The 46,359-nt window shown below is 30.5% G+C and carries 43 protein-coding genes and 4 pseudogenes; 41 read left to right on the forward strand and 6 right to left on the reverse strand.

Annotation, left to right across the window (positions count from 1 at the left end; genetic code table 11):
* The 6 genes and pseudogenes from H527_RS22305 to H527_RS0115170 form a co-directional block, all read left to right on the forward strand.
* Nucleotides 1–289, forward strand: a pseudogene (locus tag H527_RS22305) (hypothetical protein); the annotation flags it as partial.
* A gap of 696 nt (nucleotides 290–985) precedes the next feature.
* Nucleotides 986–1,129, forward strand: a pseudogene (locus H527_RS24445) (transposase); the annotation flags it as partial.
* Nucleotides 1,130–2,401: 1,272 nt separating this feature from the next.
* Nucleotides 2,402–3,157, forward strand: a complete 756-nt coding sequence (locus tag H527_RS22315; protein ID WP_051316798.1) for a WecB/TagA/CpsF family glycosyltransferase — start codon at nucleotides 2,402–2,404, stop codon at nucleotides 3,155–3,157.
* Between the two features lie 3 nt (nucleotides 3,158–3,160).
* The gene (locus H527_RS22320; protein ID WP_051316799.1) at nucleotides 3,161–4,330 is read left to right on the forward strand and encodes an MraY family glycosyltransferase; all 1,170 of its coding nucleotides are present in this window, start codon (nucleotides 3,161–3,163) and stop codon (nucleotides 4,328–4,330) included.
* Entirely contained in the window at nucleotides 4,327–5,640 is a 1,314-nt protein-coding gene (locus H527_RS0115165; protein ID WP_027413484.1) for a UDP-glucose dehydrogenase family protein, read from the forward strand. Before H527_RS22320 ends, H527_RS0115165 begins: the two co-directional genes overlap by 4 nt.
* Before the next feature lies 1 nt (nucleotide 5,641).
* Complete coding sequence (locus tag H527_RS0115170; RefSeq protein ID WP_027413485.1) at nucleotides 5,642–6,613, forward strand: UDP-glucuronic acid decarboxylase family protein; 972 nt, start codon at nucleotides 5,642–5,644, stop codon at nucleotides 6,611–6,613.
* Between the two features lie 92 nt (nucleotides 6,614–6,705).
* Here the strand turns inward: H527_RS0115170 and H527_RS24215 are convergent, their stop codons facing one another.
* A complete protein-coding gene (locus H527_RS24215; RefSeq protein ID WP_162143825.1) occupies nucleotides 6,706–6,921 on the reverse strand; it encodes a hypothetical protein in 216 nt (71 codons plus the stop codon).
* Between H527_RS24215 and H527_RS0115175 the strand changes: the two genes are divergently transcribed.
* The 4 genes from H527_RS0115175 to purD all read left to right on the forward strand — a co-directional run bounded on the left by H527_RS0115175 (nucleotide 6,905) and on the right by purD (nucleotide 9,957).
* Nucleotides 6,905–7,966 carry an O-antigen ligase family protein gene (locus H527_RS0115175; RefSeq protein ID WP_162143826.1) on the forward strand — a complete coding sequence of 354 codons (1,062 nt, stop codon included), beginning with the start codon at nucleotides 6,905–6,907 and terminating at the stop codon, nucleotides 7,964–7,966. The two genes, H527_RS24215 and H527_RS0115175, sit on opposite strands and share 17 nt — an antisense overlap.
* A gap of 37 nt (nucleotides 7,967–8,003) precedes the next feature.
* Complete coding sequence (locus H527_RS0115180) at nucleotides 8,004–8,255, forward strand: type II toxin-antitoxin system Phd/YefM family antitoxin (protein ID WP_027413487.1); 252 nt, start codon at nucleotides 8,004–8,006, stop codon at nucleotides 8,253–8,255.
* On the forward strand, nucleotides 8,252–8,512 hold the full coding sequence (locus H527_RS0115185) for a Txe/YoeB family addiction module toxin (protein ID WP_027413488.1): 261 nt from the start codon (nucleotides 8,252–8,254) through the stop codon (nucleotides 8,510–8,512). Before H527_RS0115180 ends, H527_RS0115185 begins: the two co-directional genes overlap by 4 nt.
* Nucleotides 8,513–8,685: 173 nt before the next feature.
* On the forward strand, nucleotides 8,686–9,957 hold the full coding sequence (purD, locus tag H527_RS0115190; RefSeq protein WP_027413489.1) for a phosphoribosylamine--glycine ligase: 1,272 nt from the start codon (nucleotides 8,686–8,688) through the stop codon (nucleotides 9,955–9,957).
* 150 nt (nucleotides 9,958–10,107) lie between these two features.
* On the opposite strand, the gene H527_RS0115195 is transcribed toward purD, so the two are convergent.
* Nucleotides 10,108–10,338, reverse strand: a complete 231-nt coding sequence (locus H527_RS0115195) for a DUF6341 family protein (protein WP_027413490.1) — start codon at nucleotides 10,336–10,338, stop codon at nucleotides 10,108–10,110.
* Nucleotides 10,339–10,458: 120 nt separating this feature from the next.
* On the opposite strand from H527_RS0115195, the gene H527_RS0115200 reads away from it, so the two are divergent.
* The 3 genes from H527_RS0115200 to H527_RS0115210 all read left to right on the forward strand — a co-directional run bounded on the left by H527_RS0115200 (nucleotide 10,459) and on the right by H527_RS0115210 (nucleotide 13,278).
* Nucleotides 10,459–11,379, forward strand: a complete 921-nt coding sequence (locus H527_RS0115200) for a DUF6427 family protein (RefSeq protein ID WP_155837914.1) — start codon at nucleotides 10,459–10,461, stop codon at nucleotides 11,377–11,379.
* A gap of 239 nt (nucleotides 11,380–11,618) precedes the next feature.
* Nucleotides 11,619–12,227, forward strand: a complete 609-nt coding sequence (locus tag H527_RS0115205) for a DUF4254 domain-containing protein (protein ID WP_027413492.1) — start codon at nucleotides 11,619–11,621, stop codon at nucleotides 12,225–12,227.
* Nucleotides 12,214–13,278: a glycosyltransferase family 9 protein gene (locus H527_RS0115210; RefSeq protein WP_229809299.1), complete on the forward strand. Its 1,065-nt coding sequence runs from the start codon at nucleotides 12,214–12,216 to the stop codon at nucleotides 13,276–13,278. The genes H527_RS0115205 and H527_RS0115210 overlap by 14 nt, the downstream gene beginning before the upstream one ends.
* On the opposite strand, the gene H527_RS0115215 is transcribed toward H527_RS0115210, so the two are convergent.
* Nucleotides 13,275–14,327, reverse strand: a complete 1,053-nt coding sequence (locus H527_RS0115215) for a ferredoxin--NADP reductase (RefSeq protein ID WP_027413494.1) — start codon at nucleotides 14,325–14,327, stop codon at nucleotides 13,275–13,277. The two genes, H527_RS0115210 and H527_RS0115215, sit on opposite strands and share 4 nt — an antisense overlap.
* 200 nt (nucleotides 14,328–14,527) lie before the next feature.
* Between H527_RS0115215 and H527_RS0115225 the strand changes: the two genes are divergently transcribed.
* The 26 genes and pseudogenes from H527_RS0115225 to H527_RS0115350 all read left to right on the forward strand — a co-directional run bounded on the left by H527_RS0115225 (nucleotide 14,528) and on the right by H527_RS0115350 (nucleotide 42,564).
* Nucleotides 14,528–16,000: a DUF5687 family protein gene (locus H527_RS0115225; RefSeq protein ID WP_027413495.1), complete on the forward strand. Its 1,473-nt coding sequence runs from the start codon at nucleotides 14,528–14,530 to the stop codon at nucleotides 15,998–16,000.
* Nucleotides 16,001–16,004: 4 nt separating this feature from the next.
* Nucleotides 16,005–16,700: an ABC transporter ATP-binding protein gene (locus tag H527_RS0115230; protein WP_027413496.1), complete on the forward strand. Its 696-nt coding sequence runs from the start codon at nucleotides 16,005–16,007 to the stop codon at nucleotides 16,698–16,700.
* A gap of 211 nt (nucleotides 16,701–16,911) precedes the next feature.
* Nucleotides 16,912–17,091, forward strand: a complete 180-nt coding sequence (locus H527_RS0115235) for a hypothetical protein (protein WP_189457548.1) — start codon at nucleotides 16,912–16,914, stop codon at nucleotides 17,089–17,091.
* A 96-nt stretch (nucleotides 17,092–17,187) separates the two neighbouring features.
* Complete coding sequence (locus tag H527_RS22325; protein ID WP_051316800.1) at nucleotides 17,188–17,943, forward strand: GLPGLI family protein; 756 nt, start codon at nucleotides 17,188–17,190, stop codon at nucleotides 17,941–17,943.
* Between the two features lie 296 nt (nucleotides 17,944–18,239).
* A pseudogene (locus tag H527_RS24635) lies at nucleotides 18,240–18,419 on the forward strand (ABC transporter ATP-binding protein); the annotation flags it as partial.
* Between the two features lie 188 nt (nucleotides 18,420–18,607).
* Nucleotides 18,608–18,730, forward strand: coding sequence for a hypothetical protein (locus H527_RS24705; protein ID WP_262891764.1), 123 nt, complete (start codon nucleotides 18,608–18,610; stop codon nucleotides 18,728–18,730).
* 146 nt (nucleotides 18,731–18,876) lie between these two features.
* Nucleotides 18,877–19,632, forward strand: coding sequence for a GLPGLI family protein (locus H527_RS23215; protein ID WP_051316801.1), 756 nt, complete (start codon nucleotides 18,877–18,879; stop codon nucleotides 19,630–19,632).
* 16 nt (nucleotides 19,633–19,648) lie between these two features.
* Nucleotides 19,649–22,315, forward strand: a complete 2,667-nt coding sequence (locus H527_RS0115255; protein ID WP_027413498.1) for a carboxypeptidase-like regulatory domain-containing protein — start codon at nucleotides 19,649–19,651, stop codon at nucleotides 22,313–22,315.
* Nucleotides 22,316–22,545: 230 nt separating this feature from the next.
* The gene (gene porW / locus H527_RS22335; protein ID WP_155837916.1) at nucleotides 22,546–25,185 is read left to right on the forward strand and encodes a type IX secretion system periplasmic lipoprotein PorW/SprE; all 2,640 of its coding nucleotides are present in this window, start codon (nucleotides 22,546–22,548) and stop codon (nucleotides 25,183–25,185) included.
* A gap of 23 nt (nucleotides 25,186–25,208) precedes the next feature.
* Nucleotides 25,209–25,655, forward strand: a complete 447-nt coding sequence (locus tag H527_RS0115265; RefSeq protein WP_027413499.1) for a bactofilin family protein — start codon at nucleotides 25,209–25,211, stop codon at nucleotides 25,653–25,655.
* Entirely contained in the window at nucleotides 25,603–25,845 is a 243-nt protein-coding gene (locus tag H527_RS24710) for an AtpZ/AtpI family protein (RefSeq protein ID WP_262891763.1), read from the forward strand. The genes H527_RS0115265 and H527_RS24710 overlap by 53 nt, the downstream gene beginning before the upstream one ends.
* Before the next feature lie 575 nt (nucleotides 25,846–26,420).
* Nucleotides 26,421–27,518: a F0F1 ATP synthase subunit A gene (gene atpB, locus H527_RS0115280; protein WP_027413501.1), complete on the forward strand. Its 1,098-nt coding sequence runs from the start codon at nucleotides 26,421–26,423 to the stop codon at nucleotides 27,516–27,518.
* A 39-nt stretch (nucleotides 27,519–27,557) separates the two neighbouring features.
* Entirely contained in the window at nucleotides 27,558–27,746 is a 189-nt protein-coding gene (gene atpE / locus H527_RS0115285) for an ATP synthase F0 subunit C (RefSeq protein WP_004569351.1), read from the forward strand.
* Between the two features lie 97 nt (nucleotides 27,747–27,843).
* Entirely contained in the window at nucleotides 27,844–28,344 is a 501-nt protein-coding gene (locus H527_RS0115290; RefSeq protein ID WP_027413502.1) for a F0F1 ATP synthase subunit B, read from the forward strand.
* A gap of 5 nt (nucleotides 28,345–28,349) precedes the next feature.
* Nucleotides 28,350–28,877, forward strand: a complete 528-nt coding sequence (atpH, locus tag H527_RS0115295) for an ATP synthase F1 subunit delta (protein WP_027413503.1) — start codon at nucleotides 28,350–28,352, stop codon at nucleotides 28,875–28,877.
* A gap of 74 nt (nucleotides 28,878–28,951) precedes the next feature.
* Nucleotides 28,952–30,532, forward strand: a complete 1,581-nt coding sequence (gene atpA / locus H527_RS0115300; RefSeq protein ID WP_027413504.1) for a F0F1 ATP synthase subunit alpha — start codon at nucleotides 28,952–28,954, stop codon at nucleotides 30,530–30,532.
* Between the two features lie 125 nt (nucleotides 30,533–30,657).
* Nucleotides 30,658–31,518 carry an ATP synthase F1 subunit gamma gene (atpG, locus tag H527_RS0115305; RefSeq protein WP_027413505.1) on the forward strand — a complete coding sequence of 287 codons (861 nt, stop codon included), beginning with the start codon at nucleotides 30,658–30,660 and terminating at the stop codon, nucleotides 31,516–31,518.
* Nucleotides 31,519–32,022: 504 nt separating this feature from the next.
* Nucleotides 32,023–32,820 carry a GLPGLI family protein gene (locus H527_RS23220; RefSeq protein ID WP_162143827.1) on the forward strand — a complete coding sequence of 266 codons (798 nt, stop codon included), beginning with the start codon at nucleotides 32,023–32,025 and terminating at the stop codon, nucleotides 32,818–32,820.
* Nucleotides 32,817–35,504, forward strand: a complete 2,688-nt coding sequence (locus H527_RS0115315) for a carboxypeptidase-like regulatory domain-containing protein (RefSeq protein ID WP_081414623.1) — start codon at nucleotides 32,817–32,819, stop codon at nucleotides 35,502–35,504. Before H527_RS23220 ends, H527_RS0115315 begins: the two co-directional genes overlap by 4 nt.
* Before the next feature lie 94 nt (nucleotides 35,505–35,598).
* Nucleotides 35,599–36,099, forward strand: a complete 501-nt coding sequence (locus H527_RS0115320) for a hypothetical protein (RefSeq protein ID WP_027413507.1) — start codon at nucleotides 35,599–35,601, stop codon at nucleotides 36,097–36,099.
* Between the two features lie 33 nt (nucleotides 36,100–36,132).
* Nucleotides 36,133–37,584 carry an oligosaccharide flippase family protein gene (locus tag H527_RS0115325; protein ID WP_027413508.1) on the forward strand — a complete coding sequence of 484 codons (1,452 nt, stop codon included), beginning with the start codon at nucleotides 36,133–36,135 and terminating at the stop codon, nucleotides 37,582–37,584.
* A gap of 76 nt (nucleotides 37,585–37,660) precedes the next feature.
* Entirely contained in the window at nucleotides 37,661–38,095 is a 435-nt protein-coding gene (gene dut / locus H527_RS0115330; protein WP_027413509.1) for a dUTP diphosphatase, read from the forward strand.
* A 29-nt stretch (nucleotides 38,096–38,124) separates the two neighbouring features.
* Nucleotides 38,125–39,141 carry a sugar phosphate nucleotidyltransferase gene (locus H527_RS0115335; protein ID WP_027413510.1) on the forward strand — a complete coding sequence of 339 codons (1,017 nt, stop codon included), beginning with the start codon at nucleotides 38,125–38,127 and terminating at the stop codon, nucleotides 39,139–39,141.
* Between the two features lie 42 nt (nucleotides 39,142–39,183).
* Nucleotides 39,184–40,557, forward strand: coding sequence for a tetratricopeptide repeat protein (locus tag H527_RS0115340; protein WP_027413511.1), 1,374 nt, complete (start codon nucleotides 39,184–39,186; stop codon nucleotides 40,555–40,557).
* 7 nt (nucleotides 40,558–40,564) lie between these two features.
* Nucleotides 40,565–41,338, forward strand: a complete 774-nt coding sequence (gene lolB1 / locus H527_RS0115345; protein ID WP_027413512.1) for a lipoprotein insertase outer membrane protein LolB1 — start codon at nucleotides 40,565–40,567, stop codon at nucleotides 41,336–41,338.
* Nucleotides 41,335–42,564 carry a murein hydrolase activator EnvC family protein gene (locus tag H527_RS0115350; RefSeq protein WP_027413513.1) on the forward strand — a complete coding sequence of 410 codons (1,230 nt, stop codon included), beginning with the start codon at nucleotides 41,335–41,337 and terminating at the stop codon, nucleotides 42,562–42,564. Before lolB1 ends, H527_RS0115350 begins: the two co-directional genes overlap by 4 nt.
* A 7-nt stretch (nucleotides 42,565–42,571) precedes the next feature.
* Here H527_RS0115350 and H527_RS0115355 read toward each other — a convergent pair whose 3' ends face one another.
* Both H527_RS0115355 and H527_RS0115360 read right to left on the reverse strand, forming a co-directional pair.
* On the reverse strand, nucleotides 42,572–43,081 hold the full coding sequence (locus tag H527_RS0115355; protein WP_027413514.1) for an acyl-CoA thioesterase: 510 nt from the start codon (nucleotides 43,079–43,081) through the stop codon (nucleotides 42,572–42,574).
* 244 nt (nucleotides 43,082–43,325) lie between these two features.
* A complete protein-coding gene (locus tag H527_RS0115360; protein WP_027413515.1) occupies nucleotides 43,326–44,297 on the reverse strand; it encodes an HU domain-containing protein in 972 nt (323 codons plus the stop codon).
* A 165-nt stretch (nucleotides 44,298–44,462) separates the two neighbouring features.
* Here H527_RS0115360 and dprA point away from each other — a divergent pair, with 165 nt between their 5' ends.
* Nucleotides 44,463–45,566, forward strand: a complete 1,104-nt coding sequence (dprA, locus tag H527_RS0115365; protein WP_027413516.1) for a DNA-processing protein DprA — start codon at nucleotides 44,463–44,465, stop codon at nucleotides 45,564–45,566.
* Nucleotides 45,567–45,599: 33 nt separating this feature from the next.
* Here dprA and H527_RS0115370 read toward each other — a convergent pair whose 3' ends face one another.
* Nucleotides 45,600–45,824: a helix-turn-helix domain-containing protein gene (locus tag H527_RS0115370; RefSeq protein ID WP_027413517.1), complete on the reverse strand. Its 225-nt coding sequence runs from the start codon at nucleotides 45,822–45,824 to the stop codon at nucleotides 45,600–45,602.
* Nucleotides 45,825–46,108: 284 nt separating this feature from the next.
* Here H527_RS0115370 and H527_RS24450 point away from each other — a divergent pair.
* A pseudogene (locus H527_RS24450) lies at nucleotides 46,109–46,359 on the forward strand (IS982 family transposase); the annotation flags it as partial.

The raw sequence follows: 46,359 nt of genomic DNA on the forward strand, positions 1-46,359 counted from the left end.
AGATAACTTTTGTCTCCAAGATTTTTGGGCTACTGAAGCTTCATTTAGATGTATAATGATGGCTTATAATCTGATGAGTTTGTTCCGACATTTTGCACTAAACCATCATAATCGGGCAACATTAAAAACCTTAAAAGTCTATTGCTTTGCATTAGGATCTTGGCAGGTTAAACACGCTAATAAAAAGGTGTTGAAGATTGCTTTACCTGCTAAAAAGAGACCTTGGATGGACGGATTATTTAGTCAAATTAAAAATCTGAACCCTCCTTTTGTATATTCTAACGCATAAACTGGGTTAAAATTTGTAATAAAGGAAGCTCCTTTTGCTAATGAAAAGAAATAATCTTATCATTGAGCAAATCAGTTTTTGTAATAGTATTTTTTTGATCCTAGAATTTTACAGAAGCTACTTTGTAATAAAGTATCAATAGAAGCCTGAACATAAATACGTCCAATACTTTTGATAGAACTAACGTAATAAATATCCTGACATCCTAAGTAGCCTGGATGATGAGGTTCTTTCTCCATTATCAACTATACATTTTAAAGATAATAAAACAGAAATTTATCCAGCTTTTATGTCATTGTATTAAGATGAAGGTAAATTGGTATTTAACAAGATTAAATCTGTGCCTCTATCTTGATGACTGAGTTTGTTTAAAAAGCACGATAATGTATTAGATACTCTCCAAAATAACTACTATAACTGTAATTAAATATCTTAATTATTTTGTTTTCGGAAGAAATATTAACGGCATCAAAATAGTATTACCTAAATACACAATGGATAATATTATAATATTTTATTTCTACTTATAAAGGCATTTAATGCCCTAAAGAAAAATATAATCTTTGGTATTATATACCTTGATATATTGTCAATAGTACCGTATACATATAGATAAGAAGTAAACTGATGTCGATAAATACATTCATATTTTTGTAAATTGTAGCATTTAAAAGGTAAGAGCTCAAAACTTTATCAAAGCAGTTTTGGGGCAGACATCTTTTGGGAAAAGGTTATTTTGTAGTAAGTTCTGGAAATGTGACCGATGAAATTATAATGGGATACATCAAGAATCAAGATATAGAGCGAGAAGATGGTAATTTTGAGATTGGCGAACCTTAAGCCGACTTAAAGCGGTTTCCAAATCTACTGGCTTCAAACCAGTAGTAGTTTAATTTTTTCAGAAGCAAATTGTACACCTTTGTCTGAGTGAAAAATATGATTTTTAGGGATCTTTCTTTTATTTTTAACGATTAATCAAGCTTTATAAACATTATTTTGTGTAGTCATATCTTCACTTAAAGTCCATGCAAGTACTTTTTTTAGCTAAATCTATAATATTAGTTACGCAACTCTATTTGTCTGCTATTTTGATATAACTAATATCTGACACCCATTTTTCTCCTAGATTAGAACTACTAAAGTTTCTGTCTAGCACATTATTTATATAGTGTATGATAATGATTAGAATCTGTAGTAGTTGACTTAAACTTTTTAGACAATACACTTTTATGAGCTAGTTGTTTCATTAATAAAGAAATATAAGATATTAATAAGATAACCCTTCTCGTTCCAATTATTTTTGAATACAACTACCATAAATTTTGTTACTTTGATTAAAAATCTTGACAATTCTATCTTTCAAATGAATCAAAGAATCTTTTTGTTTTATTTAATCTTTAATCAATAATAATGAGTAGTCTTACTTATCTAACATATAAAAACATATCTTTTTAACAGAAAATGATTCTATAAATTGATACTTTATCTGTTGCTCTTGGGAAAGATGCTTACTTCCCTTTGTAAATCTTTGATCTTTAGTCATTCTGACGTTAATTCTGTTTTCTTTTAGAAATTTCCAGAATTACTTTCATCTCATAGGATTTATACCATTTTCTGATCATACTATAATTTAGATCATATTCTTCACTAACTTGTTTAGTATTTTACCTTGATTGTAATAATCCGATAATCATTATATTAAAATAATTACTAAGTACTCGTTTTGCCATAATTCAAATACATTAAGGTATGGACAATAAAAAATCGTCTCAATAAATTAGGTGTTCCAAACTGCTCAGTCCAGAAGATATGGCACATCGTAAACGTAGATGCTGGGATGTAGAAGCTGTTTTTGGAAACATGATGTAAAATATGAAATTCAAACACTTTATGTTAAGAGGAATTGATAAAATGGAAATCCAAATTGGATTCATATCTTCAAAAAAGTAAAGTGGGCATAAGGAGCCATGCTTTGAGCTTTTTCCAATAGTAATCTATCAAAAAAACCATCAAATAAATACTTTTTGGATAGTCTCTTTATAGTTTAATTATATTTATAAAAAAAATTATCGTTTTTTTAAAAAGTATATTTTTGCATAAAATACAAGAAACATGAATAGTTTTTTCACAGTTGTTTTAGATAAACTTTATAGAACTAATAATAGGGAAATAGATTTTGATGAAATTTTTCAAAATAAAAAAGGTAGTATTACATTTATAAATCCATATTCTTATTCAATTTTAAGAAAGAAGAAAAATAGAGATGCAGTAGATATGGTGAATTGTATTTTTGTAGATGGAATTTTGCTAGTAAAGATTTTAAAACTTATAGGTGTCAAAACCCATCGTATTAGCTTCGATATGACATCTTTAGCCCCTAAACTATTTAAATTTTGTGAAGATAATGATAAAACAATTTATTTTGTTGGAACAAAACAAGATATTCTTGAAAAATCTATAGAGAATATAAAAAAAGAATATACTAATCTCAAAATAAAAGGATATAGGAATGGTTATTTTAAAACTGATAAAGAGAAAGATTTATTTCAGTCTGAATTAGTTTCTTTAAATTTGGATTACTTAGTTGTTGGAATGGGTACTCCTTTACAAGAGAGATTTATATTAGAAATGAAAAATAAACAATATAGAGGTAATGCTTATACGTGTGGAGGGTTTTTACATCAATCTTCTTCAAGTTTAATCTACTATCCTGCTTGGATTGATAAATTTGAATTAAGGTGGTTCTATAGAATGTTTAAAGAAAAAGAGGTTAGGAAAAGAATTTTAATCGAATACCCTCTATTTTTATTTAAGATTTCATTTGATTTATTTATTCATTACTTTTGCCAAAAACCATTCAAAAATTAAAATTTGCATATCTTATATTTTTTTTTATTTTTCGTAGGAGCGTATATATTGACTTATCTTACTATTCCAAAAATTATTGGTTTGGTTGAGCATAAGAAACTTATGGATCAACCTAATAAAAGGAGCTCGCATATTAAAATCACTCCAACATTAGGAGGTATTTCTTTTTTTTATACATTAATTTTTGCACTTTTTTTTTTAAAAGGATGGGATAAATATGATGAGGCTATCTATTTTATTCCTGGACTAACTATACTTTTTATAGTTGGATTAAAAGACGACTTGGTTGTACTTTCTCCTTATACAAAGCTAATTGCACAATTAGTTTCAATCCTTTTTATTTTGAGTAATGAGAGTTTTATGATTCATTCCTTGAATGGTTTTTTTGGAGTATATGAAATTCCAATTTATGTATATTATATAGTAGGAGGGTTTATGATGTTAACTATTATTAATGCATATAATTTGATTGATGGGATAGATGGTTTAGCAGCAATTGTAGGAATTGTAATACTAATGATTTATACTACGATATTTTATATTACAAATGAATATTTTTATGTTTTATTATGCCTAACATTAAACGGCTGTCTTATAGCATTTTTAAGTTTTAACCTATCTTCATCTAGGAAGATTTTTATGGGAGATACAGGATCACTTATCGTTGGGTTTATAATTGGAACATTAACTTTAAAATTTTTAGCCTTATCTCCAGAATCATATGATAGCCTCCCCTTTTTGTTAGAAAATGTTCCATTAATAGCAATAAGTATACTTATTGTTCCTTTATTTGATACAGCTAGAATTTTTACAATAAGATTAGCAAATAAAAAAAGCCCATTCTCACCTGATAGAAATCATACACATCACATATTAATAGATTATTTTAAAATTTCCCATAAACAAGCTAGCTTTATTATTGGAGGCTTTAATTTAATATTTGTTATAATTTTTATCCTTCTAGGAAGTTCGTCGTATAACTTTTATTTAGTTCTTATATTAATCATAACAGTTATACTACTCGGATATCTTTTTTATCGTTTTGATTATAGTTTTACAAATATCAAAAGGAAAATTATTTTTCGAAATAAAATAGACATTTTTAAAAGTGAAGTAAAAAAAGGAGGAGAAAAATTGATGCCAAAAACCAAAAAGAAGCGAAAAAGTAAATGAAAATATCAGTAATAGGTACCGGATATGTAGGCTTAGTAACGGGAACATGTTTAGCAGAAACTGGTAATGAGGTAGTTTGTGTAGATATAAACGAGCAAAAGGTTCAAAAAATGCGTAATGGTGAAGTACCTATATACGAACCACATTTAGACGTGCTTTTTGATAGAAATATAAAAGCAGGAAGATTAATTTTTTCCACATCTTTAAAGGAAGGATTGGAGCATGGAGAAGTTATTTTTTTAGCCCTTCCAACTCCAGAAGATGAGGATGGATCTGCAGATTTGTCTTATGTTCTTGGAGTAGCAGAAAATATAGGAAATATAATTACAGATTATAAAGTAATAGTAGGTAAAAGTACAGTGCCAGTAGGAACTGCAGAAAAAGTACGCGAAGCAATTTCTAAAAATGCAAAAAGTACTTTCGATGTCGTTTCCAATCCAGAATTTTTAAGAGAAGGTTTTGCTGTAGATGATTTCTTAAAACCAGAACGAATAGTTATTGGATCAAGCTCGCAAAGAGCTACAGAACTTATGGAAAAACTATATAAACCATTTGTTCGATCTGGTAACCCAATTATCGTCATGGATGAAAAATCTGCGGAACTTACCAAATATGCAGCTAATGCTTTTTTAGCAACTAAAATCACTTTTATGAATGAAATTGCTAACTACTGTGAAAAAGTTGGCGCAGATGTGGATAAGGTAAGGATAGGTATGGGTACAGATTCTAGAATAGGCAAGAGGTTTTTATTTCCTGGAATTGGATATGGAGGTTCTTGTTTTCCTAAAGATGTGAAAGCACTACATAAATCAGGTAAAGATTCTCAATATGAATTTAAGATTTTAGATTCTGTAATTAAAGTAAATGATAATCAGAAAATTATTCTATTTCCAAAAATAAAAAATTACTTTAATAATGATCTGCAAAATAAAACGTTTGCAATCTGGGGATTAGCTTTTAAACCTGAAACAGATGATATTAGAGAAGCTCCATCATTATATCTTATAGATAAATTACTAACAGAAGGAGCTAATATTAAAGCTTTTGATCCTGAAGCGATGGATAATGTAGCTAGAAAATATCAAGGTAAAATACAGTTTTCTAAAACAATGTATGATGTTTTAGAAAACGCAGATGCCTTAATTATTTGTACAGAGTGGAGTATTTTTAGAACTCCCGATTTTAATAAAATTAAATATAGCCTTAGAAAAAATGTAATTTTTGATGGTAGAAACTTGTACGATATAAGCGATGTTGAAAAAGAAGACATTTCTTATTTTTCTATTGGAAGAAAAGATATAAAAATTTAAAATGCGAAAAGTTTTAATTACAGGAGCAGCAGGTTTTTTAGGCTCTCATCTTTGCGATAGATTTATAAAAGAAGGCTTCCATGTTATAGGTATGGATAATCTGATCACGGGAGATATAAAAAACATAGAGCATCTGTTTAAATTGAAACAATTTGAATTTTATAACCATGATGTTACAAAGTTTGTTCACGTTCCAGGAAAATTGGATTATATTTTACATTTTGCATCTCCTGCAAGCCCGATAGATTATCTCAAAATTCCTATTCAAACTTTAAAAGTAGGATCTCTGGGAACACATAACCTTTTAGGATTAGCAAAAGAAAAAGGGTCTAGAATTCTGATAGCTTCTACTAGCGAAGTATATGGAGACCCTTTAGTGCATCCTCAAAGTGAAGAATACTATGGAAATGTTAATACTATAGGCCCAAGAGGAGTATATGACGAGGCAAAACGGTTTCAAGAGTCAATTACTATGGCATATCACACCTATCATGGGTTAGATACTAGGATTGCTCGTATTTTTAATACCTATGGCCCGCGAATGCGACTAAATGACGGAAGGGTAGTGCCTGCATTTATTGGTCAGGCATTACGAGGAGAGAATCTTACTATATTTGGTAATGGATTACAAACTCGATCCTTTTGTTATATAGATGACCAAGTAGAAGGCATTTATAAACTGCTTTTTAGTGATTATGTATATCCAGTTAACATTGGTAATCCAGATGAAATCACCATAAAAGAGTTTGCTGAAGAGGTTGTAAGACTTACGGGGACAGATCAAAAAGTAATATATAAACCACTACCAACAGACGACCCTTTGCAACGACAACCTGATATTAGTAAAGCTAAAGAAATTTTAGGATGGGAGCCAAAAATAGGACGTTCAGAGGGAATGAAACTAACTTTAGATTATTTTAAAGCATTTTCAAAAGAAGAACTTCGAAAGAGTGAACATAGAGATTTTGTTTGATTTAACAATCAAGCTAAAATAATAGTTAACGGTAATAGTAGTATACTATAAGTGCAATTAAGTACAATAACATCCAAGATTATTAGCTTGTTCTATAAGGAAGACCATTGGGTTGTGATGACTTTCTGGAACTCTTTATATATAGCTTTTTTTTTACTACCATTAGGAATTAATCTACCAACGCCATTTTTTATAGTTTCTATAGTTTTTGGAGTCGTTATCGTATTTAAATACCCAAAAAAGTTTGTTTTAGATAAATCTGTTCTCGCTTTTCCATTATATTTTTTAGTAATGTGCTTTGGACTCATTTATACAGATAATCTTTTAGACGGGATTAGTCTAATACAGAGGTCTTTATCTCTTTTACTATTTCCTATAATTTTTTTGTTTGTTAAAGAAGATGCAGCAACTGTAAAAAAACTTTTTAATTTTTTATTGGCAGGGTTAATAGCTTCATTTTTTATTAATTTTTTTAATGCTACACAAGATTTAACAGCATATATTCTTGAGAAGAATATCAGTATAGATATATTCTCCTTATTAGAAGAAATCTCTAATGGATGGCATTATTTTTTTATAGGATCTTTTTTTTCAAGATCTGTTAATTCCAATTATATTTCTATATATATATTATTAGTGTTAAGTTATTATCTCAAAAATAAATTGGAATCAAGGATACAATTAACAATTATAGTGATATTGTTTCTTTATCTTTTCTTATTATCCTCTGTTGGAGGATATATAATTCTAGCAATTATGTCTGTGTTTTTAATTATGGATGTTAAGAGTAAAAGTAAAAAATATACTTTCATAATTATTTTAATCATGGGAACAATTTTATTTTTAAATAACCCAAGAATTATCAATTTTTATAGTAGAATAAAACATCTTAGCAAAACATTAAATTATGAAAATAATACTTCCGAAAAATTAAAAGTATTATCATGGGATACAAGTCTCAAACTTATAAAAGAAGCACCTGTATTTGGTTATGGAACTGGAGATGCAAACGATGTTTTGCTTGAAAAATATAAGAAATTGGGATATAATCTTAATTATGGGTATAAATATAATTCTCACAATCAATTTTTTCAAACATATCTACAAACTGGTTTTTTCGGTTTTTTCGTTTTAATTAGTATTTTCATTTTGCTTGCTATACGAATGAAAAGAAGTCGAAATGAGTTTTCTGTATTTTTAATTCTTTTTATATCCTTGTTGTTTGAGTCTATGTTAGTTCGATTTAATGGTATTGTGTTTTTTTCTATAGTTATTCCTTTATTATTAAAAAAGAGAAGTATTTTAAGTAGTAGGATTATTCGAAATGATAATCCTGAAAAAAACGATCTGTAAAGGTACTTTTTTAAGTACTTTTTTGTATTTTTATAGGATGGAAACAGTAAACTATACAGATTTTCGTTCGAATTTGAAGTATTGGTTGGATAAAGTGGTTAATGATGCAAGCGATCTAGTGATCAAAAGAAAAGGCGGAAAAGATTTAGTGATAATATCGTTAGACGAATATAATTCATTAAAAGAAACTACGTATTTGCTAACAGGAAAGAACAGAGATGTTTTGTTAAATTCTATTGAAGAGTTAGAAAAAGGTAAAGGCATCCAAAAGGATATAATAGAAGAATGAGATTAGTCTGGTCTTCATCTAGTTGGAATGATTACATATATTGGCAAAAAGGCGATAAGAAAAAGGTTAAGCGAATAAATGAATTATTAAAAAGTTGTATGCGAACACCTTTTGAAGGGATTGGAAAACCAGAAGCATTAAAAGGTGATTTGCAAGGATATTGGTCGAGACGAATAACATCAGAACATCGCTTAGTTTATAAATATACAGAACAAGAACTATTAATAGCATCTTGTCGCTATCATTATAATAAGTAATTTAGTCAAAAACTCTTTTATTTTCTGTGAATTTTATTAACTCTTTCCTCTTTTGTTATATCCGTTTGCAGATAAAAACCTAGTATTAGACTTTTAGTTTTTATTCTAAACAATTAGTTATAGAACCATGAATAAACTATTTTTGAATCTATAAAAACAAGTCATATTATATCATGAATATTTTAGTATTAGGATCAGGAGGTAGAGAACATACATTTGCTTATAAAATCGCCGAAAGCCCACTTTGCAATACGCTATTTGTAGCCCCAGGAAATGCGGGTACTGCAAATATTGCAATTAATGTTCCAATAGCAGTAACAGATTTTATTGCAATTAAAGAGCTGGTAATAAAAGAAAAGATAGAAATGGTAGTAGTAGGGCCAGAAGATCCTTTGGTGCAGGGTATTAGTGATTTTTTTGCTTCAGACGCCCAGTTAAAACATATTGTGGTTATTGGTCCGTCTAAAGAAGGTGCAAAGCTAGAAGGAAGTAAAGAATATGCTAAAGAGTTTTTAATCAGACATAATATACCAACAGCAGCATACCAAAGCTTTACAGCAGCTACTGTAAATGAAGGGAAACAATTTTTAGAAACACTAAAAGCCCCTTATGTACTAAAAGCAGATGGTTTGGCCGCTGGTAAAGGTGTATTGATTCTTCAAAATCTGGAGGAAGCAAAATCTGAATTGGAGAATATGTTAACCAATAAAAAATTCGGAACTGCAAGTGAAAAAGTAGTAATTGAAGAATTTTTAGATGGTATAGAGCTTAGTGTTTTTGTGCTTACCGATGGTAAAAATTATGTCACTTTACCAACGGCCAAAGACTACAAACGTATAGGAGAAGGAGATACAGGTCTAAATACAGGTGGTATGGGTGCGATTTCACCAGTTCCTTTTGCAGATGAAGCATTAATGACAAAAATCGAAAAACAAATCATTAAACCAACAGTAGATGGTTTAGTCAAAGAAAAAATAGATTATAAAGGTTTCATTTTTATTGGATTAATAAAAGTAGGAGATGATCCAAAAGTGATTGAATATAATGTTCGAATGGGAGATCCTGAAACTGAAGTGGTATTGCCAAGGGTAAAAACAGATTTAGTAAAATTATTTACTCATGTAGGATCACAGTCTTTAAACACTATAGAACTTGAATTAGATAGTAGGAGTGCTACAACGGTCATGGTAGTTTCAGGAGGATATCCAGAAGCTTATGAAAAAGACAAAGAAATAAAAGGTCTAGATACAATTTCTGACTCTATTGTTTTTCATGCGGGTACAAAGCTTAATAATAAAAAAGTAGTCACTAATGGTGGAAGAGTAATTGCTGTAACTTCGTTTGATGAAGATTTCAGAATGGCACTTAAAAAATCATATCATAATATAGAAAAGCTACATTTTGATAAAATGTATTATAGAAAAGATTTAGGTTTTGATCTATAGCACTTCATATAAAGTTTAACCTCTAAGATTTCTTCTAGAAAATAAAATATGTTTTTTAGAAATACATCTCACAATTTTTCTCAGAGAAGTAGATTTGGTCACACATAAAAAAAATCCCAGATAGAAACCTCTATCTGGGATTTTTTAAATTTAATTTAAAAAAGAATGTGCTGTAGGATCTCTATTCTCTTCGTCATTATCATTAAATTTTTTCAATTGCTTCATCCAATATAAAAAAGCAGCAAAGCCAACTAACATAAATAACCAATTAAGGGTGTTAGCCCCTGTCCAGTTTTCTAATTCTAATGCTCTTAAGGCATCAAAAGGAGCAAATAATACATCTACACAAAGGGATGCTATTGCTTCAAAAAAATCTTTCATAACGTATTTTATATTTTTTATAAAAAGAATAAAGTAGTAAGCTAAAATCTTTTTATAAATTAGTCTTATGGTAAATAAAAACAATATATATTGTATTGTACAAAAATATAAAAAATACTAGTGTTATCAAGCTTTTTTAGTAAATCTAAGCCTATTAATTATATTGCAGTTGCATTATATATGACTCTATTCTTCAGTATAGCTCATAATAAAAGAGATTTTGAAGTAGATAGTGGTTATTTTTTTTTAAAAGTGCTAAGCCTTTTTATATATATATTACCAATGCTAGTCCTTAATTTTGTAGCCCAAAAAAATGATCTTACTAATAAAGGAACATTTACCATACTTTTATACGCCTTTCTTACAGCTATATTTCCAAGAGCATTAATTGATTTTCCTGTCTTATTATCTAATGTGTTTGTGTTGATGGCATTACAAAATATCTTACGTATGCGTAATGAAAAACATATCAAAGCAAGCATATTTAATGCATCTATATATATTGCTTTAGCATCGTTAGCATATTTTTGGAGTATAGGGTTTTTGTTTTTTGTTTTTTTAGGAGTATTTTATTTCGAACCTAAAAATTATAGAAATTGGATTATTCCATGTATTGGTATTATTATGGTTTATGTATTTGCTAATTGCATAACATTAATTTTTTACGATTCTTTTTTTTCACTTAGATCACATATAAAACCTTTTTCTTTTTCATTTCAGAATTATTTAGTAAAAGATCATTTTTTTTCTGTGGGGATATTACTAATTTGTATAGTATTCTTCTTTTCTATATATCTTCTTAAATTTGGAAGAAAAGCAGCAAAAAATAAGCCAATTGTACGTATTATAATAGTGTATTTAATTCTGGCAATTGGTGTAGGGGTTATTGCTCCAGAAAAGAACACGTCAGAATTATTTTTTATTACCCCACCACTTGCACTAATTGGGACTACATACTTGGAAATGGATTATCGCCTATTTGTAAAAGAAATTAACATATGGGTGTTCATTTTGTTACCATTTATCTTGATGTTTTTATAATAGTATTATAGAGCATCCTTATATAATAAATACTATTTTAAAATATAATATCTTTGTACCTGTTCTAGAAAATAAGTGTAGCCATATTTTGAGAAGCTAACTATAGTTGTAAAATTTATATTTTTGAGTTATAATACACATTTTTTTAGTATAAAAATGGTGTAAGTACTAGAGCAATAAATTTAAGATACACAAAACCCAATCTGTAGAATTACATATTTTAGAAAATAATAATATATATGTTTAGTAATAAAGCAAATTCCATTTTTAAAGAAGTTATAGCAAAATATCACGAAATTGATACTGTAGATCAAAAATTCTTTAACCCTTATGACAGTAAGTCACAAGCAATAGAGCATTTATTGTATCGTAAATGCTGGATAGATACGGTACAATGGCATTATGAAGATATAATAAGAGATCCAGAAATAGATCCTATAGCAGCTTTAAAACTAAAAAGACAAATTGATGCATCTAATCAGGATCGAACAGATATGGTTGAATATATTGATAGTTATTTTTTAGAACAGTATAAAAATATACAGCCAAAGAATAATGCTACTATTAATACCGAGAGCCCTGCATGGGGTATAGACAGGTTATCTATTTTGGCATTAAAAGTATATCACATGCACGTAGAAACGATTCGGGAAGAAGCAACAGATATACATAAAGATGTATGCCAAAAAAAATTAGATATACTACTGGAACAACAAGTAGATCTTTCTACAGCAATAGACACTTTGTTAAAGGATATTGAAAATGGGGATAAATACATGAAAGTGTATAAACAAATGAAAATGTATAATGACGATGAACTAAACCCTGTATTGCGTGGAGGAAAGTAAGAATATACAATTAAAAGAATTTACAAGAAATATTTTAGTTATACGTCTTTCAGCAATGGGAGACGTAGCAATGGTCGTTCCTGTCCTAAGAGTTTTCAGAGCTACTTATCCAGATGTTAAACTAACTGTACTTACGCGAAAATTCTTTGCGCCAATGTTTTCAGATATTGAAAACCTTGAGGTATATCCCGCAGAGGTAAACGGAAAACATAAAGGTTTTTTTGGGCTTACCAGATTAGCAAATGAATTAAATAAACTAGGTATAAATGAGGTAGCAGATGTGCATAATGTATTAAGATCAAATGTATTAAAAACATTATTCTTATTACGAGGAAAAAAAGTTGCTCAGGTAGATAAGGGGAGGGCAGAAAAAAAAGCACTTACAAGACCCAATAATAAGGTGTTTAAGCAGCTAAAATCAACCCATCAAAGATATGCCGATGTTTTTTCTGCTTTAGGATATCCTATAGATTTTTTAACCCATAATTTTCCTAAAAAACAAGCATTAACAAAAAACATTCTGTCTTTAACTCAAGGTTCAACCAAAAAATGGCTTGGAATTGCTCCTTTTGCACAATATGATAGTAAAACATATCCTTTAGAACTAATGGTTGAGGTTATCGAAACCTTGGACAAAGAAAATCGGTTTGAAATTTTTCTTTTTGGAGGAGGAAAGAAAGAATTAGATATCCTTAATAATATAGCTAGTAAATATAATAACGTAATTAACGTAGTAAATAAACTTTCTTTTGAAGAAGAGTTAAAACTAATAGGAAACCTAGATATTATGGTATCTATGGATAGTGGTAATGCACACTTGTCTGCTATGTATGGAGTGCATACTATCACACTATGGGGAGTAACACATCCTTTTGCAGGATTTATGCCTTTTGCCCAACCAATAGAGAATACTATTTTACCTAATTTGGCAAAATATGATCAAATACCAACATCAATTTACGGTAATAAAATACCCTCAGGGTATGAAAAGGTAATGTATACCATTAAGCCCGAGAAGGTTGTAGAAGCAGTTAATAAATTAAGCCTTTAAACATCATCAAAATCTACTTTAATGGCAGCAGATGTCGGGTGTGCCTGACAAGCTAATACTAAACCTTCTGCAATTTCTCCATCAGTAAGAATGCTATTTTTTTCCATTACTGCACTTCCTTCTGTAATTCTACAAATACAAGAACTACACACACCACCTTGGCAAGAATATGGAGCATCAATATCTTTATCTAACGCAGCATCAAGAATAGTCTTTTTTTGATCCATGACAAAATTAAATTCTTCATCATCTACGAGAATACAAATACTAGATTTCCCTTCTAAATTAGTATCAATTTCTGTTTTTTCGGCGCTGGTGGTAAATAATTCAAAATGAATAGAGTCTTTTTCAACACCTCGTTCAAGTAAAACATCTTTTACGGTATTGATCATTTTTTCAGGACCACATAAATAAAAGGAATGAAAAGAAAAATCTTTATACTTATTTTTTAACACATAATTTACTATAGGTTTTTCGATTCTACCAAAAAGAGCATTTTTTGGTTCACTTCTGCTATATACAAACTCAACAAACAAACGATTTACATATTTTGCTTTTAATTCAGATAGTTCGGTATGAAAAATAGTTTCTTCAATAGATTTATTACCATAAACTAATATAAAACTACTTTTTGGTTCTTCTTCTAAAACAGATTTAATCATACTCATTACAGGAGTAATACCGCTACCAGCTACAAAGGCAACGTAGGTTTGTTTTGCTTCGGAATTAGGGGTGAGTAAAAAGTTTCCTTCAGGGGAGTGTACCTCCAGAATATCCCCTTCTTTTAATTTAGTATTTGCAATAACCGAAAATAATCCTCCAGGTATTTCTTTAATAGCAACTTTAAGTATATCACTTTTAGGAGAACTACAAATAGAGTAGGCTCTGCGAATTTCTTTTCCTTCAACAGAGGTTTTTATGGTAACATATTGCCCTGGAATAAAAGAGTATGTTTCTTTAAGAGCCGATGGTACTTCAAATATAATAGAAACAGCATTAGCAGTTTCTCTAATAATATGTTGTATTGATAATTTATGAAAGCCTGACATTACAGTTTTTTTTGCAAAAATAGTAAATACAGTAGAAGAGGTTAGGTTTTATTATGAAATTATTAGCAAATCTATAGTTGTGTCTAAATCAAAATTTCACTAAATTCTAATCTTTTTTGCATTTTTAAGTAATGTTCTCTATTGTTTTTGTGTAACAAAAAAACATTTTTACTTACTAAATAGTATAAACACCCTTCCTTATGTTTAAACATTTCATTATTTTACAATGGAAATCTTTTTGGCGCTCAGCTTCTTTAACTTCAGGGTTATTTATGAAGTTGTTTATAGGGTTTTGGGCGATATGGGTTATTGTTATGGTAGTTTCTGGAGGTATAGGAGCTTATTTTTTTATTGAAGAAAACCTAAATTTAGATCCATTAGATACTATAAACAGGTTTTTGATATACTGGTTTATATTTAACCTATTGCTTCGATATGCTTTGCAGAAAATGCCAGTAATTAATATTAAACCCTTATTACTCCTTCCGTTTAAGAAAAAGAAGATAGTGTCCTTTGCCTTTGGTAAAACAATTTTTTCATTTTTTAATATAATTCATACGTTCTTTTTTATTCCATTTTCTATAGTATTAATACAAAATGAATACCCTGTTCTTAACGTATTATTATGGAACATAGGATTAGTTGCATTAATTTACTGTAACAATTTTTTGAACATTATTTTGAATAAAAAAGACAATCTTATATTTATTATAGGAGGTGTTTTAGCCGTTTTTGGAACATTACAATATTTAGAATACTTTGATATTACAACCTATACAACTCCTTTCTTTACTACACTATACCAGATTCCTTTTTTATCAATAGTACCCGTCATTACTTTGATATTGCTATGGATAATATCTTTTAGGTCTTTTACAAAAGATTTATATCTGGATGCTGGCTTGGCTAGCAAAACAAATACTGTGAAGACGGAGAACTTGGATTGGTTAAACAGATTTGGTAAAACCGCAACTTTTCTTAAAAATGATATAAAGTTGATAAAAAGAAATAGAAGAGCTAGATCTACAATTATAGTTAGTTTTTTATTCTTGTTCTATGGGTTATTGTTTTTTACGGGAGCTGTAGAAACCTATGATGGACCAATTTGGAGGATTTTTGCAGCAATTTTTATTACGGGGGGATTTTTGCTAGGTTTTGGGCAGTTTGTCCCTAGTTGGGATAGCTCTTATTATCCATTAATGATGACTCAAAACATTCGTTATAAAGAGTATTTGTCCTCAAAATGGTGGTTAATGGTAATTGCAACATTAGTTTCTACGGTTTTAGCATCTGGATACTTATATTTTGGATGGGAGGTTTATCTGGTTATAGTCGTAGCGGCGATTTATAATATAGGAGTAAATTCTCATATAGTATTATGGGCAGGAGCTTATGTAAAAACACCAATTGATTTAGCGAGTAACAAATACGCATTTGGAGACAAGCAAGCATTTAACATGAAAACTATGATGTTGGCATTCCCCAAAATGGCATTGCCAATGTTATTGTATGCCATAGGCTATTATGCCTATAGCCCTTATTTGGGATATGCTTTGGTGGCAATTGCAGGAATAGCAGGCTTTGCGTTCAAAGATGCAGTTTTTAGTAAAATAGAAAGAATTTATAAAACAGAGAAGTATAAAACACTCGCGGCATACAAACAAACAAAATAAATCGATGATAACAATATATAATCTCACCAAAATATATAAAGGAAATACCGTATTGAATATAGAACATTTGGAAATACAAAAAGGAAAAAGTTTTGGTCTTGTAGGGAATAATGGAGCAGGAAAAACAACCTTGTTTAGTACATTATTAGATTTAATACAACCAACAACGGGGTATGTCGAAAACAATGGTATTAAAGTGAATGAAAGTGAAGAGTGGAAATCTATTACTTCGGCATTTATAGACGAAACATTTTTAATTGGATATCTAACTTCGGAAGAGTATTTTTATTTCATAGGAGAACTTCGTGGTCAAAAAAGACCAGATGTAGATGCTTTATTATCCAAATTCGAAGATTTTTTTCATGGAGAAATTTTAGGTCAAAAAAAGTACCTAAGAGATCTTTCTAAAGGAAATCAAAAAAAAGTAGGTATTGTCGCGACACTTATTGGTAATCCAGAAGTTATTATTTTAGACGAACCATTTGCCAATCTGGATCCAACTACCCAGATTAGATTAAAAAAAATAATTAAAGAATTATCTGCAAACCCAAACACTACCATTTTAATATCTAGTCACGATTTAATACATGTTACCGAAGTCTGTGAGCGAATTGTGGTTTTGGACAAAGGGGTTGTAGTAAAAGATCTAGTAACATCAGAAGAGACATTAAAAGAACTTGAAGGGCATTTTAACAAATAATATAATTAATACCACAAAAATAATGAGGTTTTACCGTAGTATTAAATATAAAATTAGCACTACATTTACGTATAAATAATTCCTACCCTTAATCATAAATATCAAATACAATTAGTGTCAATTGTTCTAGATATATATGTTACCAATTAATACTATGTATGTAATACACTGTTTTTTTAGCAAAACAGATGATAAATGGTATTATACGATTATGTTAAAAAATGTTTTAAAAATTGAAGGGGTTACTGTTCTTAAAAGAGAAGCGAAGTTAGTGGTAAAAGGGCAATCTTGTTTTGATGATGCTTGGGATTATGGGACTAGGTGGAATAATATAACTGGTGGCAGTGCTTACAAAGCAATGGACGATTTTTACGCGGCTAATTGTATGTAAACAGTAATTTTGTTCGGGATTTCTTAACCGTAATCCCGATTTTAGTATTATGCCAAACCTTTGTTACCTAAATGAGTAATTTGAAAAAACCAAGATATGAATATAAAAGTACTTATATATATTATATTTTTCGTTACCTATTTTTCATCGTACGGTCAAAATCAAGGCATTATACACTATAAAGCAGAGGTTGTATATAAAATGTCTGAAGATCCTGAAATGTCTGAAAATTTTAAAAGGAACCCCAAATTTTTTAAAAACGTTTTAGAAATAGAACAAAATGTATCCTTTTTATTAAAAGACACTCGGTTTATTTTACAATTTAAGAATGAAGAAAGTAGTTTTGAAATGGAGCCTACAGTAGCACATGAAAAAAATAAATTTTCTGGCGCAGTTGCCATGTATACTGATTCTGATGGTGTTTTTTATAATAATATTATTACTAAAGAATCGATTAAACAAACTAGGGTTTTTGGAAAAACATTTTTGGTTACTTTAGATCCATTAGAATGGGAAACACATAACGAGTCTAAAAAAATAAGCAAGTATACCTGCTATAAAGCGACGGCAAATCAAAAAATAGAATTGAATGATGGGAAGAAAAAAACATTTGTGATCACTGCATGGTATACTCCCGAAATCCCCGTTAGCTTTGGCCCCAAAAATTATGTAGGGTTACCGGGTTTAATTATGGAATCTGATATGAATGGAGTAATCCGTTTTATGGCTAGCGAACTCAATGTAAACCCTAAAAAGGAGGTCATCATACAAAAAACCACCAAAGGTAAACCTATTACCGAAAAAGAATTGAGAGAAAAGGATAAAAAAGCCATGGAGAATTTTAGGAATTAATTACAACATGATATAAATGTTAAGATATTTATTGGTTATTATATATAAGTACTACAGCATTTTATGGGCAAGAAATATCCCTGTTGGGTGTTGTAAAGAATAGTATGCGATCCCCTAGTAATGTTAACATTATTGAAAACCACCCTCTAAAGAAGTCAACTTGTCATTTTCTATTACCAATGAGAAAGGAGAGTATGCCTTGCCATTTCAAAGAGATTAGGTATATACAATTACCATAAGTTATTTGGGATATGTTAGTCATATGTTTGAATTTAATCCTGTCCAGATTAGATTAAAAAATAATTAAAGAATTATCTGCAAACCCAAACACTACCATTTTAATATCTAGTCACGATTTAATACATGTTACTGAAGTCTGTGAGCGAATTGTGGTTTTGGACAAAGGGGTTGTGGTAAAAGACCTAGTAACATCAGAAGAGACATTAAAAGAACTTGAAGGGCATTTTAACAAATAATATAATTAATGCCACAAAAATATTGCGGTTTTACCGTAATATTAAATATAAAATTAGCACTACATTTACGTATAAATAATTCCTACCCTTAATCATAAATATCAAATGCAATTAGTGTCAATTGTTCTAGATATATATGTTACCAATTAATATTATGTATGTAATACACTGTTTTTTTAGCAAAACAGATGATAAATAGTATTACGATTATGTTAAAAAATGTTTTAAAAATTGAAGGGGTTACTGTTCTTAAAAGAGAAGAGAAGTTAGTGGTAAAAGGGCAATCTTGTTTGGATGATGCTTGGGAGTAGAACACGTAATGTTGTTGTACATGGAAGTACATATGCTACAACAGACTATTTTTATGCTAACTTTTGTATGTAATCTCTTTTAAGAATTAGGGCTATTCTATAGTCCTGATTTTAAACTAAACATAAATTCATAATAAACTTTAAGTATGAAACCTATTTTATATCATTTCTTTACTGTTTTTTTATATCTAATTCCTTTTACTATTTCATCTCAAAATCAGGGAAAAATATATTATAAAGCTGAATTTATCCAGGCAATATCGGATAGAATGAAAGATATAGAAAAAACCAAGCCCTTTCTTTATAAAAAATCAGTTGAGATTGATGAGAACATTGCTTTTTTGTTTAGAGATACTGAGTTTATCTTAAAATTTAAGAATCAAGAAACCACCTTTGGAGTAGTACCTATTGTAGCACATGATAAGGATAGATTCTTTCCAATGCTCCTAATAATGACAGGTACTAATGGGATTATTTATCAAAATTTAAAAACAAAAGAGTATATAAAGCAGGAAAAAGGGTTTGGAAAGACCTATTTGATTAAAAAAGAACCTTTAGATTGGAAAATCCATAACGAATCTAAAAAAATAGGAAAATATATGTGTTATAAAGCAACTGCCGAAGTGATAAATAAAGCAGTACTTGAAAAAAAAATAATATGGAATACCACCGTTTGGTTTACCCCAGAAATACCAGTGGCTTCTGGTCCTAAGGGATATGGTGGCCTGCCGGGATTGATATTGGAGGCTAACTTTAACGATTTTATCCATTTTTTTGTCACTAAACTAGATTTATCCCCAAAAAAGGAAATCAAAATTAAGAAACCTGTAAAAGGGATTTATATCTCTGAAGAAGAGTTTATAGAACTCGGTAAAAAAGCCATGGAGAATTTTAGGAATTAATTACAACATGATATAGGTGTTAAGATATTTATTGGTTATTATATATATAAGTACTACAGCATTTTATGGGCAAGAAATATCCCTGTCAGGTGTTGTAAAGGATAGTGTACAATCTCTTAGTAATGTTAATATTATTGCAAAACCACGCTCTAAAGAAGTCAACTTGTCATTTTCTATTACCAATGAGAAAGGAGAGTATACTTTGCTACTTCAAAAAGATAAGGAATATACAATTACCATAAGCTATTTGGGATATGATAGTCATACGTTTAAATTTAATCCTACACAAGATGCTGAAAAAAATATAGTTTTACATAAGGCAACAGAAGAATTGGATGAGGTGATCATAATTGAAGAAATCCCTATGTTGATCAAAAAAGATACGATCATTTATGATGTAAAAGCCTTTACCGATGGCAAAGAACACAAACTTAAAAATATTTTAAAAAAATTACCTGGAGTAGAGGTCGAAAAAAACGGAGAAGTAACCGTTAATGGTAAAAAGGTAACCAAAATGATGGTAGAAGGAGGTGCTTTTTTTGGTGGGAGTAGTAAACTGGCTGTAGAGAATATCCCCGCCAATGCTGTTGATAATGTAGAAGTACTGGATAATTATAGTGAGGTAGGGTTCTTAAAGAATTTTGTAGACAGTGATGAGATGGCTATGAACATTACCTTAAAAGAAGATAAGAAAAACTTTGCTTTTGGAGATATTACCAGTGGTGGTGGCGAAGATAAATACTATGAATCTCATGCAGCATTATTTTATTACAGCCCAAAAACCAATATGAATTTTATAGGAGATCTTAATGATACAGGAAAAAAAAGTTTTACCATAAATGATTATATGAGTTTTGAAGGAGGGAGGACCAGGCTCATGGAAAAAGATGGTGCTTCGCGGACAAATTCAATTCAAAATTATACCAACCTAATCAATAACCAACCTGTATTTGAAAGTAAAAACAAATTTTCGGCTCTGCATATATCTTCAAATGTAAATACCGATTTAACAGTATCGGGTTATGGAATTTATGCTGATAACCATATGGTAAGAAGGAGGGAAATTATTAATGATCATTTCTTTGAGAATTCCAGTTATAGAGAAGAGGTTCAATCTGGTCAAGAAGATGATAACATTCTAGGAATAGCAAAATTATCGGCTGATTACTCACCAAATTTTAAAGAAAAAATATTTGCTGACCTACAGGTTAAAATTATAAACAATGAGAGTTTAGAAAAACGTTTTACTTCAATAGGTAATATACTCACCGATTTTGATAATGAAAATAAACTTAAAGGCCTTGAATTACAACAAGATTTTGAATGGCATAAAAAACACAATAGCAAACACACTACTTCTTTGGTAATTAGTAATACATATAACAATACAGCTCCAAAAGAGTTTTGGAACACCAATCGCCCTATTTTTGACTCTATTATCCCGCTTATACAGGAAGAACGATTCAATTTAAAACAGAATATTGATTTTACAAACCACACTTTGGATATTGTTGGTAGACATTATTGGGTGCTAGCAAGTAATAGTCATTTGTATATTACTCTAGGAAACAAATATTTGAATCAAGAGTACATAACCAAAGATTTTCAGGTACTGGAAGATAATACGATAAATGATTTTGAAAATTCTGGATTTAATAATGACCTTGATTTCAGACTCAATGATGTATACTTAGGTACGCATTTCAAATTTAAAACCGGAGTATTAACCGTAAAAACGGGGGGTCATCTTCACCATTATGATTGGAAATCCAAACAAGAAGATATACTCTCTAATGACAAATTTGTTTTTCTTCCAGATGTTACTGCTAAATTAGAGCTAAAACCCTCAGAAAATCTAACATTTACATATAGGTTTTTAAGTAATTTCACTGACGCCCCTAATTATGCAAATAGATTTAGGCTTTTGGATTATAATAAAATTATTAGAGGTAATTCTATTTTAGAGAACGAAACATATCAAAACGGAAGTATAAGATATTCAAAATTTGCAATGTATAATGGTCTTATTTTCAATGGCCTTATCGATTATAAAAGAAAAAATAGTTTTATAAGAAACCAAATACAAATAGAAGGAATAGACCAGTTTTTAATACCTGTTTTACAAGAAACCCCAGAAACTATCATAAGTGGAATTTTTAACCTTAGGAAAAAAATAAAAAAGATAAATTTAAAAGTAAATGCAAGGATGCAATATGCTACTTTTCAAAAGATTATTAATACAATACACAGTGAGGATACAAAAATTGATATAAATCTAACAGGGAGTGTAACGACGAGATTCAAAAAATGGCCCAATATAGAATTAGGCTACAGAACAAAATTTAGTATGTATGATTCAAATACGGGAGAAACTGATTTTGTTACTAATGAGCCTTTTGGTAATATTGAGTATACTTTTCTTAAAAATTTTACTTTTACATTTGACTATAGACTTACGGAGTTCAAAAATAGAAACACAAATACTTCAACCACATTTGATATGTCTAATATATCATTATTCTATAAAAAAGAGAATAGCCCTTTTGGGTTTGAAATAAGCGGTTCAAATATATTTCACACTCAATTTAAACAAAATAGTGCATTTTCAGATTTTTTAGTTTCAGATACAAAAGATTTTATTATTCCTAGCATATTTATGTTTACTATACATTATAAGCTTTAAATAAATCTAGTTGTTAAGAAATGTAAATATTCTACCCCCTCTTTATATAATACGTATTGTTAATAAATTAGAAGAAGATAACAAAAACAATAATTGAGCAGAGAAAAATATGTTAACAACCTATTTTTTAACGAAAGAAATGTATTTTTACGACGAACACTCTATTTTTGTGTATTATAAAAATACTAAAAAGCTTTTTTTTTAGTTATCACACATATAAATTATCTGGTTTGGGAAAAAAAATATCACAAATCGCCTTGGTGGTACTTTTGGCTATTACTGCATTAGCTTGTTCTCGTAAAAAGGACAAGTTTGTAAATCGTGTATGGCACGATGTTACTACAAAAAATAATACATTATATAATGGGCGATTAGCTTATGATAGTGGTAGAGAAGAAATTATTCAATCGTATAAGGATAATTTTTGGGAGTTACTGCCTATAGAAAGAATGATTGTAAGTGAAGATGTTCGACTTCCTAATGAGATATTAAATAAAAATTTTGACAGAGCCGAAGAAAAATCCGTAAAAGCAATACAAAAGCATAGTATGCTAATTGATAATAGAGAACGTAACCCTAAAATCGATGAAGCATTTTTATTGTTAGGTAAGGCGAGATATTTTGAACAGCGATTTGTGCCAGCATTAGAAGCTTTTAACTATATTTTATATAAATACCCTTCAAGTAATACAATTAATCATGCTAAGGTCTGGAAAGCCAAAACGAATCTTCGTTTGGATAATAATGAAAAAGCAATAGAAGATCTTACCAGAATGATTGAACAAGAGTATATGGATGCTCAGGATTATGCAGATGCAGTATCTATGATGGCTCAAGCATATATTAATTTAGAAAGAAAAGATTCTGCAGTTACTTATATCACTAAAGCAGCTGTTCATACCAGAAAAAATGAGGAAAGAGGGCGTTACTTATATATAAAAGGGCAGTTGTTAAATCAATTAGGATATAAGGATAGTGCTAATTACGCTTTTGATCAGGTAATTGACTTAAACAGAAAAACGCCAAGAAGATATATGATGAATGCATATATGGCAAAAGCTCGAAACTTTGATTATGAAACCGGTAATAAAGAAGAGTTCTTGGAGTTGCTTACAGATCTAGAAGAAAACAGAGAAAATAGACCCTTTTTGGATAAGATATACAATCAAAAAGCAGAATATTTTAAAACCTTAGACTCCATAGATTTGGCGGTGACATATTATAATAAATCACTACGTACAAAATCTGAAGATAGATATCTAGAGTCTATAAACTACTATACTTTAGGAGATATTAGTTTTGATAGAAAAGAATATGCAATTTCTGGTGCATATTATGACAGCACACTACAAAGAATGATTGTAGACTCAAAAAGATATAGAGTTTTAAAGAAAAAGCGAGATAATCTAGATGATGTAATTTTGTATGAAGGAATAGCCAAAACAAATGATAGCATTCTTACTGTCGTAGCAATGTCACCAGAAGAAAAAATAACCTATTATTCTCAGTATACTAATACCTTAAAAGAAAAAGCTATCGCAGCAGAAAAAGCAGCAGAAATAGCAAAAATAAAAGATGGATTACCTGTTGAACAAAGATTTAAACAACCAGGTTCTGGATTAGGAGCAAATGAAAAAGGATCAAGGACAAAAGGAGTCACTTTTTATTTCTATAACCAGACGACCGTAGCTTATGGTAAAACCACATTTAAGAGAACTTATGGTAATAGGGAATTACAGGATAATTGGAGAGTATCAAGTATTTCTAATCCAAGTGCAGTTTCAGAAATAGAAGAAAAAGAAAAAGTAGAATACTCCATAGATAACGATCCAACATTTGATCCACAAACCTATATTGCTCAATTACCAACAGATCCAGCTACGATCGATAGTTTAAGTACAGATCGTAACTTTGCATACTATCAACTTGGGGTTATTTATAAAGAAAAATTTCAAGAATATGATTTATCTGTAGATAAGTTCGAAGGTTTATTACAAAGCAATCCAGAAGAACGCTTGATTGTTCCTTCAAAATACAATTTATATAAAATCTATTCGTCACAAGGAGATATATCAAAATCAAATTCATACAAACAAGATATTATTAACAACCATAGTGACTCCAGATATGCTAAGATTCTTCAGAACCCAGAAGAGACTTTAAAAGAGGATGAAAATAGCCCAAAATCAATATATAATAGGTTATATAGGGATTTTCAAAACCAAAAATATGCATCTGTTATAAAAGAGAGCGAGACAATGATTACAAAATTTGGAGGAGATGATGAATTTTTACCAAAATTTGAATTATTAAAAGCTCAGGCAATAGGTCGTTACAGAGGATTTGATGCGTATAAAGAATCGCTTAATTACGTAGCACTTAATTATCCTCAAAGCCCTGAGGGTAAAAAAGCACAAGGTATTTATCAGGTAACTGTTCCTCAAATACAAAATAACACATTTTTAACAGGCTTGGAGCAAGAAGAAAATCATAAATTGATTTATCCTTTTTCAACTTTAGGAAATAATCAAGCTCAAGGATTAAAAGAACTTATTGAAGCTATTATCAAAGAACTTCGATACGAAAAAATGAAAGTTTCATTAGATATATATAATAAAGACCAACAATTTGTAGTTGTACATACAAAAAGAAATAAATTAGCAGCAGAAGGTTTAGCGGAACTGTTGGCTATTGGTAGAACAGAAGATACTAGAGGTGTCGATCTAACAAAGTGGGATAGAAAAAAGAAATACTATAAAAAGATAGAAGATCCATACTTTATTATAGCATCGCCTAATTATCGAATTTTACAGATTCATAAAAATCTGGAAGGTTATAAGCCTATCGATACAGAACCAGAAACAGAATAATCATTTAATCCCCCTTATATATTATGTTTTCAGACAATAAAAAAGGAAGAGATCAAGGAAATGTTACCGATTTCTCTCGTAATCAGAACAAAATTTCAGAAGGAACCAAAATTGTTGGTGATATAATTTCTGAAGGAGGTTTTAGGATAGAAGGAACTATCGAAGGAACCTTTAAAACTACGGGTAAAGTAGTAGTAGGTACATCTGGATTTATCAACGGTACATTAGAGTGTTCTGATGCAGATTTTGAAGGTAAGTTTTCAGGAACACTTATCGTATCTAATACCTTATCTTTAAAGCCAACTGCACATATTGAAGGCGAAGTTACTGTAGGTAAATTAGCAGTAGAGCCAGGGGCAAACTTTAATGCATCTTGTTCTATGAAAGGTGGTGTAAAATCTTTAAGTAAACCTATTAGTGAACAAAAAACAGGACAAAGCCAATCAACAGGGCAAGGGAAATCAGCTTAAGAAATACGCTAAATTTACTACAATAGGAATCCAAATGATGGCTATTATAGTTGGAGGATACTATCTTGGAGTCTATTTAGATGAAAAATCAGGATGTCAAGTGCCGTTCTATAGCAAATGGGTTGGTATGGGATCTGTTTTTTTGGCTATAGGATCTGTGCTTTGGCAAGTAATAAAAGAATCTAAATAAAAAATTATAGGTTTAAAAATGATATCTATTACCCCTATATTGTACTCTTATTATTAATGTCATATAAAACAATTATCAAGCACTTAGCAATATTGGTTGTTACAAGTATTATTTTATACTGTGTCCATTATTTTGTTATCGCAAATTATATAGAAACTTTTTATAAAAGCTTCATACAAAAGCAGCATTTGTTCCTTTGCGCAGCAGCACTTTTTGTTTATGGATCTTCATTGATAAGCTATAAAATAACTCCCAAAAACACAGGGTTTGTTTTTTTAGGGCTATTAATGGCAAAAATGATTACGGCAGGATTGTTTATACATCAGTTAGGGTGGCTGGATGATCCTGATTCGATGCCCAGTCGATTAATTTTTCTTCTATTGTATTTAATTTACTCCATTGTTTTGGTTTATATTGTTTCTAGGCTGCTTAATATATTTTCTAATAAATGACAATCATTATATACTTTGCTATAAAATCAGAAAAAAACTAAAACTCTGTATGTTTATTGTCAATTAATAATGTACTTTTGCACCCAAATTCAGACTGCATATAAAAACATCAGAATTTAGGAAATGAAAGTATTTCAAAGATCTCTCAAGTACGCAACGATAGTGCTGCTTATGTTAACAGGTTCGGTAGTATGTGCATCATCAGGTGATGAGCAACATAGAGTAGGAGGTAATCCTATTGATACCCAAGAAGAAATTAATGCTTATATCAAGCATCACTTACAAGATTCTCACGATTTTACATTTTACACAAATGGAGAAACAGGAACTCATTATGGGTTTCCGCTTCCCGTAATTTTGTGGGATGGAGGAATAAAGACATTTATGTCTTCTAAGTTCCATCACGGGGAAACCGTTGCAGAATCTGGTGGTAGCTATTATAAGTTATACCATGGAAAAGTTTACAAAACAGATGCCGAAGGTACAATTACATTAGATGATCATGATCATCCAACGAATACAAAGCCATTGGATTTTTCGATCACAAAAAGTGTAGTAGGAATGCTGCTTGCTGGTTTGTTAATGTTATTGTTGTTCTCTGCATTAGCTAGAGGTTATAAAAAAGGACCAATCCCATCAGGATTTGCTAGAGTTTTAGAGCCATTAGTGATTTATGTAAGAGATGAAATAGCAAGACCTAATATTGGAGAAAATAAGTATAGAAAATATATGGGCTTTTTGTTGACCGTATTTTTCTTTATTTGGATACTGAACCTATTAGGGTTAACTCCACTAGGATTTAATGTAACAGGAAATATTGCAGTAACTGTATGTTTAGCGCTATTCACATTCTTTATTGTTCAGTTTAGTGGTAATAAAGAGTATTGGAAACATATTTTCTGGATGCCAGGAGTACCTGTTCCTATGAAAATTATTTTAATGCCAATAGAAATTCTAGGAATGTTAACCAAACCATTCTCATTATTAATTCGTTTGTTTGCTAATATTACAGCAGGACACTTTGTAGTAATGAGTTTGATTGCACTAATGATCACTATGAAAGCAGTATTTGGACCTGTTGCATCAACTGGTATGTCTTTAGTGTTATCGTTATTTATTTCAGTTATAGAAATATTGGTAGCATTTTTACAAGCCTTTATTTTTACCATGTTATCCTCATTGTTTATTGGGATGGCAGTAGCAGAACACGATCATCATTAATATAGAAAAAGAATTTGTTTAATTATATAAATCAATAGTATGTACAATTTAATTGGAGCAGGATTAATCGTAATCGGAGGAGGAATCGGATTAGGTCAAATTGGTGGAAAAGCAATGGAAGGTATTGCTCGTCAACCAGAAGCAGCTGGAAAGATTCAAACTGCAATGATTATCATCGGAGCACTTTTAGAAGGTTTAGCATTTGGTGCATTAATCTTAGGAAAGTAATCTTAGACAAGACAAGCATTTTCCTGCAACGGTTGGTTGCAGGAAATGTTTTTGAAATAATTAAACAAGAATATTAAAAGATAATAATTAGTATACAATGGATCAGTTATTAAATGATTTTTCTCCTGGATTGTTTTTTATGCAAGCAATCATCTTGTTGATTCTTATTTTATTAATGAGAAAATTTGCTTGGAAACCTATTTTAAATAGTTTACAAGATCGTGAGGATGGAATTCAGGATGCATTAAAATCTGCAGAAGAGGCAAGAAAAGAAATGCAAAACTTGCAAGCAGATAATGAGCGAATCCTAAACGAGGCAAGAGCCGAACGTGATGGGATGCTTAAAGAAGCAAGAGAGCTTAAAGAAAATTTGATTAGCGAAGCAAAATCTGAAGCAAAATCTGAAGCTGATAAAATTGTAGCTCAAGCACAAGCAACTATAGCAAGTGAGAAAAAAGCAGCAATCGCTGAATTAAAAAATCAGGTAGCAGAACTTTCTATAGAGATCGCTGAAAAAGTAGTAAGAAAAGAATTATCTAGTAAAGACAAACAATTAGAGTTGGTAGAGTCTATGTTAGGAGATGTTACTTTAAACTAAATTAAATGAGTAGAGCAGCAATACGTTATGCTAAAGCAGTTTTGAGTTTGGCTCAAGATAAAAATGCTACCGAGAATATTCAACAAGATATGCTAAGTATTATCGATACGATTAATGCTAGTGCTGAGTTAAGAATGTTATTAAATAGCCCATTGATTAAAAGTGAGATTAAACTTGCTTCATTGCTCGAGATATTTAAAAGTACTAGTGCTGACACACAAAAACTCTTTGATGTATTAATCCAAAATAAAAGAGTAGATTTATTGTTAGATGTTGCTAATCAATATACTGTTTTATTTGATCAATTAAATAAAACTCAAGTAGCAAAAGTAACTACTGCAGTACCATTAGATGAGACATTGAGTGCAAAAGTTCTTTCTAAAGTAAAAGAGTTAACAGGAAATAAGGCTACTATCGAAAACACCATAGATGAAAGTATTATTGGTGGTTTTATTTTAAGAGTAGGAGATTTACAGTATAATGCTAGTATAGCAAATAAGCTTACTAACTTAAGAAGAGAATTAAGTAATTAATATATACGTTTTAAAATATAAATTTAATAATAAGAGAGTGGATATAAATATTCATTCTTTCAAACTATTATAAAATGGCAGAAGTGAATCCTGCTGAAGTATCAGCAATATTAAAACAACAATTATCTGGATTTGAAGCAACAGCTTCATTAGAAGAGGTAGGAACAGTATTACAAATAGGGGATGGTATCGCTCGTGTATACGGATTATCTAATGCTCAATATGGAGAGTTAGTACAGTTCGAATCGGGATTAGAAGGTATCGTACTTAACCTTGAAGAAGATAATGTTGGGGTAGTACTTTTAGGTTCTTCTACAGAAGTAAAAGAAGGTGCAATAGTAAAGCGTACACAGCGTATTGCATCTATCAATGTAGGAGAGGGAATCGTAGGTCGTGTTGTAGACACACTGGGAGCTCCTATCGATGGTAAAGGTGCGATCGAAGGAGAAACTTTCGAAATGCCATTAGAGCGTAAAGCTCCTGGAGTAGTTTTTCGTCAACCAGTAACAGAACCGTTACAGACAGGTATTAAGTCTATTGATGCAATGGTACCAGTTGGTAGAGGGCAACGTGAGTTAGTGATTGGTGATCGTCAAACTGGTAAAACAACTGTTTGTATTGATACTATTCTAAATCAGAAAGAATTTTATGATGCAGGTGAGCCAGTATATTGTATATATGTTGCAATAGGGCAAAAGGCATCTACTGTAGCATTAATTGCAAAAGTGTTAGAAGAAAAAGGAGCAATGGCATATACAACTATCGTAGCAGCCAATGCTTCAGATCCTGCACCAATGCAGGTGTATGCTCCATTTGCAGGGGCAGCAATCGGAGAGTATTTTAGAGATACAGGTCGTCCTGCTCTAATTATTTACGATGATTTATCAAAGCAAGCAGTAGCATATCGTGAGGTATCTTTATTATTACGTCGTCCACCAGGTCGAGAAGCATATCCTGGAGATGTATTTTATCTTCACTCTAGATTATTAGAGCGTGCTGCAAAAGTAATTGCAGATGATACTATTGCAAAAGATATGAATGATCTTCCAGATTCGTTAAAAGATAAAGTAAAAGGAGGAGGATCATTAACCGCATTACCTATTATTGAAACTCAGGCAGGAGATGTATCTGCATATATACCAACAAATGTAATATCAATTACGGATGGGCAGATATTCTTAACTTCAGATTTATTTAACTCTGGTGTTCGTCCTGCAATTAATGTTGGGATTTCTGTATCTCGTGTGGGTGGATCTGCACAGATTAAATCGATGAAAAAAGTAGCGGGTACATTAAAATTAGATCAGGCACAGTTTCGTGAATTAGAAGCTTTTGCTAAGTTTGGTTCTGATTTAGATGCTGCAACATTAAACGTAATCGAAAAAGGAAAACGTAACGTTGAAATTTTAAAGCAGGCACAAAATGATCCGTATACAGTAGAAGATCAAATTGCAATTATTTATGCTGGATCTAAAAATTTACTTAGAGAGGTTCCTGTTGAAAAAATAAAAGAATTTGAAAGAGATTATATAGAATATCTTAATGCAAAGCATAGAGATACTTTAGATACTTTAAAGGCAGGAAAATTGACAGACGAGGTAATCGATGTTTTAATTTTGGCTTGTAAAGAAATTTCAGCAAAATATAAAAATTAGTATGCAGTGCAGAGTAGTGAGGATTAAAATTTTCATTACTCTGTACTTCATAAAGTTTAATATTAGATAAGTATTGAGCTAGAATGTTTTAACATTAACTACTCCGTACTCCATACTAAGAAATAATGGCAAACTTAAAAGAATTACGTAGTAGAATTACCTCTGTCTCTTCAACAATGCAAATAACCAGTGCTATGAAAATGGTATCTGCAGCAAAGTTGAATAAAGCACAGATGGCAATTACTGCAATGCGTCCATATGCAGATAAACTTACTGAGTTATTGCAAAGCTTAAGCGCTTCTTTAGATAGCGACAGTGCTAGTGCATATGCTGAGGAACGTGAAGTGAACAAAGTATTAGTTGTAGCAATTGCTTCTAATCGTGGTTTGGCTGGTGCTTTTAATACTAACATAATTAAAGCATCTAGAGATTTATATCAAAACACTTATGCTGGTAAACAAGTTGATTTTGTTACTATCGGTAAAAAAGTTAATGATATAGTTTCAAAAACGCATACAGTAATAGCTAATAAGAGCCAAGTTTATGATGATCTTACTTTTGCTAATGTAGCAACAATTGCAGAAGAGTTGATGGTATTGTTTACAAATAGATCTTATGATAAGATTGTTGTTGTGTATAATAAATTTAGAAATGCTGCTTCTCAAGATGTAACAACAGAACAATTTTTGCCTATTGTACCTGTAAAAGGTAACGAGAATGTAAATTTGGATTATGTTTTTGAGCCATCAAAAGAAGAGATTGTAGAAGAACTAATCCCTAAATCGCTTAAAACACAATTGTATAAAGCAATAAGAGATTCATTTGCGTCTGAGCATGGTGCACGTATGACAGCAATGCATAAGGCAACAGATAATGCTACAGAGCTTAGAGATGCTCTTAAGTTGTCCTACAATAAAGCAAGACAAGCATCTATTACTAATGAAATCTTAGAGATCGTTGGTGGAGCAGAAGCTTTGAATAACTAATATTGTAATAGGATTACTATTCTAGTATAGGCTGGAATATATGATAACAAAATACCCAAAACCTCATAAGTTTACTTATGAGGTTTTTTGATTTTTAAATAATTATATTTTTACAATATATCTATCTTATTTATAGTATTTTAAATAGAAATTGTAAATATTTTATGGGATAACCGTATCTGTCATGTCAAAAAAATATAATAGTATTGTAGTTCGATTTACTCCACTATCCTACCTAGAAATCGGATTTTCATATTTGTTTTATTGATCAATTTCATGAATGATGATATATATAGCTGTATCGGATCATATTTTCTTATAGTAAGAAAAAGTGTGCTAAATGTGGAACAGAGATATACGATTGATTTTTGAATTGAATACAAAAAGAAAACCATTTCTGTAATTCAGAATTAAACACAAGTCATTAATTTTTTATACAGATAGAAAAAAGGTGAAATTTTAAAACATTAATTTTAAAAAATATAACTAAATAAAGAAATGGAGATGTATAGATTTATAATACTAATCATTAGTATCACATTAAGTAATGTTACTATGGCCCAGGATAATGAGATTATGGGATCGGCTGAATATCACTATATCATTAACAATGAGAGAGGTGTCTCTTTCTCCATGCCATATAGACTTTATTTTACAAAAGATATTGCTATGTATGAAAAAACAGGAGACGCCAAATTAATAAAAGATAGTAGGCCAAAAACAGAGATGAGAGGAGGAGTTAGAATTACAACTAAAATTAGAGTATTACAGAGTAATGTGCAACCCTATTATTATACAAATCTAATAACTAATGACTTGATTTTTAGAGAAACTGTTTCAAGTAAATTATATACCATAAAGGATAGTATCGAAACTATTCCGTGGAAATTGCATTCTGAATATAAAAATATCAGCAAATACAAATGCCAAAAAGCCACAGCTTTGTTTCGAGGACGAAAATACACGGCTTGGTTTACTACAGAGATTCCAGTTTCTCACGACCCATGGAAGTTGAGAGGATTACCTGGTTTAATTATGAAAGCTTATGATCATACAAGGAAATATGAATTTGAAATAGCGAAGGTTAACCTAAATGCTGACTCGAAAGTGATTCAAGAGAAAACAAGCGTTCCGACATCTAAAAAAATTCAGGAAATGAAAGTATATATCGATGCCATCAAAAATGAGCAAAAAAATACTTTAGCAAGAGCAAGAGCTACATTGCCTAGAGGGGCAAGATTAGAAGAAGAATGTGAAGAGTGCCCAAAAACACAGCAACGTAATATAGAAATATTTAATTGATATATCATAAACTTATAAAGTATAAGTATTGCCTAATATTTCTTCTATTATGCAATTTTTTATTTGCCCAATCTACGGTTTCGGGTACAGTAACAGATTCTATATCAAATCCAATAGCATCTGCCAATGTGTATTTAAAACAAAAAAAGACACAAGCTATTATTGCCTTTGCTTATACCGATCAAAAGGGTAAGTATGTACTGCAATCAGATGCCATAGGAGCATTCACCTTAAGTTTTTCTGGCTTGGGATATGCTACAAAAGATATTGATGTTATACTAGAGGATAATACAACGATTCTAAAAGATATGGTGCTATATGCTACTTTATACGAATTAGATGAGGTAGTCATACAGTCAGAAAGAGCAATCACCGAAAAAAAAGATACCATTGTTTTTAATGCCTCATCATTTAAACAAGGAGAAGAAACTGTTGTAGAGGATTTACTTAAAAAATTACCAGGAGTAGATATCTCAGAAACTGGTACAATAAAGGTAGACGGTAGAGAGGTAGAAAAAGTAATGATAGAGGGTGATGATTTTTTCAAAAAAGGATATAAATTATTGACCAAAAACCTAGATGTAAATGCCGTAGATAAAGTTGAAGTATTAAGACGGTATTCGAATAATAAATTGCTTAAAGGTATTGAAGAAAGTGAAAAGGTTGCTCTAAATCTTACTTTAGATGAAGATTTTAAAAGAGCATGGTTTGGTACAATTTCTCCAGGCTATGGTGTAGTTTCAGAAAATAGATACGATGTTGATGCTACTATTTCTAGTTTTAGTAAGAAAAACAAATATTTTTTATTGGGGAGTCTTAATAATATTGGTGAAGATGTAACCGATGATGTACGAGGACTTATCGATGCACAAAACTATACTGAAGAACCAGGTAGTATAGGAGAAGATCAAAGAGCATATGGATTAATATCCTTGAACACTAATGTACCGGGATTAAAAAAGTCCAGAACCAACTTTAATAATGCAGAACTAACTTCTTTAAACTCTATTTTTAAACTTTCTTCTAAGATTGACTTAAAAGTATTGGGGTTATTTAACGCTGATGATAATCGTTTTTTTAAAGACGGATTTAATACATTTTTTAGTAATACGACTGAATTTACCAACACAGAAAAATATACCTTAGGTAAAGCTACACATGTCGGATTTGGAAGAGTTGAACTTAACTATGATATCTCTAATACTAAGATGTTAGAATATGAAGGAAAATATAATAGATCACGAATTGAAACAGATGCACAGTTGTTGTTTAACGCAATAGAAAATAAGGAGGATTTAGACGATGAGAATATGTTACATGATCATATGGTCAAATATAGTAATAGGTTTAAGAACAATAAGGTGTTATTACTAACAGGAAGATATATTAATGAGAAAAAACCTCAAAAATATGGGACAGATCAATTTTTGTTTGAAGAGTTGTTTACATCGGTTCAAAAAGTAAATAGGATAGAGCAATTTAGTAAAAATGAATTTAATTATACAGGGATTAAAGCTCATATACTAGATAGAAAAAAGAAAAAAGATTTATTGGATTTTAGTGCAGGATATGAATTTAGAGAAGATCAATTATTTTCTGAATTCTTTCTAAAAGAAAATGAAAGCATACTACTTAATCCACAAAAATATAAGAATACCTCCAAATATCGAACTCATGATTTATATCTGAGTGCAGGGTATAGAAAGAAGTTAAATGATGTAAGTGTAGCATTAAATTTGGAAGGGCATCAGTTATTTAATTCTCTAGATGAAACCAATAATAAACTAAAAGAATCTCCGTTTTTGATCAACTCAAAATTGGATTTTAAATGGGAGATTAATAAAGCAAATAAGGTTTTTGCATTTGTAGAAAATAAAAATTCTAATGCTAGTATATCAGATATATATACCAATCATGTATTAACAGGCTACAGGAGTTTTTCAAGAGGAACAGGAGAATTTAATCAACTTAATTCTACAAGAGTATTTACAGGGTATAATCTGGGTAATTTTGGAGATAGATTCATTGCTAATATAGCATTATCATATATCAAAGACAATGACTTTCTAAGTACTAATGCTGTAATAGCTCAAAACTTCGTACAAACGACAAAATTAATCATTCCTGACAGAGAATTCTATAGCGTGAATGCTGGCTTAGAACGATATATAAGATTTATCAGAAACAATATCAAAATTAAGTTCGGGTATTCACAAGCAGAGTTTAGAAATATAGTAAATAGTACAAGTCTAAGATCGATAACAAATCAAAATTATAAATATGGTTTTGAAATAAGATCAGGTTTTAGAGGAATTTTTAACTATCATCTTGGCACAACTTGGGATACAACAGAAATTGAGACAAGAATTGCAACAAATACAGTGGCACAAAATACATCTTTTTTTGATTTATCATTTGTCTTGAGTTCTAGATTTAATATGCAATTACAATCTGAACGATATCATTTTAGTAATTTAGAAAATGACAATGATACCTACTATTTTATGGATTTTGAGATAAATTACAAACCTAAAAAGAAGGATTTTAATTTTTCTTTAATTGGTAATAATTTATGGAACACAGAAATTTTTAGAAATTATTTAATAAGTGACACTAATATTTCAAGTACTGAATATAGGCTTTTGTCTAGATATTTATTGCTTAAGGTAAGTTATCGATTCTAAACGGTTCAATTTTACATATCTTTAATAAAATTAAAAAAACACAGCTTTTTTAATTTTGGCACTCATTTTGTTTTTTATAGTAAAATTTTAAGAAATGATAATTTTAAATAGAGTATATAAATCTGCAAGTCTTTTATTTGTTCTTATAACTTGCACACAATGTGCCGGCAGTCAACAAATAGATAAGAAAAATCCAGTGGAAATTAAAGAGGCGTATTTTCAAAGATGGATTTCAGGAGTAGAAGGAGGAGGCTCTGGTTTAATGGTTTATATAGAGATTAATGAAAATACAGATGTGCAATTAGAACATGCATATTTTAAAGGTAAAAAGATAAAACTTGATCATAAAGCTAGCGAACTGGAATATGTTGGGCATTATTCGGTAGTTTCAAAACGACCAGAATTAATTATGAGTGATAACCCAAAAGAAGAATTCAAAAATAAACTTCCTGATGTAGAAGAAAAAATACCTTTTAAATTAAAAGAAAACGAATGCATGATAAGCTACATTAAAAATGGAAAAAAAGGCTTTTTTAAACTAGATAATATAGTAGAAAAGGAAATGGAGGCATATCCAATGCAGAGGAGACAATAAAATTGTATTTTTACAATCTTAAGTATACTATCGTTGGGGATATTTCAAAAACTTTTTAAGCAAACTTTTATATACGGTTTGGCAACAGTGTTGCCTCGCATGTTGTCGTTTATTCTAGTGCCATTATATACCAAATTATTGCCAACAGAGGAATATGGTAAAATATCTATTATATTTTCGTATTTCGTTTTGTTCAATGTGATATTGGCCTATGGTATGGAAACAGCGTTTTTTAGGTTTTTTAATAAAGAATCTGATAAAGATGCAGTAGTAAGCACATCTACAATATCATTAGGAGTATCAACGCTGGCATTTTTCATATTGGCTATGTTGTTTAAAGAACAGATAGCAATACTAACAGATATACGAGTAGATTATATTGCGCTAGTCATTTGGATTTTATTATTGGACGCGCTAGTAATTATTCCTTTTGCTTGGTTACGTGCTAACGAAAGACCAATGCGTTATGCAATTCTTAAAATTTTAAATGTAGCTATTAATCTTGGATTGAATGTTTTTCTCTTAATTTTTCTAGGTGGATTAGCGTTCAAATCTTCTTTTTTTGGTGTTATTTGTATAGATGATTATGAAATCAATTATATATTCATATCTAATTTGATCGCAAGCGGAGTAACACTTTTGTTATTAGTTCCTTTTTATATAAAGATTAACTATCGTTTTGATAAAGTACTATGGAAAGAAATGATGCGATATGCTTTTCCGATTCTTGTGGCAGGAGTAGCGTATTCGATCAATGAAACCTTTGATAGAATCATATTAGATAAACTTTTGCCAGAGAATATTGCCGATCATCTTGTTGGGGTGTATTCAGCTTGTTATAAATTGGCATTGTTTATGACACTTTTTGCAACAGGTTTTAGACTAGGGATAGAACCGTTTTTCTTTAAGTATTCAGAGAATAAAAATGCACCAGAGACATATGCTAGAATTACTAAATACTTTGTAGCCTTTGGAGCTGTTATTTTATTAAGTGTTATTGTTTTTATACATCCGTTAAAGCATTTAATTATTCTTAATAAATCATATTGGGAGGCTGTGAAAATTGTTCCTATCATTTTATTGGCTAATCTATGCCTAGGGATCTATCATAACCTTTCGGTTTGGTATAAGATTACTGATAGAACTAAGTTTGGTGCCTATATTTCTGTAGTAGGAGCAGTCATTACTTTAGCTCTTAATTTTATTTTAATTCCGACATATACGTATATGGGATCTGCGATAGCTACCTTGGCAGCCTATGGTTTGATGATGCTATTATCTTGGTATTTTGGTAAAAAATACTATCCGATTCCTTATAATTTGAAGAAAATAGGAATGTATCTTGTTCTTTCTATTAGTTTTTCAATAGTATCATTTTATGTGTTTGATAGTAATTATATGGTTTCTATCCCGTTATTACTTGTGTTTTTAGTAATTTTGTACGCCTCAGAAAAGAAAGAATTAAAACAGATCTTGAAAAAATAAACAAAAAGTATTTACTGTCTCAATTACAGTTTAAAGATAAAATCGTTAAAAGACAGGGTATTTATTAAAATATAAAATGAAAATAAAGATTATTAATCAGTCCTCGCATAATTTACCTAATTACGAAACCATTGCCTCGGCAGGGATGGATTTAAGGGCAAACATAAAAGATTCAGTAACATTAAAGCCTTTGGAGCGAACTATCATAAAAACAGGTCTTTTTATAGAGTTACCTATAGGATATGAGGCACAAGTTCGTCCACGTAGTGGGCTAGCAGCAAAAAATGGAATTACAGTGCTTAATGCACCAGGAACTATCGATGCAGATTATAGGGGAGAAATAGGCGTAATTTTAGTGAATCTTTCTAATGAAAACTTTACTATTGAGAATGGAGAACGAGTGGCACAAATGGTAATTGCAAAGCATGAACGGGCAGAGTGGTTGCCAGTATTAGAACTATCAGAAACCTCTAGAGGAGAAGGAGGATTTGGTAGTACAGGAGTAAAATAAAAACATAAAACATAACACAAACAAATTATATGAGAATTATTGTACCTATGGCAGGAAGAGGTTCTAGATTAAGACCTCACACTCTTACCGTTCCAAAACCTTTAATTCCCGTTGCAGGAAAACCCATTGTACACAGATTAGTATCTGATATTGCTAAAGTATTAGGAGAGCCAATCGAAGAAATTGCGTTCGTGTTGGGAGATCCAGCCTTTTTTGGGGACGATGTTGTCGAAAGTTTAACAGAATTAGCAGAAGGTCTTGGCGCAAAGGCTTCTATTTATAGACAAGATCAGCCTTTAGGAACAGGCCACGCTATTATGTGTGCCAAAGAATCTCTTTCAGGGCCAGCAGTTATTGCTTATGCAGATACGTTGATTCGTGCAGATTTTAATTTGGATAAAGATGCAGATTCTGTAATTTGGGTAAAACAAGTAGATCAGCCCGAAGCATACGGCGTTGTAAAGCTTAACGATAAAAATCAGATCGTAGAACTGGTAGAAAAACCTAAAACGTTTGTGTCCGATTTGGCAGTTATTGGTATTTATTACTTTAAAGACGTTGCAGTACTTAAAAATGAATTACAATATGTTCTGGATAATAACATTATTAATGGTGGAGAGTACCAGATTAATGATGGAATCAAAAGAATGATGAGTAACGGTAAAGTTTTTGTGTCTGGTCAGGTAGAAGAATGGATGGATTGTGGTAATAAAAACGTTACGGTAGAAACCAATAGCAGAATGCTTGGGTTTTTGGAAAAAGATGGAGAACAGTTGGTTAGTGATACAATAACTAAGCAAAACTCTACAGTCATTGCGCCTTGTTATATAGGGGAAGGAGTAGTTTTAAAAAATACAACCATTGGACCTAATGTTTCTATAGGAAAAGGATGCACTATTGAGAATGCTACTATTAAAAATAGTTTGGTTCAAACCAAAACTATCATAAAAAATGCTAACTTAGACAATGCAATGATTGGTAACAACGCTGTTTATGATGGAAATTTTACAACAATTAGTATTGGAGACTATTCTGTTTTAGAATAATTTAAGAGATAATATCGAGGGGTAGTATAAAACCCACTTTTTATGAGTAGTAATTGGAAACATATATATAGTTTATATTTATTCTTAGGAATAAGTTGCTCTACTGTTTTTTCTCAGGATATAGAGCCTAAACAAGATGTAAATGTGGATGATCTTGGAAATGTTTCTGATGAATTTCAAGAACTTTTTTTCGAAGCCTTAAAACAGAAAGCAATTACTAATTATGATAAAGCAATTGAAGCTTTAGAAAAGTGTGTAGAAATAGACTCTAGTTCTAAGTATTTGTACTTAGAATTGGGCAAAAATTATCTTGAATTAAAATCCTATCAAAAAGCAGAAGATAATTTTAACAAGGTGTTAAAAGATAAACCTAACGATAGGTTTATCTTAGAGCTTTTGTTTGAAACATATTTTCAACAACATAAGTATGAAGAGTCTACTATGATAGTTGAAAAACTAGTTCGTTTTAATACTATGTTTAAAGAACAATTAGCAAACTTATATTTTCTTGAGAAACGCTATAATGATGCTTTAACTACTTTGGATGAATTAGATGATGAATATGGTGTTGACCCTTATCGTGAGGGATTAAGAAAACGTATTTCTTCAAAAGTAACTAATCCAAATAGTCAGATAAGCAGACTTGAAAAAAAGATAAGTGAAAACCCTAAAGAAGAACAGAATTATCTTAACCTTATTTATCTTTATAGTAAAAATAATCAAAAAGAAAAAGCTTTTGAAAAAGCTAAATTGCTTTTGAAAAAAAGCCCTAAATCAGAGTTTGTACATTTAGCTTTGTATAAATTTTATTTAGAAGAAAGTAATATACAAGAAGCTATAAACTCTATAAAAATAGCTTTAATAAGCAATAAAATAGATAAAAAATCTAAACATAAATTGATTAATGATTTTTTGCTTTTCGTAGATAAAAACTCACAGTATGAGTCTCAGTTGTTAAATATTGTTTCATTACTTTCTGATAATGAAAATAGCGGAAGTGTTTTTACAGAATTAGGGCATTATTACTATAAAAAGGATGATAAGGAGCAGGCACTTAATTTTTATGAAAGAAGTATAAAAAATAACGTCAATGATTTTACGTTACTAAAAAGGATTCTATTATTACAATTAGATCTAAAAAGATACGAGAAAGCAGAAACAGGAAGTAAATTAGCTATAGAATTATATCCAGCACAGCCGATTTTTTATTTGATAAATGGAGTGTCCTCTATACATCTTGAAAAAGCAGAAAAAGCTCTTGATATTCTTGGAGTTGGGATAGATTATGTAATAGAAGATCAAAAAATGGAATCTGATTTTTATAAGCAAATGAGTGCTGCTCATCAAAAACTTGGAGACACTACAAAGGCTTCAGAATATAAACAGAAAGCAAATCAACTTCAGAAAAAATCATAAGTAACTAATGAACAAAATATGGTATTTATTGTGTTTTTCTTTAATTGTATTCAACTCCTGTAAAGGTACCAAAGCGGTAAATGAATCCAGAATAAAAAAACTAAACGCAGAAAAAGTAATTGTCAATCATTATAATCGATCTTTTAATTTCAAAACACTTAATGCCAGAATAAAAGTTAAATATCATAGTGATAAACAATCTTTTAGCCCTTATGCATCTCTTCGTATAGAAAAAGATAAAGCAATATGGTTAAGTGTAAAAATGCTAGGCATTACTTTAGCAAAGGCTTTAATCACTCCAGAGAAAGTAAGCTATTACGAAAAAATAGAAAATACATATTTTGAAGGAGATTTTAAACTGCTAAGTAAGTGGTTGGGTACTGATCTGGATTATGATAAATTACAACAATTACTGCTAGGGCAATCTCTGTTTAATTTAAGAGAAGATAAATATGAAGTAACTATTGAAGATAGAGTATATCAATTACAGCCAAAAAAAGAATTAGAACTTTTTGAACGTTTATTTTTATTGCGACCTGATACTTTTAAAATGGTATCGCAACAACTAAACCAGCCAATTGAAAATAGAAGGCTAAATATTAATTATGCAAGCTATCAAATAGTAGGAAATCAGGATTTTCCTAAGCAGATTTATATTGAAGCTTTACAGGGAAAAGAAAAAACAACGATTGAGATAGATTATAAAACGGTAGATTATAACACAAAGATAGGTTTTCCGTTTACAATACCATCAGGATATAAGCAAGTTACTGTTCAATGAGATTTTCAAAAGTCATATATTTTATAGTTTTATTATTGGTTTGTGGTTCTTCTTTTTCTCAAAGCACCAAACAGCAACAGCTTGAAGAAGAACGTCAGAGACTTAGAGAAGAGATTGAACAAATGAAACAACTTCGTGCAGATAATAAACTCAAAGCACGTTCTGTTCTAGACGAAGTAGAAACAATAAACTCACAAATAAGTACCAGAAAAAACTTAATAAAAATAACGAATCAACAAGCTAATCTATTAATTAGAGAGATTAACGTAAATCTAAAAAAAATAAGCGTATATCGTAAAGAATTGACTGTTCTTAAAGAAGATTATGCAAAAATGATATCCAAGTCTTATAAAAGTAAATCTCATCAAAGTAGAATTATGTTTCTTCTTTCTTCGTCTAATTTTGCACAAGCTTATAAGCGGTTACAGTATATGAAACAATATAATGAACATCGCAAAAAACAAGCAGATCAAATCGAAAGTAATGCTAAAGAGTTACAGTCCTTAAACACAGATCTTTCTAGACAGAAAAAAGATAAAGATGTATTGATTGAAGAAAATCGCGAAGCGCAGGAAAAGTTAGACGAAGAAAAGAAAGAACAGCAAATTTTAATGGCTTCTATTCGAAAAAAAGAAGGAGTTTACACCAAGCAAATTAAAGAAAAACAACAACAAGCTAATGCTATTGATAAAGCGATTGAAAAATTAATTAGAGAGGCAATTGCAAAAGCAAATAAAAAAGCTGGTAAAAAAGTAACTAATAAAGGGTCAGCAACTACATTTGCCTTAACAGCAGAGGCAAAAATATTAGCAGATAGTTTTACTTCTAATAAAGGCAAGTTACCTTGGCCAGTAGGAACAGGAAAAGTAACTAAAAAATTTGGTCGTCAACCACACCCTACACTACCTAATATACAAATTAATAGTAGCGGAGTAGAAATAGAAACAAGATCTGGAGAAAAGGCCAGGGCAATTTTTGAAGGAGAAGTTATAGCGATTCAAAAATTAAAAGGAGCAAGTAGGCTTGTGCAAATAAGACATGGTAATTTTATTACCACTTATTATAATATTGAAAATATTACTGTTACAGAGGGACAAAAAGTATCTACAAAACAATCGATTGGCGAAGTTCGTACAAATCCAACGACTGGTAGAGCAATTATGAAATTCTTAATCTACCAAAATGCTACGCGATTAAATCCGCAAAGTTGGATTTATAAAATGTAACTAATATCTATATAAACAACGCCTTTAGCTCAGTCGCATCTCCAGGCTTCATTTTGCCTGCGAGTACTAAGCTTAATTGTTTGCGTCTTAGAGCAGCATCATATCTCTTTTTTTCTAGCTCTGTTTCTGGCTTAATAGAGGGTACTACTACTGGATTGCCACTTTCGTTTACAGCTACAAAAGTATAAATAGCTTCATTTGCCTTAGTTTTTTCGCCACTTTGGCGATCTTCTACCCAAACATCAATAATAACTTCCATAGAGGTAGTAAAAGCTCTTGAAACTTTGGCTTCTACAGTAACTACACTCCCTAAAGGAATCGCTCTATTAAAAGCAACATGATTTACAGAAGCAGTAACTACAATTCTTCTAGAGTGTCTGCCAGCAGCAATTCCTGCCGCGCGATCCATTCGAGCCAATAATTCACCTCCAAAAAGATTGTTAAGAGGATTGGTTTCTCCTGGTAATACAAGATCAGTAAGAATAGTTCGCGATTCTGAAGGATGTCTAAATTCCATACAATTTTTTAATTTTTGTAAAGATATAAGGTAATACCGTAACGAGGAAATTAGTTACTCGGTATTTAGTATTTTGATATAAAGTAAGGTCTCTGGGGTTGATTTTTAGTTTACATTATGCTAACTAAGGTTTATGAAAACAGAATCAACACAGTATAAAATATAATACACCCCTTCAGGAATTTATTTTAAAACAAAATATATTAAAAATAGTATCTTACAATATTACTATAAGTTCATTAATTTACTCTTGAACTAACAACCAAGCTTTGGGATTTTGTTTTTGTTTAATTGTACTTAAAGCTAGTAATGCTTGTGATCTATCTTTATAAGTATCATAGGCTACTTGATGTAATCCATATTTGTTTAAACCAATAATACGTGCGTCAAAACCTTGTTTTTTAAGATCTTGTACTTTTTTGTCTGCATTAGAAATAACTCTAAAAGCACCAGCTACAACATGAAATTTTCCTAAAACGTCTTTTGTCGAAGAGGTAAAAGGAGTAGTGTTTTCTTTTATAATATTGAGGTTAATAGCAGGCAAAGGATTTGAAATTTCAAAAGTCGCTTCCTGTATTTTATTTTCTATCTCTTGATTGGCTTTTTGCCATTCTTTATTATTATAGCTTATATTAGTATCACTAACCTTCTTAAGACCAAAAAAACCTCCAATTCCAAGTACAATTGCTGCAACTGCTGCATACTGTAAATATGGACGTTCCTGACGTTTTTCGGGAGTAAAGGTAAGTGGGGCTACTTCTTCAATTGCCTCAACTTCTTTTTTATAAATCTCACGTCTTATGGCAGGAGAGGCAAAAGACTGTAATCCAAACGCTTCTGTAAGGTAGTTTACTCCTTGTGCAGGTTCAAATTGTAAAGTGTTTTCTACAGATGTATAAAAAGCACCTATTTTGTCTAATTCAACATGTTGTCCATTATTCATTTTCTCGTTAATAGACAATACATATCGCTGGATTTTAGCAACAGCATCTGTATATGTTATGTTTTCTACAGAAGCTATGTAATTGGCTAATAACCCATCATTGTTTTTTAATTGACTATTAAAAGAAATTAATTTTTGAGGAGGAAAAAAAGTATTAGTACTTTGTTGAATCGTAGCTGGTTGACGTCTTGTTAAAAAGGCACCAAATCCAGGTAGAATTATACATTCATATCGGTATAATAATTCGCTTATATATGTAGCTATGCTATTCATTCCCCTTGTTAAAAAAAAGTTTTTTAATTGTCAATTATGAATTTATTTGACCTTTTTATGATACTACAAAGGTAGGGAAAATTGAAGGCTCTATAAACTCTAAGCTTTGATTTTATTAACATCTACTATTTTTTTCGTTTCTTGTGCTGACTTACAAATCATTACATGGATATTAAAAAACTTCAGGCTTTACTTGCCCTTAAAAAAGTATCAAATCTTGGGGATAGTTCTATTAAAAAACTAATACGTGAGGTTGGTAGTGCCGAAGAAGTTTTGAAAGAAAAACCTAGCAATCTTCTTAAGATTGATGGTATAGGAAAAGTAAAAATTAAAGATATTTATAATCCTGACCATTATAAAGCTGCAGAAAGTGAGCTAAGATTTGTCGAAGAAAATTCGATAAACTGTTTGGTTTATGATGAGGTAGAATATCCTGAAAAATTAAAACATTGTATCGATAGCCCTGTAGTTATGTTTGGTTCTGGAAATATAGACCTTAAAAACAAAAAAATAGTAAGTATTGTCGGCACAAGACAAGTTACAAGCTATGGTGTGCAGTTTTGCGAAGAACTTATAGAAACATTAGCGCCTATAGATCCTGTTATAATTTCTGGTTTTGCTTATGGTGTAGATATTACGGCACAACGCGCTGCGGTAAAAAACAACTTACAAACTATTGGTTGTTTGGCGCATGGTCTAAATCAAATATACCCTAAAGTACACAAAAAATATGTTGCTCAAATTGAAGAAAATGGTGGGTTTTTTACTGATTTTTGGAGTACTGATACATTTGATCGCAAAAATTTTTTAGGACGAAACAGGATAATTGCAGGGCTTAGCGAAGCTACAATTGTGATTGAAAGTGCAGATAAAGGAGGGTCATTGGTTACTGCAGATATAGCTAATTCGTATAATCGAGACGTGTTTGCTGTGCCAGGCAGAGCCTATGACCCTTATAGTAAAGGTTGCAATATGCTGATTAAAACACAAAAAGCGCACATGCTTACCAGTGCAGCCGATCTAATCTATATGCTTAATTGGGAGCTTGATCAAAAAGAACAGCCTGTTGTGCAGAAAAAACTGTTTGTTGAATTAGATGAACATGAAAAAAAGGTATATAATTTTTTAAATAATAATGGTAAAGAGGTATTAGACATTATTGCTTTACAATGTAATATACCTACTTTTAAAGTCGCTTCTGTTTTGCTTAATATGGAGCTTAAAGGTGTTGTAAAGCCTTTGCCAGGTAAATTATTTGAAGCAATTTAGAAGTTAAAAAGTAGCATTGTAAAGAGGGTAATACTATTTACTTTCCTTTTTTAATTCTAGATCTCCGCATACATATTCCAGTAGTTCGCAAGCATCTACTTCTATTGCCATTGCAATTAGATAAAGCTCGTCTGCTCTCAATTTAGTTTTTTCATTTATAGAAAGTTCACTCAATCTTTGCTTATTTATTCCTGTTCTTCTAGATACCTGTGATTTATTCACGGCTTTTCTTTTCAAGAAAGTTCCAAGTTTTGTCATATAATATATTTTATTCGGTATAATTATATGAATTATTATGACGAATGTAAATAAATTCTTCATTTTATTTTTAAGTTGACAATTTTTTATGTATAATTGTCAAGAAAATATGTAAAAAATGATTGTAAATACTAAAGAGGAGTATCTCAAAATTCAATTATTGAATCAAAAAGAACTACAAACCTGAGTTCGACGTAAGAAAAAAGGGTTTTTACTTGTAGAAAAAGCAGAAAAACATTATATTTAAGTATCTAACATTCAAATATTTAAATGAATTTCTGCTTATGATTTCTAAAGATAAAATTACTGAAATTTTCTTTTCTATTGATGAATTTTGCAAGGTTTTTAACCCTGCTTTAAAGAAAAGACAGCTTACTACAGGAAAAAAGACAAGAAATAGGAAGTTTACCATGTCTGCTAGTGAAATTATAACCATTACTGTTCTATTCCATTGTAGTGGCTATAGAACCTTCAAACACTTTTATATTTTTTACGTAAAAGAGCATTTGCAAAGAGAGTTTCCCAATACTGTTTC

It is taken from the genome of Aquimarina muelleri DSM 19832, from assembly GCF_000430665.1.
Lineage (GTDB): Bacteria > Bacteroidota > Bacteroidia > Flavobacteriales > Flavobacteriaceae > Aquimarina > Aquimarina muelleri.

Coding starts and splice junctions, on each gene's coding strand:
- H527_RS22315 (WP_051316798.1), top strand. CDS start 2,402: ATGAATAGTTTTTTCACAGTTGTTTTAGATAAACTTTATAGAACTAAT.
- lolB1 (WP_027413512.1), top strand. CDS start 40,565: ATGAACAAAATATGGTATTTATTGTGTTTTTCTTTAATTGTATTCAAC.
- H527_RS0115350 (WP_027413513.1), top strand. CDS start 41,335: ATGAGATTTTCAAAAGTCATATATTTTATAGTTTTATTATTGGTTTGT.
- atpG (WP_027413505.1), top strand. CDS start 30,658: ATGGCAAACTTAAAAGAATTACGTAGTAGAATTACCTCTGTCTCTTCA.
- atpB (WP_027413501.1), top strand. CDS start 26,421: ATGAAAGTATTTCAAAGATCTCTCAAGTACGCAACGATAGTGCTGCTT.
- H527_RS0115170 (WP_027413485.1), top strand. CDS start 5,642: ATGCGAAAAGTTTTAATTACAGGAGCAGCAGGTTTTTTAGGCTCTCAT.
- H527_RS0115165 (WP_027413484.1), top strand. CDS start 4,327: ATGAAAATATCAGTAATAGGTACCGGATATGTAGGCTTAGTAACGGGA.
- H527_RS22325 (WP_051316800.1), top strand. CDS start 17,188: ATGAATATAAAAGTACTTATATATATTATATTTTTCGTTACCTATTTT.
- H527_RS0115290 (WP_027413502.1), top strand. CDS start 27,844: ATGGATCAGTTATTAAATGATTTTTCTCCTGGATTGTTTTTTATGCAA.
- H527_RS0115360 (WP_027413515.1), bottom strand. CDS start 44,297: ATGAATAGCATAGCTACATATATAAGCGAATTATTATACCGATATGAA.
- dut (WP_027413509.1), top strand. CDS start 37,661: ATGAAAATAAAGATTATTAATCAGTCCTCGCATAATTTACCTAATTAC.
- dprA (WP_027413516.1), top strand. CDS start 44,463: ATGGATATTAAAAAACTTCAGGCTTTACTTGCCCTTAAAAAAGTATCA.
- H527_RS23215 (WP_051316801.1), top strand. CDS start 18,877: ATGAAACCTATTTTATATCATTTCTTTACTGTTTTTTTATATCTAATT.
- H527_RS0115215 (WP_027413494.1), bottom strand. CDS start 14,327: ATGTCAGGCTTTCATAAATTATCAATACAACATATTATTAGAGAAACT.
- atpA (WP_027413504.1), top strand. CDS start 28,952: ATGGCAGAAGTGAATCCTGCTGAAGTATCAGCAATATTAAAACAACAA.
- H527_RS0115205 (WP_027413492.1), top strand. CDS start 11,619: ATGTTTAGTAATAAAGCAAATTCCATTTTTAAAGAAGTTATAGCAAAA.
- H527_RS0115370 (WP_027413517.1), bottom strand. CDS start 45,824: ATGACAAAACTTGGAACTTTCTTGAAAAGAAAAGCCGTGAATAAATCA.
- H527_RS0115225 (WP_027413495.1), top strand. CDS start 14,528: ATGTTTAAACATTTCATTATTTTACAATGGAAATCTTTTTGGCGCTCA.
- H527_RS0115180 (WP_027413487.1), top strand. CDS start 8,004: ATGGAAACAGTAAACTATACAGATTTTCGTTCGAATTTGAAGTATTGG.
- H527_RS0115230 (WP_027413496.1), top strand. CDS start 16,005: ATGATAACAATATATAATCTCACCAAAATATATAAAGGAAATACCGTA.
- H527_RS0115235 (WP_189457548.1), top strand. CDS start 16,912: ATGTTAAAAAATGTTTTAAAAATTGAAGGGGTTACTGTTCTTAAAAGA.
- H527_RS24215 (WP_162143825.1), bottom strand. CDS start 6,921: ATGAGTCCAAAGCACATTACTAAAAAATATAATGGAAAAGCGAGAACA.
- H527_RS24705 (WP_262891764.1), top strand. CDS start 18,608: ATGATAAATAGTATTACGATTATGTTAAAAAATGTTTTAAAAATTGAA.
- H527_RS23220 (WP_162143827.1), top strand. CDS start 32,023: ATGTATAGATTTATAATACTAATCATTAGTATCACATTAAGTAATGTT.
- H527_RS0115340 (WP_027413511.1), top strand. CDS start 39,184: ATGAGTAGTAATTGGAAACATATATATAGTTTATATTTATTCTTAGGA.
- atpH (WP_027413503.1), top strand. CDS start 28,350: ATGAGTAGAGCAGCAATACGTTATGCTAAAGCAGTTTTGAGTTTGGCT.
- purD (WP_027413489.1), top strand. CDS start 8,686: ATGAATATTTTAGTATTAGGATCAGGAGGTAGAGAACATACATTTGCT.
- H527_RS0115195 (WP_027413490.1), bottom strand. CDS start 10,338: ATGAAAGATTTTTTTGAAGCAATAGCATCCCTTTGTGTAGATGTATTA.
- atpE (WP_004569351.1), top strand. CDS start 27,558: ATGTACAATTTAATTGGAGCAGGATTAATCGTAATCGGAGGAGGAATC.
- H527_RS0115320 (WP_027413507.1), top strand. CDS start 35,599: ATGATAATTTTAAATAGAGTATATAAATCTGCAAGTCTTTTATTTGTT.
- H527_RS0115335 (WP_027413510.1), top strand. CDS start 38,125: ATGAGAATTATTGTACCTATGGCAGGAAGAGGTTCTAGATTAAGACCT.
- H527_RS0115175 (WP_162143826.1), top strand. CDS start 6,905: ATGTGCTTTGGACTCATTTATACAGATAATCTTTTAGACGGGATTAGT.
- H527_RS0115355 (WP_027413514.1), bottom strand. CDS start 43,081: ATGGAATTTAGACATCCTTCAGAATCGCGAACTATTCTTACTGATCTT.
- H527_RS0115265 (WP_027413499.1), top strand. CDS start 25,209: ATGTTTTCAGACAATAAAAAAGGAAGAGATCAAGGAAATGTTACCGAT.
- H527_RS0115185 (WP_027413488.1), top strand. CDS start 8,252: ATGAGATTAGTCTGGTCTTCATCTAGTTGGAATGATTACATATATTGG.